33 protein-coding genes and 1 rRNA gene (1 of these 34 running past the window's edge) are annotated in these 57,671 nt (G+C 56.0%); 19 read left to right on the plus strand and 15 right to left on the minus strand.

Translation table 11 applies throughout. From position 1 onward, the window contains the following. Positions 1 to 146 precede the first annotated feature (146 nt). Positions 147 to 258 (plus strand): 5S ribosomal RNA (rrf, locus tag G536_RS0118105). Positions 259 to 708: 450 nt separating this feature from the next. On the opposite strand, the gene tamL is transcribed toward rrf, so the two are convergent. Further along, positions 709 to 3,105, minus strand: coding sequence for a translocation and assembly module lipoprotein TamL (gene tamL / locus G536_RS0118110; RefSeq protein WP_071837767.1), 2,397 nt, complete (start codon positions 3,103 to 3,105; stop codon positions 709 to 711). Positions 3,106 to 3,205: 100 nt separating this feature from the next. After that, positions 3,206 to 8,401 carry a translocation/assembly module TamB domain-containing protein gene (locus G536_RS0118115; RefSeq protein WP_157530747.1) on the minus strand — a complete coding sequence of 1,732 codons (5,196 nt, stop codon included), beginning with the start codon at positions 8,399 to 8,401 and terminating at the stop codon, positions 3,206 to 3,208. 217 nt (positions 8,402 to 8,618) lie between these two features. Here G536_RS0118115 and G536_RS0118120 point away from each other — a divergent pair, with 217 nt between their 5' ends. The 6 genes from G536_RS0118120 to G536_RS0118145 all read left to right on the plus strand — a co-directional run bounded on the left by G536_RS0118120 (position 8,619) and on the right by G536_RS0118145 (position 29,983). Continuing rightward, positions 8,619 to 11,342: a 4-alpha-glucanotransferase gene (locus G536_RS0118120; protein ID WP_022825021.1), complete on the plus strand. Its 2,724-nt coding sequence runs from the start codon at positions 8,619 to 8,621 to the stop codon at positions 11,340 to 11,342. Positions 11,343 to 11,670: 328 nt separating this feature from the next. Continuing rightward, positions 11,671 to 15,678 carry a beta strand repeat-containing protein gene (locus G536_RS30905; protein WP_022825022.1) on the plus strand — a complete coding sequence of 1,336 codons (4,008 nt, stop codon included), beginning with the start codon at positions 11,671 to 11,673 and terminating at the stop codon, positions 15,676 to 15,678. A gap of 243 nt (positions 15,679 to 15,921) precedes the next feature. After that, positions 15,922 to 16,242 (plus strand): DUF3861 domain-containing protein, encoded by a 321-nt coding sequence (locus G536_RS0118130; RefSeq protein ID WP_022825023.1) that lies wholly within the window; start codon positions 15,922 to 15,924, stop codon positions 16,240 to 16,242. A 695-nt stretch (positions 16,243 to 16,937) separates the two neighbouring features. Beyond that, positions 16,938 to 26,381: a PA14 domain-containing protein gene (locus tag G536_RS0118135; RefSeq protein WP_084708696.1), complete on the plus strand. Its 9,444-nt coding sequence runs from the start codon at positions 16,938 to 16,940 to the stop codon at positions 26,379 to 26,381. Between the two features lie 162 nt (positions 26,382 to 26,543). Beyond that, entirely contained in the window at positions 26,544 to 27,536 is a 993-nt protein-coding gene (locus tag G536_RS0118140; protein WP_022825025.1) for an NAD(P)/FAD-dependent oxidoreductase, read from the plus strand. Positions 27,537 to 27,859: 323 nt separating this feature from the next. Then, a complete protein-coding gene (locus tag G536_RS0118145) occupies positions 27,860 to 29,983 on the plus strand; it encodes a M13 family metallopeptidase (RefSeq protein ID WP_022825026.1) in 2,124 nt (707 codons plus the stop codon). A gap of 247 nt (positions 29,984 to 30,230) precedes the next feature. On the opposite strand, the gene G536_RS0118150 is transcribed toward G536_RS0118145, so the two are convergent. Next, positions 30,231 to 31,436, minus strand: a complete 1,206-nt coding sequence (locus tag G536_RS0118150) for an acetate/propionate family kinase (protein ID WP_022825027.1) — start codon at positions 31,434 to 31,436, stop codon at positions 30,231 to 30,233. A gap of 271 nt (positions 31,437 to 31,707) precedes the next feature. Here G536_RS0118150 and G536_RS0118155 point away from each other — a divergent pair, with 271 nt between their 5' ends. Then, positions 31,708 to 32,085, plus strand: a complete 378-nt coding sequence (locus G536_RS0118155) for a DoxX family membrane protein (RefSeq protein ID WP_022825028.1) — start codon at positions 31,708 to 31,710, stop codon at positions 32,083 to 32,085. 35 nt (positions 32,086 to 32,120) lie between these two features. On the opposite strand, the gene pta is transcribed toward G536_RS0118155, so the two are convergent. Further along, positions 32,121 to 34,211: a phosphate acetyltransferase gene (pta, locus tag G536_RS0118160; RefSeq protein WP_022825029.1), complete on the minus strand. Its 2,091-nt coding sequence runs from the start codon at positions 34,209 to 34,211 to the stop codon at positions 32,121 to 32,123. A 186-nt stretch (positions 34,212 to 34,397) separates the two neighbouring features. On the opposite strand from pta, the gene G536_RS0118165 reads away from it, so the two are divergent. The 7 genes from G536_RS0118165 (at position 34,398) to G536_RS0118195 (ending at position 40,749) form a co-directional block, all read left to right on the plus strand. Beyond that, entirely contained in the window at positions 34,398 to 34,766 is a 369-nt protein-coding gene (locus G536_RS0118165) for a BlaI/MecI/CopY family transcriptional regulator (protein ID WP_022825030.1), read from the plus strand. After that, the gene (locus G536_RS0118170) at positions 34,766 to 36,343 is read left to right on the plus strand and encodes a M56 family metallopeptidase (RefSeq protein WP_022825031.1); all 1,578 of its coding nucleotides are present in this window, start codon (positions 34,766 to 34,768) and stop codon (positions 36,341 to 36,343) included. The genes G536_RS0118165 and G536_RS0118170 overlap by 1 nt, the downstream gene beginning before the upstream one ends. A 242-nt stretch (positions 36,344 to 36,585) precedes the next feature. Further along, a complete protein-coding gene (locus tag G536_RS0118175) occupies positions 36,586 to 37,023 on the plus strand; it encodes a hypothetical protein (protein WP_022825032.1) in 438 nt (145 codons plus the stop codon). Positions 37,024 to 37,203: 180 nt separating this feature from the next. Then, positions 37,204 to 37,503, plus strand: a complete 300-nt coding sequence (locus G536_RS0118180; RefSeq protein WP_022825033.1) for a hypothetical protein — start codon at positions 37,204 to 37,206, stop codon at positions 37,501 to 37,503. Between the two features lie 471 nt (positions 37,504 to 37,974). Next, entirely contained in the window at positions 37,975 to 38,613 is a 639-nt protein-coding gene (locus tag G536_RS0118185; protein WP_051167034.1) for a DUF547 domain-containing protein, read from the plus strand. 214 nt (positions 38,614 to 38,827) lie between these two features. Then, a complete protein-coding gene (aspA, locus tag G536_RS0118190; protein ID WP_022825035.1) occupies positions 38,828 to 40,234 on the plus strand; it encodes an aspartate ammonia-lyase in 1,407 nt (468 codons plus the stop codon). Between the two features lie 119 nt (positions 40,235 to 40,353). After that, positions 40,354 to 40,749 carry a response regulator gene (locus G536_RS0118195; protein ID WP_022825036.1) on the plus strand — a complete coding sequence of 132 codons (396 nt, stop codon included), beginning with the start codon at positions 40,354 to 40,356 and terminating at the stop codon, positions 40,747 to 40,749. Between the two features lie 99 nt (positions 40,750 to 40,848). Here G536_RS0118195 and G536_RS30910 read toward each other — a convergent pair whose 3' ends face one another. Continuing rightward, positions 40,849 to 42,192, minus strand: coding sequence for a TPM domain-containing protein (locus G536_RS30910; protein ID WP_051167035.1), 1,344 nt, complete (start codon positions 42,190 to 42,192; stop codon positions 40,849 to 40,851). A 203-nt stretch (positions 42,193 to 42,395) separates the two neighbouring features. Here G536_RS30910 and G536_RS0118205 point away from each other — a divergent pair, with 203 nt between their 5' ends. Continuing rightward, positions 42,396 to 42,818: a hypothetical protein gene (locus G536_RS0118205; protein WP_157530749.1), complete on the plus strand. Its 423-nt coding sequence runs from the start codon at positions 42,396 to 42,398 to the stop codon at positions 42,816 to 42,818. A gap of 114 nt (positions 42,819 to 42,932) precedes the next feature. Here the strand turns inward: G536_RS0118205 and G536_RS28695 are convergent, their stop codons facing one another. After that, positions 42,933 to 43,544 (minus strand): Hsp20/alpha crystallin family protein, encoded by a 612-nt coding sequence (locus tag G536_RS28695; protein WP_157530751.1) that lies wholly within the window; start codon positions 43,542 to 43,544, stop codon positions 42,933 to 42,935. A 343-nt stretch (positions 43,545 to 43,887) separates the two neighbouring features. Between G536_RS28695 and G536_RS0118215 the strand changes: the two genes are divergently transcribed. Next, positions 43,888 to 44,214: a hypothetical protein gene (locus G536_RS0118215; RefSeq protein WP_022825040.1), complete on the plus strand. Its 327-nt coding sequence runs from the start codon at positions 43,888 to 43,890 to the stop codon at positions 44,212 to 44,214. A 197-nt stretch (positions 44,215 to 44,411) separates the two neighbouring features. After that, a complete protein-coding gene (locus G536_RS0118220) occupies positions 44,412 to 44,813 on the plus strand; it encodes a nuclear transport factor 2 family protein (RefSeq protein WP_022825041.1) in 402 nt (133 codons plus the stop codon). 27 nt (positions 44,814 to 44,840) lie between these two features. Here the strand turns inward: G536_RS0118220 and G536_RS28700 are convergent, their stop codons facing one another. From G536_RS28700 to G536_RS0118270, 9 genes are all read right to left on the minus strand, one after another. After that, positions 44,841 to 45,728, minus strand: a complete 888-nt coding sequence (locus G536_RS28700) for a DUF5694 domain-containing protein (RefSeq protein ID WP_157530753.1) — start codon at positions 45,726 to 45,728, stop codon at positions 44,841 to 44,843. Between the two features lie 186 nt (positions 45,729 to 45,914). Next, positions 45,915 to 46,487 (minus strand): glycosyl-4,4'-diaponeurosporenoate acyltransferase CrtO family protein, encoded by a 573-nt coding sequence (locus tag G536_RS0118230; protein WP_022825043.1) that lies wholly within the window; start codon positions 46,485 to 46,487, stop codon positions 45,915 to 45,917. A gap of 24 nt (positions 46,488 to 46,511) precedes the next feature. After that, positions 46,512 to 46,955 carry a hypothetical protein gene (locus G536_RS0118235; RefSeq protein ID WP_022825044.1) on the minus strand — a complete coding sequence of 148 codons (444 nt, stop codon included), beginning with the start codon at positions 46,953 to 46,955 and terminating at the stop codon, positions 46,512 to 46,514. 547 nt (positions 46,956 to 47,502) lie between these two features. Next, positions 47,503 to 49,884 carry a ribonucleoside-diphosphate reductase subunit alpha gene (locus G536_RS0118245; protein ID WP_022825046.1) on the minus strand — a complete coding sequence of 794 codons (2,382 nt, stop codon included), beginning with the start codon at positions 49,882 to 49,884 and terminating at the stop codon, positions 47,503 to 47,505. Positions 49,885 to 50,506: 622 nt separating this feature from the next. Beyond that, the gene (locus tag G536_RS0118250; RefSeq protein ID WP_022825047.1) at positions 50,507 to 51,973 is read right to left on the minus strand and encodes a Gfo/Idh/MocA family protein; all 1,467 of its coding nucleotides are present in this window, start codon (positions 51,971 to 51,973) and stop codon (positions 50,507 to 50,509) included. A gap of 486 nt (positions 51,974 to 52,459) precedes the next feature. Continuing rightward, on the minus strand, positions 52,460 to 53,389 hold the full coding sequence (locus G536_RS0118255; RefSeq protein ID WP_022825048.1) for a DUF6624 domain-containing protein: 930 nt from the start codon (positions 53,387 to 53,389) through the stop codon (positions 52,460 to 52,462). Positions 53,390 to 53,544: 155 nt separating this feature from the next. After that, a complete protein-coding gene (locus G536_RS0118260; protein ID WP_022825049.1) occupies positions 53,545 to 54,420 on the minus strand; it encodes an ATP-grasp domain-containing protein in 876 nt (291 codons plus the stop codon). Between the two features lie 121 nt (positions 54,421 to 54,541). Further along, positions 54,542 to 55,855, minus strand: a complete 1,314-nt coding sequence (locus tag G536_RS0118265; protein WP_026880347.1) for an amidohydrolase — start codon at positions 55,853 to 55,855, stop codon at positions 54,542 to 54,544. 69 nt (positions 55,856 to 55,924) lie between these two features. Further along, entirely contained in the window at positions 55,925 to 57,229 is a 1,305-nt protein-coding gene (locus G536_RS0118270; RefSeq protein WP_022825051.1) for an amidohydrolase, read from the minus strand. Between the two features lie 181 nt (positions 57,230 to 57,410). Between G536_RS0118270 and G536_RS28705 the strand changes: the two genes are divergently transcribed. Beyond that, positions 57,411 to 57,671, plus strand: the 5' portion of a protein-coding gene (locus G536_RS28705) for a phosphatase PAP2-related protein (protein WP_022825052.1). It continues 396 nt past the right edge of the window; 261 of the gene's 657 nt are visible here — the first part of the coding sequence; it begins with the start codon at positions 57,411 to 57,413; its stop codon lies beyond the right edge, outside the window.

Here is a 57,671-nt window from a genome sequence, read left to right on the forward strand (position 1 = left end):
GAAGTGTAGAGCGCGAAATCGCACAGCTGACCCGTACTAATGACCCGAACGCTTCTACCAACAACGCACGCTGTACCGCTGGTTTTCTTTCTTGGCCTTGTGTCAACAACATGACGCAGTTTCGGAACACGAACTGCGACACCAGTAATGGTGGCTTTAGCCCGGGTGTTCACCTCTTCCCATTCCGAACAGAGTCGTTAAGCCCCGGAGCGCCTATGGTACTGCCTTCATCGGTGGGAGAGTCGGTCGCCGCCAACCTTACTGTACCCCACACCGCCCCTCCGGCCCCGCGCCGTTGAGGGGCGGTGTTGTTTTATAGCTTACCCGGAACTATAGGCGCTGTATACATCTAGTGAAAAGGGAATATGAATGAATGTATATCTTATTAACTGTGACTTATTCTCACAATCAAGGATATTCCTTCGCCTAAGAAGATCCATTTAGCTGCTGCTTTACTGCATTATGTCTATATAAGAATATTTTTTACTTATTAGAACATGAAACTTTTCCTCTTTATTATGTTCTATTAGCATTAAATAGAAAAGCCGAAGATCCAGCTATTTAGCTGGATCTTCGGCTTTTCTATTTTAAGTATATTCTGTTATTGGAAATGCAAATATGAAGGATTCTTATTTGCGAACCTCTACTAAGTGTTTTGTATGAAGTGTTTCCTATGACAAGCAGTACTACCCTTCTCTTGTATAACTTTTAGAAAGGGTACCCAATGGCAATATTCAACTTGATGGCTTTGTAGCCTGTGTTATTCGCAGGAATTATATCGTTGGTTGGTGTAGTAACAACTGTGTTATCATAGGGATAAACTAGCGGGTATGCAGCGTCTAAGCGAATGACAAAGAACTGTACATCTATACGCAAGCCGGCACCGGCACCTACTGCCATTTGCTTTAGAAAGGTGTTGAATTGAAACTGGCCATTCTGACCATCAGGATTACCGTTGGAGTCATAGGTAGCACGGCTAGGGTCAGCATTTACTAGCCAGATGTTACCAGCATCCATGAATAAGGCACCTTTTACATACGGAAAGAGGTCCTGACGATACTCTACGTTGGCTTCTAAGCGAATATCGCCAACCTGGTCATAGAAGCCGCTGTTAGAGGCTCGCTGCGCTTGAGTGGTGCGGTAAGTTCCTGGGCCTATACCACGGGCGTTGAAGGCACGCACACTATTAGGTCCACCAATGCCGTACTGTTTGAGATAAGGTAGAACATTGGAGTTTTGATATGGCAAGCCTACTCCAACAAGCAAGCGAGTCGCAATTTTATTGCCGCTGGTTGGGTTGGCTGAAATCCGGTAGTAGTTGCGTAGTTCTAAATCAACTTTGGTGTACTGCGAGTACTCTTGCCCAAACAATGCATAAGCGCCGTTTTCGGTTTTTGATGAACCTGTCAGGCTCTGGATTAGATGGGCTAGGTTCCCAGATAGGTCAAGTCCCCCACTGAAATAGAACTGGTTGCGGCGTTGCTCTAGTGATTGTTGATTATATGTGTACTGGTAGCTGCTGCCTAAGATGAACTGTTGCCGGAAGCTGTTTGCCAGAAAGGGCCTCTCCGCCAATAGATCCGTGAAGACCTGCTCTTGTTTGCTTAGCCTAACATACTGCAAGTCGATAGGCTGTAAGCGTTGCTCATTGGTGACCCTTGTTTTCCAGCTATACCCGTAACCTAGATTAAATACGTCTTGTTGAAAGTACTTGGTCCGCAACACGTACTTGTAACCGGCTTCAAAGAAAGTACGGGGCTGAAAGTCGGAGTTGCGTAGGCGGATATCAAACGGCGGCGTAATTAGGCGTGGAACGAGCAACTGAGCATCGATGCCATATTGTGTTGAGGTGACGCCAGACAATGCTCCTTGGCCAGTTTCTACGGAAGCCCTGGCATTTATCAATAGTTGCTCGGCACCGCGCAGTGCCGACCGGTTTCGATACTGTAACACCAGGGATGGTCCGGTGAAGATGTTTGAAGTGTTCATCTGTACCTCAGCGCGCAACGATTTTTTTGGCACTTGGGTCATGCGCACAATGGCGTTCAAGTGACCGTAGCCAGCAGAGTCGGGTACGTTGCGGGCCGGCCGAAACCGAATGTCGACGTACTTGAACGTCCCTAGGCTCATGAGGCGGCTCAGGGTCTGGTCGGAGCGGCGGCGCCGATAGAGGCTATCCGGGTATAGAAAAGTGGCATTGGTAATAGCTTTTGCCTTGAATACTTCTTCATCGGGGAAATAGCGGTAGCCTTTGTATAGAATTGGAGGGCGACCAGCCGATGCTGTATCGGAAAGCGAATAATCGGTGTTGAGCGAGACCCGGTTCAGAACATAGGGGCGCACGGCCCGGTCCAGTACAGTGTTCTTTACTTTCAGATAGATGTTTACTTGATTGTCGAGCGTGCTATCAACCTGGAAGAGAATATTGTCGGGAGAGAAGTAATAGTATCCTTGATTTTTAAGAACGCCATCAATGCGGACCCGTTCGTTGACGAGGGTTTGCAGATTGTAGGGGTCGCCTACTTTCAGCAAAGTGCCACCTTTAGTGGCCTGAATGGCCCGGTCAACGAGCGTATCACGACTTGGAAACTGTACTTCCTTTATAGTGTAGGGCTTGCCGACCGTAGCAGTGTAATCGACGGAAGCGGTTTGCTCTTTAGTTTCAACCTTAGCATGCACAACTGGCTTGAAATAGCCGTTGTTGTTGAGCCGGTTTACCATCAATCCTTTCACTCGCTGAGTGTCAACCTCACTAAGCAGAACAGGCTTCTCGCCGTATTTATCGGCTATCCATTTGCCAAGCCCTTTGGTTTTGCCCTCTCCCAAATGCCAAAAGTACAGCTTGGGTCGCTGTCCAAGAATGGAACTATTGGGCTTGGGAGCAATAACACCTTCTAGTTCGGTGGTGATAAGGCCTTCATTGGGAATCGGACTGGCTGACTTCACCTTTACAGTGCTGCCAGTGTAGAGCTTTGAACCCTCAGGAATATACTTGGTGCCGGAGCAGGATACCGCCGTTAGTAGAACAACCAGAGCCGTCCAACGCCTGAACTCACTTTTCCAGCTTCTTGGTTTGGAAGCGGAAAAATAAGCCAGACTATTCATGACTGGACGAGGAGCACTAGGGAGCATATGCAAGAGGTTTCGTTAAGCTTCTAAGAAAAGGCTACTGGCTGCGGCGCAATGGAAAGCGCCGCCGACCAAACTAGCGGCCGGAAGTAGTGGCGCGTTGAGCAGTCCGGAGGGAGTCTCGGCGGGGGGCAGTGGTGATGACGTTGGAAGAGTCGGGGTTGGCTTTCCGTTCGCGCCGGTCGCGCCGACGTGTTTCCTTTACTTCCTCCTTCACTTGTTTGTCAATCCCTTTGAACAAGTCTGCCAAGTTCTGATAGTCGCGCTGGAAAATCAGAGAAACACCATTGCGGATATACTGGCCATCAATGTCGGCGTAGGCGTTGTTGCGAAAGGCACGCAGGCGGATGCGGCCATTCGCCAGTACGTTATACTCGATGCTCACATCACCAGCGAAACTGCTAATGCCCTGCTGTCCTTGGGAGGCTTGGTTAGCTCCGCCACCTAGCGGAACATCTGTACCCAAACGCACGCTTACCCGGTCGTTGAAAAGCTGCCGACGAACAGCCACGTTCAGGTCGGTGCGGGTTTTCTCTGACCCGCTCGAGAAATCGGCGGTGGAATTCACACCTAATTCAACCCCCAGGTTGGAGAGGTAGCTACCCGTGAGGTTATTCAACTGCTGGGTAAGCACCTGGCTGGCACTGCCTCGCAACTGTTCGGCTACTATGTTGCCGCTACTGCTCTGGAAGGGGTCACTTGCTAGGAAGCGGTTTAGCACGAGCAGCGAGAAAACCTGCTTGTTAAGTTCGGAGGATTCGCTTGGCTGCCGCAACTGAGCTAAGCGAGCCTCAATTTCGTCGCGGCCATATGCGTTGCTGTTCTCCGGGAGCTTGATATCGAAACCAATCGTTGGCTTGAGAAGCTCCCCTGTAACGTTCAGATACACCTGGAAAGGAGTGGCGTTGCGAAGACGAGGGTCGTTGTCAGTGGGGCCTTGGGCTGCCAGCAGTTCGGCTGGCGGCGCCTTCACGTTGTAAATGGCTGCTATACTGAGTTGCGCATTGTAGGGGTCTCCGCTCCAAACAAGGTAGCTGCCCGGCCCGATGGCAAATTCACGGGAAGCCAAATCATAGAGCGACATATAGTAGCTACCCTCTGCTACCTCAAGCCGACCGGCCAGTGTGATAGAGCCGGCCGCATCGATGCTCGTGTTGAGCGTGCCGTTGGCGCGCACTTTTAGGTTATCACCGGAAAGCGGGTCGATGATTACTGTGAATTGGCTCTTGTCGGTTACCGTGATGCGGGCCGTGACGTTGTACCCCTCAGCGGTTTTGACGGTATCAGTGGCTAGCTGGCGGGCCAGCATGGTATCAATAGGTGCGCTTTTGTCAACCCATTCTACAATGCCATCCGTCTCTACTAGGCCTGCCTCATCGTTGGGAGTAACCACGGTAAGGGCCGACCCATCGACTACTACGGCGCGGGTGTTGAGCACAGGCAGCGCAAGGTTGCCGGTAATGCGCGTATCCGAATCGACAATGAGCCTGCCATAGAACAAGGGGTTGTCACGCTGGGTACTTTGGATAGCGACGAAGTTTTCGGTGGTAGCGTTCAGGTTGAAGCGATAATCATCCACGTAATTCTTCGTGAACACCCGGCCATCCACCACCGCCTTGTTATTCAAGGAATCGAGAATAGTGAAGTTGTCGAAGCGCAGGCCCTGGTTGTCGAAGTTGATGGACTGGCTTTGCATCCGGAACGGCGCGCCCAGTTGGGTAGCCGTGAAGCCAGCATCAGCAGTGGTAGTGAGGGCGCCGTTGATGCGGGGGGCACTGACGGTGCCGTTCACGGTGAGGTTACCGGTGATGCCGCCCGTGGTTTCGCGCAGCTGACCAGCTGAGAAAGGCTCGGCAATTTTCAAGTCGAACCGGTTCACGTTGACGGCAAACTCAATGGGGCTCGGTGGCGTGGCCAAGTAGTAGCCTACGGCTTGCACGTCCATGCCCTGCTGGTTGGTGAGGCGCACATCTACGTTGTATCGGTCGGGGACGGGGTTGGTGGCTTTCAGGTTGATGTCGCCGAGTACCGACTTGTTGTACACGAAGCCGGTCAGGGCGGCGTCGGCGGTGAAGGCCTGCTTAGGCTGGCCTAGGCTGAACGCTACAGCGCGACCGTTGAGCGTACCGGCTACCAACGAATCCTGCATGCCAGCGGCGCGAGCCAGGCCGTTGATTTCCAGGTTGCCCATACTCACCTGCAAGGGGTATTGCGCGCCAGTCAGCGTCTGTAAAGTCAGGAACCGGTTGTTGCGGCGGAAGTCCACGTTCTGGGCGAAGATGGCGCCAGTGGCGGTGGTGTAACGCAGCTCGTTGCCGGGGGCCACGGTCCATTCCACACGATCCAGCATCAACTTGGGGTCGAAGCTGAAAGCGTAGGCGTCGCCGCCGCGGAGTACGCGCAGCACGCCGGCCATGTTCAGCCGCTCGGCGCTATCCGACTCGGCAATGCGCAGGCGGGTACCAATCTGGTTGTTCTGGATACTGCCCGCCAAGGTGGGGTTCGGGATGCGGAGCGTAGTATCCTGGCTGATTTCCCGCAAACCCAAAGCGTAATCCAGTTTCTGCGGGTCGGAGTTGATGCGGAACTTCAGCGAGTCCATGGCAAAGCCCATGTACACGATGCGCTTGATGCGGGTGTTGAGGTGCAGGTCGGCAGCGCGGCTATCAAAGGCCCCGGTGAGCTTGAACGGCGTGAGCTGCTTGAGGTCGGGCACCAGCTTCTGAATCAGCTGGGTGTTCTTCACGTTGGCATCGAACGTGAATTGCCGGTACACCGACGAAGGCCGGTAGCGCACATCCGGCAAATCGAAATACCGGTCGATGTGCTCTTGCAACACGGTGGCCAAGTCGCCGAGCGGCGTGTTGCCTTGCAGGTTGAAGTCGGCCACGTTGGAGTTGAAGGCCACCTCGGTGCGGCCGGGCCGCTGCACAATGCGCCCACTCACCGAGTCCAGAGGAATCACCTGATTGTCGCGCACGATGACGATGTTGCGGCCCGAGAACGTACCGTTGATAGTATTGGCGTCGGCGCCGCTGAGATTGGCGGTTAGGTCGCCCTGCACGCGCAAGTCGCCGCCGGTGTAGAAGCCGAGGGCCGTGAGGTTGGCGCCGCGTAAGTTGAGGCGCTGCACTTCGTAGCTGGGGTTGTTGGCGTTGCGCAGGTTCACGGTGGCCAGCAAATCCAGGTTCAGGTTGGGGTCTTGGCGGCTGCGGGCGTCGATAACGTAGCGGTTCCTATCAATACCCACGTTGGCCGTAATGCCGCGGTAGGTGTAACCGTTATAGGTGGCGCTTTTAACGTTGGCTACCAACTGGCCGCGCAGCAAATTAGGGTCGAGGCCGCCGCGGCCGTTGAGGCGACCGGTAGCCGTAATACGCCCGATGGTGGGGTCGCGCAGCACCTTGCCCACGTCAAACCCTTGCACGTTGAAGCTGGCGTTAATGGGTTCTTGCCCTTTCGGACCCGAACCCAAATCCACCTTGGCTGCCACGTTGCCGAAGCTGGTGGTGGCCCGCAAATCGGTGTCGAACAGCATAGCCGTGGGGCGGCCCTTGAACGTACCCGCCACCGTCATACGTGGTGGAATCCGGTACTCGTTGGGAATCGTGCCCTTTGGTACCAGACTCCGAATGTCGGCTTCGGTGGTGGTGAATTGCTGGATGTTGAGGTCGGTGTAGAGGCGCTGGTCGGTTTCGGGTAAGCCCCGAATCCGGCCGCTGGCTTTCACAATGGTGTTGCGGAAGCCCACAAACTCCAGGTTCTGAATGCGCATGTCGCCCACCCGGCCGCTCACGCGCCCACTCAACAGCACCGATTGGTTGGGGCCAGTGGTGAAGGGTGGGGTGGAAGCCAAATCGGGGGCTAGGTACAGAATGTCGCGGAAGCCGATGCGCACGTTGCGGAAGTCGCCTTCGAGGCCCAGGTTCGGCAGCTGCTTCATGTCCGACAGCGCATCAAGGCTGGCGTAGCGCATGCCCAGCGTCTGGCGGATGCGGGTATGCGGCGTAATCAAATCCAGGTTGGTGAGCCGGGTTTGCACCGAGTCGAATACCACGTCGGCTTTGGCCGAGGTAATCTGGAAGCCGCTCTGGTCTTTGCCGGCCAGCTGCGTGATGCGGCCGGTGGTGCTGTTTTCGGAGTAGCGCAGGTTTTCCAGGTTCAGAACGAGGTCCGTGAACTTGAGGTGGTTGTAGTCGAGGGCCGGAATGCGGGTGCGTTGCTTGGGCTCGTCGAAGTTGTCGAAGGCCACGTCCACGCCGCTGATGTCGGAGCGTTTCAGTGTCACCACCCAGCTGGCTTCCTCGCCGGTGGCTTTTTCCACGGCATCGTTCAGGTCGCGCACCGCTTCGGCGGGGTTCACGAGGCGCTTCTCGGTGGGTACGTTTTCGTTTTGGGCGTAGGCAATGCTAGTGTTGCGGAGCTGCAACGTGTTCAAATCAATCCGCGAATTAATCAGGTCGATGTTGTCGGCGGTGATGTTGGCCTCGCCCACGCGGGTACTGATGAACTGCGCCGAGGGGCTATTCCTATAGGTGAGGCTCACGTTATCGAGCACCGCTTTATTGAGCCCAAAAGTGAGGTCGAGCGGCTCGGAAACGGCGGTGTCGGGCGGGGCGGTTTTGCTTTGCACCATGCTGATGCTGGTGTTGCGCAAGGCGGCCTGGTCTACCTTATAGATAGACTGGTCCACGTCCACGGCGTCCATCGTCACGGCCAGCTCGCCTACTTTAGTGCGGAGGTCGAGGCCTTCCACCTGGTCGTTGTAGGTGAGATGGATATTAGTGAGGCGCAGGTCGCCGATGTCGTACTTGAAACCGGCCCCAGTGGTATCGGCGGGCGTGGTGGTCGTGGTGTCGCCGGCCGTGAAGGCATTGACGATGAAATCGTAGTTGTTGATGCTGTCGGGCTCGGTGCGGCTGATAGCCAGCCGGCCGTCATTCAGCTCCAGCGTCTTTAGGTTGACTTCCGACTTGGTTAGCGCCCAGATGTCGATATCAACGCCTAAGTGCCCTACCGACAACAGCGTATCGCCTTTCTGGTCTTCGATATATACGCCATCGAGGTTGAGGGCATGCTTGAAATCGGTGCGGAACTTACCAATCCGGACTTCGGTACCGATTTTATCCTGCAAGTAATCGGCCGCTTTCTGGGCCACGTAATCTTGCGTAGAAGGGAATTGCAACGCCACTACCAGCCCGACTACGAGCAATAGAACGAAGCCAACCAGCCCCAAAATAACATACAGAGTACGGCGTAGGTATGTAGGCACAGTGTTGATTATCAGGCAGAGTTATGGTTTTATATCCAACCCAAACGGGAAAAGCGGGCCACGGGTTGGACTAGGGGCCGATTGGATAGGACCGGTAAGTGGTAGTAGCTCAAGCAAGCTGAACTGTAGTGGCAGCTCTACCGGCCGATGTCCGGGTACGGCTAATTAGCCGTACTCCCTATCTTTCGTCATCAATTCATCTTCCCTATCCTGTCCCATGATACTGCGCTTTTCCTTGCCCTTCCGCACCACCTGGGGCCAGCGGCTGTTGGTTAGTGGTTCCGAACCCAGTTTGGGTGCTTGGAGCCTCGACCATGCCCTGCCACTCGATTACAACCAAGATACCGGCGTTTGGAGCCAGGAAATCAGCGTGCCCGACGACCAGCCGGGTACCATCGACTATAAGTACCTCCTGCTTGACGACCCGGCCAACTCGACGCAGTGGGAGTGGGGCCCCAACCGCAAGGTAGCCTACGACGCTCGCCAATTTCAACGCTTGGTGCTGGAAGATTATTGGCGCGCCCCCGCCGAGCCTGAAAATGAACTGTTTACGGCTGCCTTCACCGAAGCCCTGTTTCGCCGCCCCGCCCGGCCCGGCAAGCCCGCCCCCACTGCCCGCATAGCCGATTCGGTGGTGCGGTTTCAACTGCTGGCGGCCCGCGTAGAGCCCGGCCAGCAACTGTGCGTGCTAGGGTCGGATGCCGCTTTAGGCGCCTGGGATGGCCGTAAAGCCTTAGTGCTTGCCGATGCCGGTGCGTCCACCTGGACGGCCGAGGTAGCCTTGGAGCAGCCCGACCGCGCCCTCGTATATAAGTATGGCGTATGGGATCCGCAGGAGCGTAAAATCGTGCTGTTGGAAACTGGTGCCGACCGGGTGCTACCTCCAGCGCAGGACCCCAAAACCCTGCGCGTGCGCTCCGACGACAAGTTCCGCTACCCTAACAACTGGCGCGGCGCGGGCGTAGCGCTGCCGGTATTTGCGTTGCGGAGCCACCGCGGATTGGGCGTAGGCGAATTCCCCGACCTGAAGCTGCTAGTAGATTGGGCGGTAAGCACTGGCCTGAAGCTGGTGCAAATCCTACCCATCAACGACACCGTAGCCACCCACACTTGGGTTGATTCGTACCCGTATGCCGCCATTTCGGTGTTTGCGCTGCACCCGCAGTACCTCAACCTAGAGGCCGTTGCCCCGCTTCAGGATAAGGCAGCTCAGCAGGAGTTGGAAACGCTGCGGGAGCAACTGAACGACCTGGACTTCGTGGACTACGAGCCGATGATGAACGCCAAGTGGAAATTCATCAAGCAGTTGTACCAGCAAGAGAAGAAGGCATTCCTCGCCGACCCGGAGTTCCAAGCGTACCACGAAGAGCAAAAGGCGTGGCTGGCTCCTTACGCCGCCTTCTCGGCCCTCCGTGACCGGTTCGGTACGGCCGACTTCCAGCAGTGGCCTGAAGAGTACCGCATCCCCGAGCTAGTAGAGCAGCTCACTCAGGAAACGGCCGCCGACTTCGACGAGTTTGGTGTGCACTTCTTCACCCAATTTCACCTCGACAAGCAGCTGCGCGAGGCGGTAACCTACGCCCGTCAGCACGGCGTGGTGCTCAAAGGCGACTTGCCTATTGGTATCTACCGGCACTCCGTGGATGCCTGGACCCAGCCCGAACTGTACCACATGCATCAGCAGGCCGGCGCCCCGCCCGACGATTTCTCGACCACCGGCCAAAACTGGCGCTTCCCGACCTACAACTGGGAGCGGATGGCCGAGGACGGCTACGCTTGGTGGAAACAGCGCATGGGCCAACTGGCCCGCTACTTCGACGCCCTGCGCATCGACCATATTCTGGGGTTCTTCCGCATCTGGGAGATTCCGGGGCACTCGGTGGAGGGCTTACTTGGGCACTTCTCGCCGGCGCTGCCGCTGCATCAGCACGAAATCAAGCAGCGCCTGGGTTGGTTCGACCACGGCCGCCTGTGCGAGCCATACATCCGATGGCACATGGTGGAGCGCATTTTCCACGGCCAAGCCCAGGCAGTGTTCGATGAGTTCATGGAGGCCGATAACCACGGCGCTATCCGCATGAAGGAGCATGTGCGCACCCAGCGGCAAGTGGAAGCCGTGCTGGAGGCGCAGTGCGCCGCCGAGCCGAGCCTAGCCGACCATTGCAAATGGCTGAAAACCGGGTTGTATCAGCTTATCAACGAGGTGCTATTCGTGCCCGACGACCTGTGGCCCGACCACTACCACCCGCGTATCACCCTCAACAAAAGCACGTCGTTTGCCGAACTGGACGAAACCTCGCGCCACCGCCTCTACGACGACATCTACATTGACTTCTTCTACAAGCGCCACGAAAGCTTCTGGCGAGAGCAGGGCCTCGTGAAGTTGCCACCCGTGCGCTACGCCACCAACATGCTGATTTGCGGCGAAGACTTAGGCATGGTGCCTGATTCGGTGCCGGGTGTGATGAAGGCGCTGGGCATCCTGGGCCTCAACATCCAGCGCATGCCGTCCAACCCGCGCACCGAGTTCGGTCACCCCAACGACGCGCCGTACCTATCGGTGGTGAGCCCCGGCTCGCACGACATGAGCACCTTGCGCGGTTGGTGGGAGGAGGACCGCGAGATAACGCAGCGGTTCTTTGAAACCATACTAGGCCACCACGGCGAGCAGGCTCCTTACTATTGTGAGCCGTGGGTGATACGCGAAATTCTGGTGCAGCACCTGCACTCCCCGGCCATGTGGGCCATTTTCCCGCTCCAAGATTTGCTGGCCCTTAGCCCGGAGTTGCGGCGCAACAACCCGCAAGACGAGCAAATAAACGTGCCTGCTAATCCACAGCATTTCTGGAAATACCGCTTGCATGTGCCTTTGGAATCATTGAATGATAATGCAGTATTTATCAATGAAGTTAAAAACACTATAAGTGGGAGCGGCCGGTAAGATCTGAGCTTAAAGTGCTTAAAAGTACGTTTCCGCAAGCAAAAGGCTCCACTGTATAAGTGGAGCCTTTTTTGTTTCTCAAAATGGGATAAATCCAGAAGAACACTGAGTTACGTAGCGCGAAAAATGCCTTTTTTGTCTGTTGAGGCCACTATTATGAATTCCAATATTGAATCTAGTATCGACCCATAAATAGAACTATTCGACGCGTATAGAACTATGTTGATCGAAAAGCTCGTCCGTTACCCTCAGATGCACGCTAGGTTTGTGGCACTATTAGGCCAATGTGGCTTTTCCTAGCGCACACTTTTCGATCAATATTTTAATCATGGGTTTTCAATTACGTGCCTTACTCTGGCTGGCGGTTCTGCTGCCTATTGCTGGCCGCTCATTCGGCCAAGTCCCTGGTGCCGCCTTCTCCTGCGACGGTACCTTCTATCAGACCCGGCAGGTAGCCATCGGCACGAACTTCCACTCCCAGCTGTTCCGGGTTAACCGCAACGTAGCGCCTGCCGCCGACCCAACCACTACCGTCTATACCACTACGTTGGTGCAGGATTTGGCCACAGGCTTGGGGTTATCTTCCACTACCGACTTCGTCATTAACTCGTTGGCTTACAATTCACTGGATGGTTACCTGTACGCCCTCACGTATCCGGTAAACAACAGCGCCACATACCCCGAAATCCACCTTTACCGCATCGGCCAGACGGGCGTGCAGGATATTGGCCGCATTACCATCAACGGTACCGTGCCCACCCAGTACCCGCAGCTAGCAGCCGGGGTTATCGACAAGGACGGGCAGTACTACGCCACGGCCCGGAACCTAGCCAATGCCGGCAACAAGACCAACCTGTTCCGGCTGAACCTGAATCAGTCGTCGGATGCGGCCAAGCTCAACGCCGTAACGGTGCCGATGGACTTCTACACCACGGCTAGCCCCAACACGGTAGTTGCCCCCGCCAGCACCCAGGATTTCAGCTTCATCGACATTGGATTCAACCCCGCCGACAACCAACTATACGGCATCTACAGCGCAGGTTCGGTATATAAGTTCGACTTCACCACCACGCCCGGTCGGGCCCGCGTTACCCGCATCGGAGCGGCTCCAACTACTGCCCCCAACTTTGGCTCGGTGAGCTTCGACTTGGTTGGGAACATGTTCGCATATTCCAACGAAGGCGACTTCTACTCGGTGAACATTGCTACGGGTGCCGCTACCGATATTGGCGACGTGCCCAACGCTGGTGTAACCGACGGTGCCAGCTGCGTAAATCCCAGCCAGCGTATTGATGTGGTGAAAGAAGTAACGGGCGTAAACTTAGTAAGCGGCACCACCTACGATGTGTCGTTTGCCATTCGGGTGCAGAACACAGGTACGGTTACCGCTACCAACGTGCAGGTGAGCGACTTCCTGCGGGGTGCCACCAACAATACCACTTTCCCTACCTCTACTTCCCTAACCGTTACGGGGCTGACAGTAACCAATACTGGCGGCTCGTTGGCAGCCAATGCCAGCTACACTGGCCAAGGTGGCAACGCCGATATGCTCAGCGGCACTCAGTCCCTGACTGCCGGTCAAAGCGCCCTAATTACGTTTACAGCCCGTGTCGTTTTCCCAACCGGAGGAGTACCTACCACCGCCCAGAACAACACAGCTTATGCTTCCAGCACAGCGGGTACGGCGGCCAACCCCGGCTACGCCCTGCAAACCACCGATGGTAGCCTGATTCTGCCGCCCGGCGACCTAGTGGCTATTGACATTTCCACGAACAGTGCTGCCTTGCCGCTCACGCCAAACGGCGACGTTGCTTCGCCAAGCCCTGTGTATTTCCAGACCGCTATCCTGGGCAACGTATTTGAAGACATGAACTACGGTGGCGGCGCGGGCCGCTCGCAGGCCGCCAGCAACGGCGAAGGTGTATTCCAGGCCCGTGTGGAACTGTATTCGTCGTCGGGAGCGGGTGCTTACTTGGGCTTTACTACTACCGATGCAGCTGGTAACTACAGCTTTGTGAACGGAGCGAATGGTATTGCGCTATCGGCAAACACCAACTACCGCGTGCGGGTCGTCAACGCGTCAGTAATGAGCAACCGCCCCGGCAGCGTAGCTGGCTTGCTACCCGTACAGACGTTTCTGAACGGTAACGTGAACCGGGTAGGAGGAGAGAACCCCAGCCAAATTGATGCCGCCCAGAACTCTGGTAGCCAAACGCTTACTACAGTGGAATCTCAGAGTGGTAATACCACGGTGCAAACCCAGACGACCGTTACTACCCCAGGTTCCGGTCCGCTGGTAGGCGTTGATTTCGGCTTCAACTTCGATACCGTAGTGAATGCCAATGGTAGCGGCCAAGGTTCGTTGAGCCAGTTTATTACCAACTCCAACAACCTCACCAACGGCAACCTGAACCAGGCGTACACCGGCGCCATAGCCGGCCAGGAAGCAGCCATCTTCATGCTGAATGACGGCCGCCTGACGAATGCCCCTGCTGGCTTGCGTATTGGTGCCGCCACCGGCTACAACACGCTGACCAAGGTGTTTACCATCATCCCAGCCACGGCTTTGTCTATCACTGACAGCAACACCACCATCGACGGTGCGCGCCAAACCGCTATTACCGGCGACAATGTAACGGCCGCCGCCGAAACCTCGACTGGCGCCGACGTGGTCATCAACTTCAACTCGCTGGCCGGCTTGCTCGTAACCGGCGGCACTACCCGCCTCGAAAACCTGGGCCTCAACAACGCCCGCGGCACCAGCACGGCCACCACCAGCGCCGTAACAGCCGATGGTGCCGGCGTTACGTTCAGCGGGGCAGCCGCTTCGGGCTCAGTTGTGAACTTGGTGACTACGGCTGGCAATGCCACGGCCGGCGTACGGCTGCAAAGCGGCGCCACGGGCGTAACCGTATCCAACAACGTGCTGAACGGCAGCGTGGCCACCGGCACCGTGAATGGCGAAGGACTGGTACTGGCCGGTGCTTCCCGCAACACGATTTTGGGCAACACCATCTCCAACAACAGCGGCTTTGGCGTGCTACTGGAAAGCGGCCAGGCCAACAACGAAAACACCATTTCCAGCAACATTATCCGGAATAACGGCGGTGGCGCCAACGCCGAAGATGCCGGCTTGGTAATTGGCGGCGGCAACAACAACTTGATCAGCCAGAACACCTTCAGCGGCAACGCCAGCAACGCCATAGTAGCAGCAGCTGGCACCAGCGGCAACCGCATTACCCGCAACAGCATGTCGGGTAACACCGGCAACGGCATCGACCTGATGGCGAGTGGCACCACGGGCCTAGCCGGCGACGGCCTGACCCGCAACGATAATACCGATGCCGATACTGGTGCTAATGGCTTGCTTAACTTCCCGGTTATCAGCCAGGCCGTAACCAACGGTGGCAACCTAGTTATTACAGGCTACGCGCCAGCCGGCTCGTTGGTAGAGCTGTTTGTGGCCGACGTGCAGGCCGATGGATTTGGGGAAGGCAAGACTTACCTGACCAGCTGGACTGAAGGCTCGGCGCAGGACAGCGACACCCGGACCGGTGGCTACAGCGGCCTGGTTTCAGGCGTAAACCAAGGCAGCGAAACAGCAACTTCCCTCTTCACATTCTCGGTTTCTATTGCCAGTCTTTCGGCCTCGCAGCAAGCCGCTCTTACCGCCAGCGGCGCCCGCCTAACGGCCACCGCTACCACACTCAACACTGTAAACAGCTTGGTAGTTGGCAATACCTCAGAGTTTTCGGGCAATACCGCTTTGCTTCAGAACCGGCCGCTGCCAGTGGAGTTGGCGCGCTTCAGCGCCGTAGCTGACAATACCAACGGGTTGTTGAGCTGGACCACGGCTTCCGAGAAAAATAACGCCCAATTTGTGGTGGAACGCAGCCTAAGCGGTATCAGCTTTGAAGCAATTGGTACGGTGGCCGGCCAAGGTACTACCACCCAAAGCCACACTTACCAGTTCATCGACAAGCAAGTAGCCACCGTTGCAAGTCTAGTGTATTACCGTCTACGACAAGTAGATACCAACGGGGCGAGCAGCCTGAGTGCTGTACAAGTAGTTCGCTTCAGCAGCGCCACCACCCTCCCGGCTATTGCTGTTTACCCCAACCCAACCGCTGCCAACACCTCACTGGATCTGCGCAGCCTACCTACTGGCACCGTGCAGGTGCGTTTAACCGACCTAACCGGTCGGGTGCTATCGACGGCTACTGTAACTACCGGCCAAATATATCCGCTGGTTACCGCCCAGTTACCGCAAGGCAACTATATAGTTACAGTGCTCAACGGTAGCCAGAAAACCACCCAGCGGTTGGTGAAGCAATAACTCTTGCTCTGATCAAAGTGATTTCGCTAATTCACTGAGCAGCAATATATAGGAAAGCAGCGAAGCCGCAATTGGTTTGGGATGTAAGGAGCTTTGGTTCCAGTAAATCCTAAACCAATTGCGGCTTTGCTGCTTTTTAGAGATGACAACAGTTGCCACAGATCTTTCCTGCCAAGCACTGTATCTACCGTATCAGGCTTGCCAAAGGGAGTAACTCATTTTCATTCTCAACTCATCATCTCTATGGCCAAACGTGCCCACCACTACCGTCTTCGCTTAGAGCACTTAGCGCCTGCCTCTCCCGAACAACCGATCCACGCACCTCTTACGCTGGATTTCGACAACCACGATGACATTCTTCAGATTGTTGAACGCATGGAAGCGCGTCAGCTTTTTGCCACGCCGGGGCAAGCTTCAGAGTTTGCTATCGGCCTGAAGCTATTCAGTGAAGTACTGCTTAAGAACCGGGAGCATCCGTTGTTCACAGAGTTCCGGCCAGCATTCAGCGCGTTTATGAAGAAGCTCAAAAGTGGGGCTAATTCAGCTGAACAAATTGAAGATTAGCCTCTTGAGTGTTGAGCAGGGGCAAAGGTTTACTATTGATTTTAATAGCCTGATTATATGATACTTAGATTCATGCTTTAAAATCATAGCCCCACGTACATGCATTAGATAGATGATAATATTATCCGCATAAATAATATTAAATCAATATTGCTTTTTAACAGCGTATTGCTTTTGTCACTAAATAAGTAGCACTTGCTCTAAGGCCCTTTGATATCATGTCAAAGGGCCTTTAACTTTTTATAGGATTAATAAAATTATATAAAGCCTACTGTGTATTAGTTTGTCTATTATTAGATATAATTGACTTTTACCAATTTGCGCCAAGGATTTTATATAATTGGGAATAACGGCATAGTTACTTATGTCATTGTGGGATAGTGTAGTAAGTTGTTGATAGGCAAACATATATGAGTTAACAAAAAATATTATCCTATAAGTAAATCCAACAGGAATATAATTTAGTAATACCTAATATAGCTTTGCGCTATTGTATTGGAAGACGCTATATAGTTGTAAGCAAAGGGCTGCCTCGTTCAAAAATGAGTATTCACCGAGCCTGAGAGTTTATTCAGCGAAATAGATAGGTAGCTACCTAATAGCCACAGTATTTTTGAAAAGCAAGCTCGGCCTATAGCGTCTTTTTGCCTGTTTTAATTCATGATTATTTTGATTTCCACCATTTCTTTCTCCCTATGAGGACAACCTTACGATTTTCAGCCATGCTGCTAGCGTGGTTGACGCTAAGCCGAACCGATGCGTGGGCGCAGACTCCTACGCTGGAGTTTGCTACGGGTGCCAACAACCCAACGGGCAACGGACCTGTGGCTACTACCGCTCAGGTAATCACGTTCCAAAACAACGCAGGCAACCCAACGACTAACACGTTCACCACTTATACTCCGACCACGACGGCAACCTTTGCTTTTAGCAATCAGCAGTTTGCCGCAATTCCAACAGGACGGATAAGTACGGGGACGGGTGCCTCCTTCGGCGCCAATATCAATACCAACGGAGTTGCTGCTATTGCTGATGAGCGGTTTCCGCTAATGAGTAATATCGGTGGATCTACAAATGCCAACTACACGTCGGCAGGTGGTGTGTCCGGTGGAATAGATATTGCGTCTAACCGTAGCGTGGACGTCTTTCTCAGCGCTCAGGCACTAACCTATAACGCTACCACCGCTGCACGATATCGGTATGTGGACTTAGACATTACGTTCAATCGGCCCGTCGTGAATCCAGTGGTGCAAATCACTGGTTTTGGCGGCACATACGGTGCTTTGGGTTTCAGTGCCGAGTTGGATTTGTTAACCACTGGCGTTACGCTTTCCAAGCTAAGCGGCTCCAATGAACTTACGGTTAACGCAACTCAGATTCTGAACAACTCAGGCGCTATTACCGCTGCCACGGGTAATGGTGGTGCCAGTGGCTCGGTGCTAGTAACTACTCCTGTGAGTGGTATTACTACCCTCTCGTTCAGAGTATATCTACGCGGGGATGGTGGCGGTAACGCTTGGCACCCACAGCCAGGAACTACCAACGACACGCAGCACATAGGGGAGAAATGGCAAATTGGGGTATCAGCGCTTACTCCTGCCAACCTGATTGGCTATGTGTTTGAGGACGTAAACTACGGTGGGGGGGCCGGCCGTACGCTGGCCACCTCGGGTGGTGAACCCCGGCCTAACGCACGGGTTGAAATCTATAACGCGGCTGGTACTTATGTGACGGCTACTACCACTGATGCTTTCGGGCAGTATGCGTTCAGTGGCCTAGCAGCTGGTGACTACACGGTGCGCGTAGTAAACAGCACTGTAACCTCGTCGCGCACGGGCTACGTAGCGGGTCTGCTACCAGTTCAAACCTATAATGGTACCACTACGCGTGTAGGTGGAGAAGCACCAGCAAAAGTAGATGCTGGCAATGGCACAACAGGTACCACCTTGGCCAGTTTGAATACCTCTGCTACCATTGCGCAAAGCCAAGCGACCATTACGCTGGCAGCCAGCGCTACCGTAAGTACCGATTTCGGCTACAACTTTGATGTGATAACCAATACCAACAACGCGGGCCAAGGCTCGTTGCGGCAGTTTATCACTAATTCCAATGCTTTGGGGGGCGAAGCCACCTTGGCTCAGGCTGGCTCGCGGGTAGATATTACTGGTGCTACTATTCCGCTGGACGGCGGCGTAGAAAGCAGCATTTTCATGATTCCGAATGGTGCCGCTCGCCCTGGCCTGTTGGCTAGCACGAATGGCGGACCGGCTTCGTTGCTCACCAACGGGGTAGCAGCTATTGCACCAACCACCGCGCTGCCTAACATCACGGGGCCACTAACCAATATCGATGGCACCACTCAGACCTTCAATATTGGCAACACCAACAACATAACGCTGGGTGCGGGCGGTACCGTGGGTACTGGCGCATTAGCGCTTACGCAGCTCAATGGCCCGGAAGTGCAGCTCAGAGGCGCAACTACTTTCGACGGCTTAAGAGCGGCGGCCAACAACATTACGATGCGCGGTCTGAGCATGTATGGTTTCGCAACCAACATCTTGGCTAACATTGATGTCGTTGGTACTCGTATTGAGCAGAACGTAATTGGTACGTCAGCTACTAGTTTCACTGACCCTGGTACCGGGGTGCGCACCCTAAACGAAGGCATCAACCTAAACGCCTCCGACAACGGAACCATTAGCAATAACCTGATAGGTTTCAATGGTGGGATGGGCATCTGGGTGCAATCCAACAATGGCAATGGTGCTAATAACAACACCATTACCGGCAATGAAGTACGGGGTAATGCTATAACGACAATTGCTGGCAACGGCGAGAGACTGGTATTTGACGGAGTGGAATTGCAGGGCAACAGTACGAACAATACCGTGTCGGGCAACCTGATAACGGCCAGCTATGGTCACGGTATCGATTCGTTTGGTAATGGTATTGGTGGCAACACCATATCGGACAACACCATCAGCAACAACGGCGCGGGCGTTACTGCCAACACCGGCGAAGAAGGCTCAGGCCTACGAGTATTTGGCGCCACTAACCCTACAATTATTTCGGGCAACGTGCTGACCGGCAACAACGGCTCAGGCGTGCTGGTGATAGGCGCCGCTAACCAGGTGACGATTTCGCAGAACTCGATGAGCGGCAACACCCGCCTGGGTATCGACTTGCTGAGTACGGCTGAAGGCAATACTACTACGTTCTGGAACGGCCAGACGGGTACTACTTCCAACGTCACCATCAACGACAACGGCGACGGCGACACTGGCGGCAACGGGCTGTTCAACTTCCCGGTGCTCACCACGGCTACGCTTAACGGTACTTCGTTGGTAGTGAATGGCTTTGCTCGCAGCGGTTCCCTAGTAGAACTGTTTCTGGCAACGCCGCTCACCACCGACCCCACTTCCACGGCCACTGTTACCAACAACAAAGGCTTTGGCCAGGGCTCGAGCTACTTAGTTAGCCGCACTGAAGGCAACGCCACCGACGATACCAATACTGGCGCTGCCACCACCTATGGCCCCGGTAACATCAACGGATTGGCACAGGGTACCGACAACAGCAACCCCTTCACCTTTACTATTCCATTGAGCAGCCTCACGGCCGACCAGCGCACGGCGTTGCTCAGTGGCACAGCCGTTCTGACCAGCACGGCCCGCTTGAACAACAGCACATCGGAATTCTCGGGTAATCTGGTATTACCAGTTGCTGACGTTGCCACGACTCTGACGGGTCCTACCGCCCTCAGCCCAGGCCAAGCTTCAGGTAGCTATACGGTAACTTTTGCCAACAACGGCCCGAGCCAAGCTACCAACGTAACGCGGCGCGTAACCTTGCCGGCCGGCGCAACCGTTACGGCGGCTCAGCTTCCCGCAGGTGCTACTTTCTCTACAGTAGGTACGGTTACCACCGTTGATTTCGGTACGTTGGCTACGCTCAACAGCGGCGTTAGCAACTCGTTCAGCTTCAGCTACACGGCGCCTCCTACTTCTGGCACATACTCTCTGACCAGCGCTGTTACCAACACCGAAAGCCAAGGAGCTAACACCGGTGCTGATGCAGTTACCTTGTCTATCGTAGTGACTGGCTCGCCAGCTGGCTGCCAGCCGTCGTATTTCGACAACACGAATGCTAGCAGCGGCCTGACCGCCGAGTATTACGCCGGCTACTACGCTGATAACATCAGTTATTTCCAGCGTACTGCTCCAATCCGCCGCATCGACCCGCTGATTGATTTCAGCGCCGGCAACGGCAGTGCTACCTGGGGTAACTTAACAGGTGTAGCTGGTGGCTCCGCTACGAACTACGACGCCTACTCAGCTCTTTACCGTGGCAGCGTATACATTGCTTCGGCCGGTTCCTACACCTTCTACTTAGGCTCTGATGATGCTTCCTACCTCTGGCTGGATGGGGCCGCTTTGGCGCCCACTACAGCTAACGCCTCTATCAACAACGGCGGTGGCCACTCTTACGCTACGCAGCAGGCTACCATAACGTTAACTGCTGGTCTACACAACATCACAATAGCCTACGGCGAAGGTGCCGGTGACAACCGTTTGAAGTTGGAGTATGAAAACACCGCACTTGGCATCACCCGCCAGGTGGTTCCGGCCAATCTGTTCTGCGCTGGTCCGGCCACTACCAATACGCCGCCTGTAGCCAACGACGCTACCAACAGCTTCCTTCCGAACGTGTTAGCCGCCACTATTCTAGACCCGAATATCTCTGGTTCAGATACGGATGGTACCCTGGCTTACTATAACATCGAGACGTTACCAAGCGCCGCTAGTGGCGTGCTAGCTTTCAACGGGACGGCAGTAGTAGTTGGGCAGGCTATTCCAGCCGCTTCGCTCAACCAGCTGACCTTTGATCCGGCTGCTGGTTTCACTGGCAATGCTAGCTTCACGTATTCGGTAACCGACAACAACGGCCGCACCGACCTGACGCCGAACACCTATACCATTCCGGTAGGCGCCGTTAGCTGTCAGCCGTCATATTTCGACAACACGAATGCTAGCAGCGGCCTGACGGCCGAGTATTATGCTGGCTTCTTCGCCGACAACATCAGCTACTTCCAGCGCACCGCTCCAATCCGTCGCATTGATCCAACCGTGGATTTCAGCACCGGTAATGGTAGTGCAACCTGGGGCAACCTGACGGGCGTAGCCGGTGGCTCCGCTACGGATTACGACCAGTTCTCGGCCCGCTACCGTGGCAGTATCTACATTGCATCTGCTGGTTCCTATACCTTCTACTTGGGCTCCGATGATGCTTCCTACCTCTGGTTGGATGGCGCCGCCTTGGCTCCAACGACTGCTAATGCGACCATCAACAACGGCGGTGCTCATGGTTACGCTACGCTTCAGGCAACTGTAACGCTGTCAGCTGGTTTGCATGACATTACGGTAGCATACGGGGAGGTTGCAGGTGGCAACGCGCTTCGGCTGGAATACGCCAGTGTAGCCAATAATATTGCTCGCCAGGTGATTCCTTCAGGCTTGTTCTGCGCCGGTCCGGCCACTACCAACATCCCGCCTGTGGCACAAGACGCCACCAACACTGCGCTGCTGAGTGCAGCGGCTGCTACAGTGCTCAATCCGAACCTGTCGGGTACGGACACGGATGGTACGTTGGCTTACTACAACATTGTAACCCTGCCAAGCGCTGCTAGTGGTGTGCTGGCGTTCAACGGAACGGCAGTGGTAGCCGGGCAGGCTATTCCAGCCGGTTCTTTGAACCTGTTAACCTTCGACCCAACGGCCAGCTTCAACGGCAATGCTAGCTTCACGTATTCGGTAACCGACAACAACGGCCGCGCCGACCTGACGCCGAACACCTATACCATTCCGGTGAATGGCACAGCTGATGTGACTACTACATTGGCTGGTCCGACTAACCTGAACCCTGGTCAGGCTACTAGCACTTATACGGCAGCCTATACCAACAACGGTCCTAACCCAGCGGTATCGGTGACGCAGCAAGTGAGCTTGCCAGCTGGTGCTACCAACGTTTTCGTGAATGGTGTGGCGTACGTGCCTTCCGGTAACATTATCGACTTCGGCACAGCTGCTTCTTTGGCCGCTGGTGCTACTAACCTCTTCTCGTTCAGCTTTACGGCCCCTACCACTACCGGTAGCGCCCCTATCATCAGCAACGTAACGACCAACACGCCGCAGGGTGCCGATACGGCTCCAAACTCGGCTACGCTGAATGCTACCGTAGGCAGCACCGCCAACGTAGCGGCTATCATCTCGGCTGGTGCAGGTTCTGTAACGGCTGGTCAATCGGCTAGCTTCAACGTGAGCTTCAGCAATGCTGGTCCTGCTACGGCGGCTGGTGTAGTGGCTTCGGTACAGTTGCCTGCTGGTTTAGGTACCGTAACTGCCTCCAATGGTGGGGTGTACGACAACGCCACGGGTATCGTGACTTACGCTGGTATTACCTCTTACAACAGCGGTGGCAGCACGGCTTCGGTGATTTCCTTCACGGCGCCGGCTTCTGGTCCGGTAACGGCTACGGCCAGCATCAGAACCACCACGTCGGAGGCCGGTCAGACGGCTAATAACACGCAGAGCGCTAGCATCAGCGTAACACCAACCTACGATGTGACGACCTCGATTACGGGGCCAACCAGCACGGCAGTTGGGGTGCAAACCACGTTCAGCGTGATGACCATCAACAATGGTCCATCGATGGCACCAAGCGTAGTGCAGACCGTAACGGGCCTGCCAACTAACCTGACCAACGTGTACGTGTCGAATGGCGGTACTTACAACGCGACTAATGGCACCGTAACCTTCCCAGTGCTTGAGGCTATGGCCAACGGCGCGCGGGTGGACAACACCATCAGCTTCACGCCAACTACCACCAACGCCACGGGCTTCACGGCTACGGCTACCGCCACGGCTAACGGCACCAACCCTGGCGACTCGAACACCGGTAACAACTCGGTAGCTGCCTCGGCAATGGTAGTGAATGCTGCTCCGGCCGCTTCCACCAACGCCAACATCTACACGACCATTACCACTCCGAGTGCTAACGTACTGCTGGGTGACGCGGTAAACTTTACCGTAACCTCGGGCAACCGGGGCGCGGCTACAGCTACAACTGTAGCGCAGCAAACTACGCTGCCTGCTGGCCTGAGCAACGTAGTAGTGCGCGACGCCAACAACAACGTGGTGTCTAACACGGCTACCACGGGCTACAACAGCGCCACTGGCGTAGTGGTAGTACCTGTAGCATCCATCCTGAGTGGGGCTACTACTTCGTACAGCGTTTCGTTCCCGGCGCCAGCCTCGGGTGTGGTAGCCGGCGTGGCCACCATTTCCTCGGCTAACGCTGATTCGATGCCAGCTGACAACATCTCCACTGCCGACGTGACGGTGATGCCAACTACCGATTTGGTAGTTCGCCTGACAGGTCCTGCTTCGGTGGTGTCGGGTAGCTCGGCTACGTACACCGTAACTACCACCAACAACGGTCCGGTAACGGCTACCAACGTGGCTACCACGGTGTCCATCCCGGCCGGCCTCACGGGCGTGACGGTATCGGGTAACGGTACTTACAACGCTACTACCGGTGTGGTTACGTTCCCGGCTACGGCCAGCTTGCTCAACGGCTCGGCTACGTCGAACACCATTACCTACACCGAGCCAAACATCAGCACGGTTCGGAATGTGGCTTCTGCTACTTCTACTGTGGTGGATAGCCAGCCAGCCAACAACACGGCCAGTGTAACAACGCAGGTGAAGGGTATGACCGATGTAACGGTAGCGCTGAACGGGCCTGCCACCATCGTACAAGGCAACCAGGTTGACTACGTGGTATCGGCCATCAACAATGGCCAAGCCGCGGCTGCCAACACGGTTATCAAGGTGCAGCTGCCTACGGGCCTGAGCAACGTTGTAACCTCAAACGGTACCTACAACGCTACTACCGGTGTGGTTACGTTCGCCACCATCGCCAGCCAGGCGTCTGGTCGCGAAGGGGCGGTTAGCTACGGAATCCGTTTCGTTGCTCCGTCTACGCTGACAAGCCTGTACGCTGCCGCCTCGGTAAGCACCGATTCGGAAGAAAGCAGCTACACCAACAACGTAGCTACCATTACTACCAATGTGGCTGCCCCAACCACTGGCCAAGCTGATCTGCAAATTGTTGTGGCGCCTAGCACGAACTCGCCAGTAGCGGGTCAGTCGATGACGCTGAACGTGACGACGACCAACTCAGCGGCCAGCACAATAGCGGCTACCAATGTGGTAACACGCGTGTCCATTGAGCCCGGCCTGACGGTGACGTCCATCACCAACGGTGGTACCTACGACCCGGCTACGGGCGTAGTAACCTTCCCAGCTTTGTCGTCCTTGGCCATTGGGGCTTCGGTGCCGAACTCGGTGGTGTTTGTGGTGCCTGGCGCTACGCCGTTCACCACGCGTGGTCTGGTATCCGGCGACCAGTCGGATCCTTCGGTTGCCAACAACGTGGAGTTCCAGAGCCTGACCGTGAGCCAGCGCGCCGACGTGACTACGACCATCAGCGGCCCGGCAGCTACGCAGCCCGGTGACCTGGTAACGTACTCAGTATCGACGATCAACAACGGCCCATCAGTAGCTACTGGCGTGGTGCAGAAAGTGACCATCCCGGCTGGTGCCACCAACGTGGTGATTTCCGGTGGTGGTACACTGGTGGGCAACGAGGTGACTTTCCCAACCATCAGCAACCAGGTAGCCGGCATCAACGGTGAGGTAGTGAATACCATTTCGTTCAACGCGCCAGCTACCATCCCAACGTCTTACAACGTAATAGCCAACGTAACGACGAATAGCACCCAGCCAACCACGCCGGGTACTACCAACGACGCTGCCACGGTAACCACTGCCAAAGGCAACCGGGCTCCAGTAGCCAACGCCGTAGTAAACGCGCTGCGGACGCCAGAAGGCAACACCGCTGGAGCTATGGCTATTTCGGCACTGAGTGGTACGGATGCCGATGGTAACACTACCATCACAACGTATACCATCACGAGCATTCCAGATGCTACTACGCAAGGAGTATTGCGCCTGAACAATGTACTGGTAACGCCTAACACGCCGGTACCGGCTGCCGACGTGGCCAACCTCACCTTCGACCCAGTGGCTTCCTTCGTAGGCAATGCCTTCTTCACCTACACGGCTACTGACAATGCTGGTTCAGTGTCGGCCCCGGCTACCTACACCATCCCGGTTGGCCAGGACATCAGCGCGGTATACACGCTGACTACGCCAAAAGGTGGTGCCACGCCGTACCAGAACGGTGACGTAATTGCCAACGTGTTCGACGTAAACGGTGGTAGCTACAGCAGCGCTGCCACGCCAGCTGTAACCAACACCGGTATCCAGACGGCTACCCTGACGAGTGGCACGCTGCCCGCCGGTACCACCCTGGATCCTGTAACGGGTATCATCACGGTAACCAACCGCGTTGCGCTGGTGGCCGGTAGCTACCCCGTAACGGTTACCACGGTTGATGCTTATGGTGGCACCAACACCAGCACCTTCACTATCGTAATCGGTACTCGTCCGCTGCCAGTGGAGCTGGCATCCTTCGAAGTACGTGCTGTGAAAGTGGATGCGCTGTTGGATTGGACTACTGCTTCGGAGAAAAACAATGACCACTTCGAAGTAGAGCGCAGCCTGAACGGTAGCACGTTTGAGAAGATTGGCACGGTGCGTGGCCAGGGTACCACCCAAGCCGCCACGCCGTACAGCTTCAAAGATGCTGGCATCGGAGCCCGCACTCAGAGCCTAGTGTACTACCGCTTGCGTCAGGTTGACCTCGACGGCACGGTAGCGTACTCGCCCGTACGCACGGTGCGTTTCGAAGGCCAGGCTGCCGTAACGGCCAAGCTGAGCGTGTTCCCGAACCCAGCTACTACCGCCGACCGGGTGGTGACGCTGGATCTGAGCACACTACCAAAAGGCAACTACCAGGCTCTACTGGTTGACGCTGCTGGCCGCATCCTCGGTACCTACTCGGTGGAGGGTGGCATCAACAAAACGGTTGACGTACAGAACCTGCCAACCGGTACCTACATCATTCAGGTGCGCGGCAACGGTCTGAAACTGAGTGAGCGTCTGGTGAAAGAATAGCGCTAGTTTCAACCCAATAAGAAAAGCCCTGTCGGTATCCGGCAGGGCTTTTTTTGTGGCCTAGCTGCCCAAGGGCTAGGTAAGACCTGCCAGCCAGCCGAAGGTTGTCAACCTATCGGGGCGGGCGGGGGTATATGTAGGCTGATTTATTGCTGCCATACCATGCCTACTGCCGTTTCACTTCCTTCTGCCGTTACGCCTCGCCCACGCCGCCACCGTCCGCCCACTGCGCCGCTGCTCGATTATGACGTGGTAATAGTAGGGGCGGGGAGTGCAGGCCTGAGTGCCGCGCTAGTACTAGGCCGCAGTTTGCGCCGGGTGCTGGTCTGCGACGGGGGTGCCCCGCGTAATGCGCCTTCACCAGGCGTGCAGGGCTTTTTCACCCGCGACGGTATCAAGCCCGCTGACTTACTGCAACTGGGGCACGAGCAACTGCAACCCTACACCTCCGTGGCAGTGAAGCCGAGGCGCGTGGCAGGAGTGGAGCCGCTGGCTGTCGGGTTTCGTGTAACGCTGGAAGGCGAATCAGGGCGGACCAGCGCCTGCACTACTCGCAAGATTCTGCTGGCTACGGGCGTGGAAGACGAACTGCCGGTAGTGGAAGGCATGCGCGAGTTTTGGGGTACCGGCGTACTGCACTGTCCGTACTGCCACGGCTGGGAAGTGCGTGACCAGCCTTTGGCTGTGTATGGCCAAGGCAAAACCGTAACCGGCCTGGCACTGCTAGTTAGCCGCTGGAGCAAGGACGTAGTAGTGTGCACCGATGGCCCTGGCCAACTCACCAACAATGCCCGCCGCCGTCTGCGCCAGCAAGGTATTCAGGTGCGGGAAGAGGAAGTTAGCAAGCTGGAAGGCACTAAGCGCGCCGGTTTCCAGTGTATTGTATTTAAGAACGGAGACAAGCTAGTTCGCACAGCCGTATTCATTCACGCACATCAGCACCAGCGTAGCGCCTTGGCCGAGCAGTTGGGTTGCCGCTTCACCAAGAAAGGCGGCATCTGGGTGGACAAAAACGCCCAAACTACCATTATAGGCCTCTACGCCGCCGGCGACGCCACGCCCGGTACCCAGCAGGCGCTGTTAGCCGCTGCCAAAGGCGGTCAAGCCGCCATCTGCATCAATGAGCAACTCACCCGCGAAGAGTGCCCGAAATAGTAATAAACCACGGCTTTAACCCATGCAGAAGTAATAGCTTTTCCGTGCCACAAGTCTGTTGTCCCGGTTTTGTGTGTGCCAGCCAGCTAGTCTAGCTAATAGTACATGCAGAAAATATCCATCTCTATATTGAGTAGGATATAGCCAGTTACTGATAAGCGTGGAATGGTGCGGAATGAAATGTAGCATTACGTGAGGGGATATATCCTGCAGGTTTATTGCCTGACGATATAGTAATTCAGAGGCTTGAATATTTCCTATTTTTCAAGTAATGAGTGCTATTATTGTATAATGCTTCGCTTTTCATTCCCACCGTCTCGTTCATGATTTCAAACTGTAACCTTCTTCTCACGCTAGGCACTGCCGCTGGCTTTGCCCTAGCGGGTTGTGCTTCCTCTACGCCTGCCACCACGGCGGCTACTACCCCTGGCACTACGGCCGCTACTACCACGGCTACTGCTTCGGCGGCACCTGCGGCACCTGGTGTTGGCTTGGACTTAGCTGGCCGCGACCTGTCGGTTTCGCCCTGTGACGACTTTTTCCACTATGCCGGGGGCACTTGGCTGAAGAACACGCCGATTCCCGCTGCCCAAACCTCGTGGGGCTCGTTCAACATTCTGCGCGATCAGAACAATGCTGCTCTGCGTAGCATTCTGGAGCAAGCCGCGGCCAATACCTCGGCTGCTAAAGGCACCAATGCGCAGAAAGTAGGCGACTTCTACGCTTCGGCCATGGACTCGATGGCTATCGAAAAAGCCGGTTTGAAGTACTTGCAGCCCGAGCTAGCCCGCATTCATGCGGTGAAGGATTTGAAAGGATTGCAAAACGCCTTAGCGCGCCACCAGATGCTGCAAACCCGCTCGGTGTTTGGCCTGGGCGTGAATCAGGACCGCAAGAAGAGCACGGAGTATGCGCTGTATCTCTCGCAGGGCGGCCTGGGCATGCCCGACCGGGACAACTACCTCAAGGACGATGCCCGCTCGAAAACCATCCGTACGGCCTATACCACCTACCTGACCAACCTGTTCAAGCTGCTCGGCGACAACGAGGCCACAGCTAAAAAGGGAGCCGAAACGGTGGTGCGTCTGGAAACCCGGCTCGCCAAAGCCAGCAAAGAGCGGGTAGCCCTGCGCGACCCGTACGCCAACTACAACAAGATGACGGTGGCCGAGGCCAACGCTCAATACCCCAACCTCGGCCTGACGGCCATGCTGCCGCAACTCGGTTTGGCTTCGGCCAAAGAAGTGATTGTAGGCCAGCCTGATTTCCTGAAGGAAGCCAGCACCGCCCTTAAGCAGGAGCCATTGGCCGACTGGAAAACCTACCTGCGGGCTCACTTAATCAGCTCCATGACGTCGGCGCTGCCCAAGGCGTACGTGGATGAGGAATTCCGGTATCAGCAGGTGCTTACGGGAGCCAAGGTGCAGCAGCCCCGCTGGAAGCGCATGAACCTGGCCACCGACGCGGCGCTGGGGGAGGCATTCGGGCAGTTGTACGTGGAGAAGGCCTTCACCCCCGAAACCAAAGCCAAGGCGCTGGAAATGGTGGGCAACATCAAGGAAGCCATGGGCGAGCATATTCAGCAGCTTTCCTGGATGAGCGACGTAACCAAGAAAGAGGCCCTGAAAAAGCTGAATTCCTTCACCGTCAAAATTGGTTACCCCGACAAGTGGAAAGACTATTCGGCGCTGACCATCACGCGTGAGTCGTACCTAAAAAACGTATTAGCGGCGCGGGAGTGGGGCGCGAAAGACCGGTTGAGCCGCTACGGCCAGCCCATCGACCGGAGTGTATGGGGCATGACGCCGCCCACGGTGAATGCCTATTATAACTCGTCGCTCAACGAAATTGTGTTCCCCGCGGGCATCATGCAGCCCCCGTTCTTCGACCCCAAAGCCGACGACGCGGTAAACTACGGCGGCATGGGCGCCGTTATCGGCCACGAAATCACCCACGGCTTCGATGACCAAGGCCGGCAGTCCGATGCCGAGGGCAACCTGCGCGACTGGTGGACCAAGGAAGACGCTGCCGAATTCACGAAACGGGCCGACATGGTGGGCAAGCAGTATTCGGCGTTCCAGCCGCTCGATTCGGTGTTCGTGAACGGTAAGCTGACGATGGGCGAAAACCTGGCCGACTTCGGTGGCTTGGCGCTGGCTTACTCGGCGCTGCAAAAGCAACTTGCCAAGCAGTACGGCAACAACCCACGCCCCAACTACGACGGCCTCAAGCCGGAGCAGCGATTCTTCCTGGGTTGGGCCCAAATCTGGCGTACCAGCGCCCGCCCCGAAGCGCTGCGCCAGCAAGTACAAACTGATCCGCACTCCCCTTCGCAGTACCGCACCAACGGCCCGCTCATGAACATGCCGGAGTTCTACGAAGCCTTCGGCTGCAAGGAAGACGCCAAAATGGTACGCGCCCAAAACGACCGCGCCAAGATTTGGTAGTAGCTGATTGTTGAATTGTTGATTGCTAAATAGCTAAAAAAGGCGACCCGCACAATGCGGGTCGCCTTTTTCAATAATGAAGCCGTTTGAGAATTGTCAAAAACTAATTGCCTGTCATGCAGAGCGCAGCGAAGCATCTCGCGTGCTAATGTTAGATTACTACTCCTGTGTCAGCAGGCGAGATGCTTCGGCTGCGCCTCTGCATGACGGGCAACAGATCATTTATCTGAATCAAAGCAAGCGCTAGTTACTCAGCAGCTTCCAACAACTCCACGCACTGGCGGGCAATTTCCAGTTCTTCGTTGGTGGGCACTACTAGCACTTTCACACGGCTATCCGCCGCGCTGATTTCCCGGATGCCTTTGGCGCGCTGGGCGTTCTTCTCCGCATCGAGTTTCACGCCCAGGTAGTCCATGTGCTGGCAGACCAGCTTGCGCACCAACGCGTCGTTTTCACCGACGCCGGCCGTGAAGATGATGGCGTCGAGGCCGTTGAGGGCGGCGGCGTAGGCTCCAATGTATTTCTTGATGCGGTAGGCGTAGAGGTCGTAGGCGAGGCGGGCGTTGGCGTCGCCGGCTTCGATGGCGGCGGTTATGTCGCGCATGTCGCTGAGGCCGGTGAGGGCCAGCATGCCGCTTTGCTTGTTGAGCAGGGCGCTGACTTGCTCGGGCGTGTAGCTGAGCTGGCTGATGAGGTGGAACACCACGGAAGGGTCGATGTCGCCGGAACGGGTGCCCATCACCAAACCGGCCAGGGGCCCGAAGCCCATGCTCGTGTCGAGAGACTTGCCGTTGCGCACGGCCGCTATGCTACAGCCGTTGCCGAGGTGCACGCTTACCAGCCGGGCATCAGGGGTATTCAGGTACTGTGCGGCTTGCTCGGTTACGTATTTGTGGCTGGTGCCGTGGAAGCCGTACACCCGAATGCCCTGCTCGGTGTACAGCTCCGTGGGAATGGCGTAGCGGTAGGCTTGCTCGGGCATGGTTTGGTGGAAAGCCGTATCGAACACTGCCACTTGCTTGGCCTGCGGAAACGTCTTTTCGGCTACTTCAATGCCACGGTAGTTGGCTGGGTTATGCAGCGGGGCCAGCGGAAACAGCTTGCGGATAGCTTCTTTCACGGCCGGAATAATCAGTGCCGTGGCGGCAAACTCCTCGCCGCCGTGTACCACCCGATGCCCTACCGCTTCCACCTCGCCGGGGTCTTGAATCACACCGAGTTGCGGATCGGCCAGTAGGCGGGCCACTTCGCGCAGGCCGGCTTCATGGTCGGGCAACTCCACCGACAGTACGGTGGTGGTTTCTTGCTCGCCGGCCAGCACCTTGTGTGTCACCACAGCATTATCGAGCCCGATGCGCTCCAACAAGCCGCTGCAAGCTGGTGTTTCCGTTGGCCACCGAAAAAACTGATACTTAATGGAGCTGCTGCCGGAATTAAGAACGAGTAGATTCATAAAAGTTGAGTTATGCACTTGAGCGGCACTGCAAATAAGCCTGGTAGCTAAACGACACGCGCTGGCGCACGTTGCACCGGGACTCAGAACTTAATTTACTTGCCGTGTAGCTCCTACCTAGTTGGTAGCCAAGGCGTCACAGGTTGGTAAAGTGAAAAATGGCAGTTGACTATGTAGATAAATAACAGGTATTTGGAGTACAAACAGAGAGTAAGTCCGGCTCTCCTTCCGGGTGGTAGCTGGTTGTATATTTACAGAAACCAATAAGCTCATGAAACAGAAAATACTATTTGTGGTATGCCTGCTATTCGGGCTGATGTTTATTAATGCGGGACTTAATAAGTTTCTCAATTACATGCCCATGCCCGCAGATTTGCCCGAGAAGATGGTGAAAGCAACGGCTGCTTTCACGGAAATCGGGTGGATAATGCCACTGGTAGGAGCCGCTGAGGTAATTGGAGGCTTGCTCTTTATGATTCCGAAATTCAGAGCGTTAGGAGCCATCATTGTTTTCCCCATTGTAATAGGCATCCTGCTGACCAACATCGTGGCGGCGCCCTCGGGCCTGCCTATTGCGTTGGTGCTCTTGGCCATCAATTTGTGGGTGCTTTTCGAAAACCGGGAGAAGTACCTAACCATGATAGCCTAAGCCGCAGACAACCGCTCTTGCCTGCTGCCGCTGCCTTAGCCCTGGGCCTGGATAGCCGTGATAATCACCGTGTTGTACACGTCTTCTACGGTGCAGCCGCGGCTCAGGTCATTCACGGGCTTGTTGAGGCCCTGTAGCACCGGGCCAATGGCCAGGGCACCGGTTTCGCGTTGCACGGCTTTGTAGGTGTTATTGCCAGTGTTCAGGTCAGGGAAGATGAGCACGCTGGCCTGGCCTGCTACTTCCGAGCCGGGCAGTTTCTGCCGGCCCACCATCGGGTCTACGGCGGCATCATACTGAATCGGGCCTTCCACCTTTAGGTCGGGGCGGCGCTGCTTCACCAGTTGCGTAGCCTGCCGAACCTTCTCTACGTCAGCCCCTTCGCCTGAGGTGCCCGACGAGTACGAGAGCATAGCCACCCGCGGCTCGATGCCAAACCGCAAACTACTTTCCGCCGACGATACTGCAATTTCTGCTAGCTGCTCGGCCGTGGGGTTGGGGTTCACGGCACAGTCGCCAAACACCGCCACCCGGTCAGGCAAGCACATAAAGAACACCGACGACACCACCGACACGCCCGGCTTGGTTTTGATGAACTGCAAAGCCGGCCGGATAGTGTGCTGGGTGGTGTGCACCGCCCCCGACACCATGCCGTCGGCGTGGCCCTTGTACACCATCATGCTCCCGAAATACGACACGTCGCGCATGAAGTCCCGGGCCATGTCGTAGTTCACGTTCTTGGTTTTGCGCAGCTCGTACAAGGTCTGCACGTAGTCATCGTAGTTCTCGGCGTGGGCCGGGTCGATGAGCTGCACGCGACTTAAATCCAGATTCAAGCCCAGGCGCTTCACCGATGCCGTAATGGCCGCCGGGTCGCCCAGAATGGTGAGGTCCACCACATCCTCGTTGATGAGGCGGGCGGCGGCGCGCAGAATCCGGTCGTCGTTGCCTTCGGGTAGCACAATGTGCTTGCGCTGGCTTTTGGCCCATTGCAGCAGCCGGTACTGAAACATGTGCGGCGTCAGGCCCTCGGGTTCAAACGTCACAATCCGTTCCTGCAACGCCGCCACGTCCACGTAGCGGTTGAACGTATCAATGGCCAGCCTGATTTTCTTAGGATTATCGGCCGTAATGCGCGACTGAATGGCCCCGATGGTGGTGGTAGTGAGGAAGGTACCGGTTTCCACGGCCAGAATGGGCACCACGGTTTGCAGGCCCTCAATCAGCTTGAGCACCGGCTCCTCGGGTTCCAGGCCGCCCGTGAGCACCAGCCCCGCCACCCGCGGGTAATTGGCCGAGGCGTTGGCTTGCAGCGCAATCAGCAGGATGTCGGCCCGGTCACCGGGCGTTACAATCAGCACGTTGTCGGCAAGGCGCGTGAGCAGGTTGGGCACCTGCATGGCCCCTGTAATAAAGTGGTCAACCTGATTGGTGAGCTGCTCACCCCCGAACAGTAGCTTGCCTCCTAGTTGCTCATGGATCTCCTTCATGGTAGCATTCTGGAGGTTTTTATCGGCCGGAATCAAGGTCAGGATGATTTCCTCGGGCAACTGAGCCCGTAGCAGGCTGCTCACATCGTCGAGCTGATCGGGGCTGACCTTGTTGGCTACCAGCGCCAGCATCTGCACTTCGCGGGCTTCCACGTTGCGCCACACCGTGAGGGCCGTATTGACCAGCTGCGCCGTGGTTTTGCCCGCCCCCGACACCACCATAATAACTGGCGCGCCCAGGTTTTTGGCAATGGAAATGTTGGCATCAAACTCAAACGCCGTGCCCTCGCCCACAAAGTCGCTGCCCTCCACTACCGTGAAATCGTAATTATCTTCCTGGGTTTTGAACTTGTGAATGACCGTGTCGATGATGTCGCCCTGCCGGTCGGCCTCCATCAAACTCATGGCCTGCGGGCGGGTGTAGGCGTACGTTTCCTCGTAGCCAACGGGTAGGTTGAAATAGCTAAGCACCGTTTCAATATGTACGTCTTTCTTCTCAGCATTAACCGCATTGATAATGGGCTTGAAGTAGCCAATGCGCTGAGCTTTACCTAGTAGCATATCCACCAAGCCCAGCGCAATCAATGATTTGCCGCTGTGTGGTTCGGCGGAGGCAATAAAGACGGTCTTGGTCATAGAGAGAAGCAGTTAGAAACGTTCCTACGGGGAATAGCCGCAACAAGCTGCATAGTAATGGCTGGGCGACCTATTGTCAAAGCGTTTTAACACCCTCGCAGGGTGTCTCTAAATAAAACATAGGTCGGGCATATACTTAATTACGAAGTGTTCGTAGTATTACGAAAGTATCGTAAAGACTTGTATATGGAACGACTAACCCAACCCGAAGAAGAAGCTATGCGGGTGCTGTGGCAGCTCAACGGTGGCTTTATCAAGGATGTGCTGGAACTCTTGCCCGAGCCCCGGCCGCCTTACACCACGCTGGCTTCCACCGTCCGCAACCTGGAGCGCAAAGGCTACCTCCGCAGCGAGAAGCTCGGCAATACCTACCGCTTCACGCCCGCCATTGCCGCCGACGACTATGGCAAGCAGTCGATGCAGGCCGTAGTGGGCAACTACTTCCGCAACTCCTACAAGGACTTGGTTTCGTTTTTCGCGCAAGAGCAGAACATCAGCGCCGAGGAGTTGAAGGATATCATCAGCATGATTGAAAACCAGAAGCCTAAGCCCTGATGCCACACCTGCTGGAATACCTGCTGCAAGTGAACGGGGCGCTGCTGCTGTTTGTGGCGGTGTACTATGCGCTGCTCCGTCGCCTCACCTTCCACACCCTAAACCGGTGGTATCTGCTGGGGGCCGTGGCTTTTTCGGTGCTCTACCCGCTGATAGACATGGCAGCGCTGTGGCCCCGGCCGGCGGTGCTAGACACGGAGCTGTTGATCTGGCAGTCGGTATGGCCGGGGGCGCCGGCCGCAGCTCCGGCTCCTGCCCCGGTAGACTACTACAGTTGGGTGCTGCGGCTATACTGGGTAGGCGTAGCGGTGCTGGCAGGGCGGCTACTAATGCAAGGCGTATCGTTGGGGCGGCTGCACCGGTTGGCAAGGCCGGTAGCTCAGGGAGTGCTGTTTCGGGAAGTGCCCGAAGCCGTAACGCCGTTTTCGTTTTGGCAAACCATCTACCTGAACCCGACCCAGCACCAGCCCACTGAGCTGGCCGCTATTCTATTGCATGAGCAGGTGCACATTCGGCAGTGGCACACGCTGGATGTACTGCTGGGGCAGGTGCTGCGCGTATTCTGCTGGCCGAATCCGGCGGCGTGGCTGCTGCTCCGGGCCGTGCAGGAAAACCTGGAGTTCATTGCCGACCACGCCGTGCTAACAGAAAGTGCGCTTGGCAAGCAAGACTATCAATACAGTCTGGTGCGGCTTAGCACTCTGGCGCAGGGCCCGGCGCTGGTTCTTCCTTTCTCTTTTATCACCCTTAAATCCCGCATTACAATGATGAATTCTCCGCAGTCTTCGCGCCTCCAACTATCCCGGTATTTGCTTGCGTTACCGCTGGCGTTTGGATTGGCATTAAGCTTCTCGGCTTCCAAAGCTGGCTCAGTCTCGCTCATTGCAGCTGCCTCAGAAGTGCACATTACGGATATCGAAAAGCCTGCGCCAATTAGTGCCCTGCCACCAGCAGCATTAGCATATATCGTGCAGCAGTATCCCGGATACCGCCTCATTGGGGTTGCAGAGGTGCGCGCTACAGATGATAGCAACCCACGATATAGAGCTGAAATTGCGATTGGCCGTCGCCCGATGCAACTGCTTTTCACTGCTAAGGGGCAGGTGCTGCCCACTGCGGTTGCCGAACAGCTGTACTTTCTCGATGGTAAGCCAATCAGCAAAGCCGAGATAGATAAGCTCGACCCTAAAACCGTCAGCCACATGATGGTGCTGAAAAAGGAGGAAGCTCTCCGCTCATTTGGCCCTGGTGCCACAGCTGGCGCTGTACTGATTGTTACCAAAGGAAAAGAGAATTCAGAGGAAGTGCTGGCCTTTATGAGGGAGCACAACATGACTTTGACGCCCGCCAGCCCGGAAGTGAATAAAATAAACTCCGCCGTAGTAGACGGCAAAGGCTTATCGGAAGAAGACTTAGGAGGCCGCCTGCTCATCGTGAATGGTCAGGAGGCTCCGGTAGCGGCATCGAAGATTGCAGCGGGCCGCTTGAAAACTGTAGGCGTGCTGGATGCCAAAAAAGCCACGGCAAAGTATGGTGCCAAAGGCAAAAACGGAGCAGTGGTTATTACCACCAACTGAGTGCCCTGCTACTGCTTGGCTTCAGCGTAGTACCCAGTTATCCCTATTGATAGCAAATGCTTCCTGCTTGTTGTGCAGGAGGCATTTGCTGCTTAGTACTCCTAGCCCAGGTGAAATTTGTTCTTGCGAACGAAGGAAAGCAAGAGACTCTAACTAAAGTAGACCAGCAAGTGAAACGAACGTAAAATCCGGTTGCTGCGTAAGCACCACTGTTCCACCCAGCGCCTAGCGGCTTGCCTCGCATGACTTCTCCAGTGTACCCCGACTACTTGGATCTGAGCTACCGCCCCGATTTGGGTGTTATAACGGCCCGCTGGAAACGCCCAGTTATATCGTCGGAGCTGCGCGCGGGCTACGAAAGCATTTTGCGCTACGCCGCGTCCTGCACCGATTGCCGCTACTGGCTAATCGACTCGCGGCGACGGTTAGAAGTGGACGCGCGCGACGTGCACTGGTTGACTACCACTTTTTATCCAACCTTGCGCGAGCATCTGCACGGGCACGTTTTTCTGGCTTTTCTAGCTGCTCCCTACCAGCTCGGCTACATTCAGGATGATACATTACCCTCTTTGCCGCATACGCATGGCAATTACTGCTCTCTTAATCAATTCACCGATGAAGGCGACGCAGTACAATGGTTAGTAGCACAGGGTGCTAAGCCTATATCGCAGGTAGTATAATAAGCACCGTCGTTTTTATAATATCAATTTGTTATACCTATAGTTTGTGTAGTCATAATACTCGTATTAGACTATTTTAGACAAGTTGGTTCGTATATTGCTACTGTGTGGTTAGTAGCTTGTATTATACAAGTAAGCCACTGCGAAAGAGAAATCAATTCTTACATCAATTACTTGCTTATGTACAAAAAAATTGTACTGTTGTTACTGGCGTTCCTCCTTTTTTTGAGTCCGGAAGCAGCACCAGCAGAAAACATTTCTGATGCTGCTATTGAAACAATAAGTAGTAGCTACCCCAAGGTACCACGCCCCAATTATAAAAGGTACCGCGGCAACAGCCGTAGCAAGCACAAGCGCTTAGGCTTTTTCCGTCGGCGAGCTGCTCGGCGACGCGCTATGCGCAAACGCAAAAACGCTGTGCCGGTGCGCAAGGGCGTGATATCCGTGGATGAACCAAAAGGTACTATGCCACAACGCTAACCTAAGTCTCGCTGCATAAGACAACAGCCGCATTAGCCATTGGGCTGATGCGGCTGTTGTTATTATAAGGTGTCTGGATCTATAGAGAAAGTGAAATATTGGCCACTAACATATAAGGTGCTTGGCAGTCATGTCAATGAATGGTTTTTCTGAGTATGGGTTTATTTATAATAGTATGATTCTCGAAATGAGATTTTATTCTCTTTATTAGAATTAAATCCAATTTATGAGGTTTTGTAATAGTCTGATTATTAGTGTAATAAATATATTTATATAACATAAGTAATAGTATTGGATTTATTCTTTAGCTTACGTCATCATTCAACTGCTATTACTTTTTTCATGAAAAAGGTCTACGTCTGCCAGCTAGTGATTTTGCGCCTGTCGCTAGTACTAAGCCTTATTTCAGCTTGCGCTGTTGCACAAGCTGCATCTACTTCCGCACAAATATCTGCCTCAACCACTGCGTTCTTGAAACGCTACGTGAACAAGGCCGGTGAAGTAAACTACCGCGCTATTCAGCATGAGCCGCAGCAGCTAGACGATTTACTCTACGACATTGCCGCCTATGATACGAAAGCCCCAGCCTCACAAGCTGACTTGTATTCCTTCTATTTGAATGCGTATAACGTATTGGTAATTGGGCAAATAGTAGAGAACTACCCGTCAGCTTCCGTGCAGCATATGCCTGGCTTCTTCGATAAAAAGCTAATGTTAGTTGCTGGCGAGAAAATGACCCTCGACCAACTCGAACACAACAAACTACGCAAGCTCTACGACGACCCACGTCTGCACTTTGTGCTAGTATGTGGTACCAGCAGCTGCCCGCGTTTGAGCCGCGAAGCCTACACTGGTAGAGACCTATTCGTGCAGCTCAACGCCCAAACTCAGCGAGTGTTGCAAGACCCAACTTTCGTGCAAGTAGACGCCGTAGCTAAAACTGTGAAACTGCCAGAAATATTTAAATGGTATGAGGCCGAGTTCGGCGGAAGTGGCAAAACCGGCCTGGCTTATATCAACCAATTTCGGGCTGATAAGAGCGTGCCTGCTTCTTTCTCTACTGATTACTATGCTTACGATTGGCGCTTAAACGACCAGAAAAGCAAGTAAACAACACTTGTTGTTATTTGCAGAATACCAAATAGTTATCTATCCGGCAGGCGGGTTTCATGTACTAACATGAGGCCCGCCTGCTCTGCTTTTGCTAGTTGCCGTACACCACACCAGAGAATACCCCGAAACCACATACCTCGGCAGATTACTCGCATAAACCTATCTTGACCGTACGGTTGCTATAAAAAGGCTTCATTACCACTGCTACTCCATGCTCACTTCCCGGCTTGAACACGATTTCTTAGGCGAACGGACCATTCCGGCCGACGCCTACTATGGTATCCAGACGCTACGCGCCCTCGAAAATTTCAACATCACGGGTATCCCTCTGAAGTCGGAGCCGCTGTTTGTGCAGGCGCTGGGTTACGTGAAGAAGGCTGCCGCGCTGGCCAACCGGGACATGGGCGTGCTCGACCCCACCATTGCCGATTACATTGCCCGCGCTAGTGACCGGGTAATTGCTGGCGAAATGGACAATCAGTTCCAAACCGACATGATTCAGGGCGGCGCGGGTACCTCCGTGAATATGAATGCCAACGAGGTAATTGCCAACGTGGCCCTGGAGCTAATGGATAAGCCTAAGGGCGCTTATGAGTTCTGCCACCCCAACAACCACGTCAACTGCTCCCAATCCACCAACGATGCCTACCCTACAGCCTTCCGCATTGCGCTCAACAACAAGCTGGTAGGTTATAGCCAGGCCCTGGGTGAGCTGGCTGACGCTTTTGCGCAGAAGGGCGAGGAGTTTCAGAACGTACTAAAAATGGGCCGTACGCAGCTCCAAGACGCTGTGCCCATGAGCATGGGCGACGAGTTCAAAGCATTTGCCACCAACCTACGCGAAGAGTTGCTCCGCATTCAGGACAGCCGCACCCTCATCAGTGAAATCAACATGGGCGCCACGGCTATCGGTACGCGGGTAAACGCCCCAACCGGCTACGCCGAAAATGTGACCGAACATCTGCGTACCATTACCGGGCTAGACTTGGTGCTGGCCGGCGACCTGATAGAAGCCACCTACGATACCGGTGCTTACGTGCAGCTCTCGGGGGTGCTAAAGCGGACTGCCGTTAAGCTGTCTAAAATCTGCAACGATTTGCGGCTGCTGTCGTCGGGGCCACGGGCGGGGCTGTTTGAAATCAACTTGCCGCCACTTCAGCCGGGCTCTAGCATTATGCCCGGCAAAGTAAACCCGGTGGTGCCCGAGGTGGTCAATCAAACGGCGTTCTACGTTATTGGGGCCGACCTAACCGTAACGATGGCGGCCGAGGCCGGGCAGTTGCAGCTAAACGTAATGGAGCCAGTCATTTCGTTTGCCTTGTTCACGAGCATCTCGTACCTGACCCGCGCCTGCCACACCCTGCGCGAAAAGTGCGTGGTGGGCATTACGGCCAATGCAGCACATGCCGAGAAACTGGTGCGCAACAGCATTGGCATTGTCACGCAGCTGAACCCCGTGCTCGGCTACGAAACCGCCGCCGAAATAGCCAAAGAAGCGCTGCGTACTGGCAAAAACGTATACGATATAGCCGTAACCGAGCGCCAACTGCTGACCCAGCAGAAATGGGACGAAATCTTTACATTCGAAAATCTGATTCGTCCGCATTATATTCAATAGCGCAGCGCTTACCAGTTAGGCACGTGCTGCTCCACAGTGAATAAATAACTAGCAGGTACTGCAAAGCCAGGCGAGTGCCTACAATCAATGTTTTTTACCTGTTGCTAGCCTAAATTCCTATGCAGATTGTATTGGTAGACGATGAGCACGTCAGCATCTTTATCACAAGAAAGATGTTAGAGCGCGAAGGCTTAGCTGATGAGATACACACGTTCGAGCTGCCTGAAGAAGCCCTACGCTACGTGCAAAGCAAATTGCCGGGCCACGCTCCCAACGTAATTCTGCTGGACTTGAATATGCCGGGGCTCGATGGGTGGGCTTTTCTGGAAGCATTGCAGCCTTATGAGGCGCAGTTGCTCGGGCAGTGTTTTATCTACATCCTGACTTCTTCACTTGACCCCACCGATACAGTACGGGCCAATGAATTTCCGCTGGTTTCGGGCCTGATTCATAAGCCGCTGGATAGAATCCAGATCCGCACCATCTTCGACCAAGTGGTAACCAGGCAGAGCTAAAACATAGTGAGTCGTACCACCAATTGACCTACAGCCAAACAAAAGCCGCTGCTTCTTCTGAAGCAGCGGCTTTTGTTTGGCTGTAGGCGAGGCCTAGTTTTACCACGAGCCGCTATTGTCGTCGTCGCTGTCGAAGCCACCCCCACCGGTGTCGTCGGATGATAAGTCGTCGTAGGAAGACGAGTCGCCGGAAGAGAAATAGTCGGGCTCGGAGTCGCCGGTAGCTGCGTCGGAAAAATAGTCGGGAGCTGTATCCTCAGTATTGTTTAGAGCCGGGAATTCTGAAGAACCACCAGCTGCTCCGGCTCCGCCCGCAAGGCCGGCCGCACCACCCGCTAAACCGGCTGCGCCAGGGTCGAGGGAAGAAGGCTGGCTGCCGAACCCAGCTGCATTGTGGTTGCTGCCGTAGTTGTTTTCATCGTGGCCGCCTGATGCCATGCGGTTGCCTAAGTAAGCGCCGGCGGCGGCAGCAGCGCCCGTTGCCAGAATACCGCCCATGCCGCTCCCAATGCCTCCACCGCTGGTGTTGTTGCCCATGTTGCCGCCCATGCGGTTGTTGCCATAAAAATCAGGAGCTGACTGTTGCGGACCGCCACGATTGATGGGGCCGTTAGGGCTGGCGGGGCGGTTACCCAGAAAGTCGGGGGTGGTGTTGCCGGGCGTGGTGCCCGTGTTGGTAGAACGCCGCCGAAATACTCGTACCAATAGCCAGATAACGCCCCCAATTAGCAGAGCCCCAATTGCCAACGTGCCCAAGCCCAGGCCCGACGACTCGGGTGCTGGCACTGACGATTGGGGTTTAAACGGCTCTGTTTCGGGGTCGTAGGATTGGGCCGGAGGGGTGTTGCCTAGCTCAGGATTTGCGGCTGTGGCCGGCGCAGCATCTGCCGACGCAGTAGCATCCGAGGTTGCGGTTGCTTGGTTTTTGCGAGGGTCGGAACTAGGGTTGGCAGCCAGCATTAGGGTGTTGAGGCCCTTGCGCAAGCCCCCAAAATAGTTGCCTTTCTTGAAGCTAGGCGTCATCTGCTGGTTGATAACGCGAGCCGTTAGTTCGGGTGTAATGACGCTCTGCAAACCCGAGCCCGCCTGAATCGTAACCTTACGCTCTTGGCCGGAGAGCAGCAGCACAATACCGTTGTTTTTGTCGCGCTGCCCAATGCCCCAGGCTTCACCCAGTGCCCGGCCGTAGTCGGCTACAGATCGGCCTCCCAAGCTAGGTACTGTTACCACTACTATCTGGGTGCCGGTTTCGTCGGCGTAGCTGCGCAGGCCGCTTTCCAAGGTTTTGGCGTTGGCTTCAGTGAGCAACTGGGCCTCATCGGTGACAAAGCGGAACGGCGACGGCCGCGTGGGCAGCCCGTCGGTTGACTGCGCAAAACCAGCGCCCGGCCAGCTCAGGGAGCTAACAAGGAGCAGAAAGAAGGACAGAAAGAAACGATGCATGGCACACAAAAAGAGGTGAGAGAATACCTGAAGAGCAGGCCTGAATGCCTTCTACGGCATGTGGCGCTTTAGTAGCTATCCAGAATAGAGCAGGGTACCTGTAGCGTAGCTTCAGCGCCGTTCAACGCTTACGCCCTAAGCGGGCTGATTGAGTTGCTATGGCCTGAAGCTCCCGCATAGTATCTTTGCCGGCTATGAAACCCGTGGCGCAGTCCAAAATTTATTTCAGCAACCGAGCCGGCAAGCTATTAGAAAATCCGGCTGGGTATTTAGAAGCCCTCTGGAGCGCCACGGCCCGGCAGGAAGGTGATGCGCAGGCGCTGTTTATGCACATGCTGCACGCACTACGGCGCTACAATTGGAGCCGCATTCTTATCAACCAAGTGGGCATGCTGCCGTTCTCGCCATCCGAGCAACAATGGGTAGCGCAAGAGTGGCTGCCGCTGGCCGTGCAAGCCGGTTACCGCCACGGCGCCATCGTCGTTTCGCCCAACGTGATGGTGCGCCTAGCCACTGCTTATGTTACTACGCACGTGCAAGGCCTACCGCTACTATACCGCTCCTTCGAAACTAAAGAGGAAGCAACAGAGTGGCTGTTGCGGCAACCCATGTCGCCGCAGAAGTAGGCTAGACTGCTGGTCAGCTCCAACTGTAATTGCATACCCAAGAAGAGGCCCTTTTGCCAGCAGCAAAAGGGCCTCTTCTGTTATTTTCAACATCTTGGCGGGCACAAACCAGTTCTAGGCGCCTATCCCGGAGCTTTGCACTCGGCCATTCATTTCTGCCACGGGAGCAGACTGTTTCTTGGGTTTGTCTGCGGTTGGGCTGTTCTGCACGGGTACATCGGTGGCCTGCTGGCCGAGGCGCTCCGACATCTGGCCTTGGCTGTTGCCGGAGTTGGTGTTGTGGCTGCCGCGTACTTCAATCTGGTGGCGGCGGGTTTTCTGCTCGTCTTTTGGTACGGTTACGCGTAGCATACCATCTTCAAAGGCAGCCTCAATACGACCAGCGTCTACGGTATCGGGGAGCTGAAATGAGCGGCTGAACGAACCGTAGGTACTTTCCACCACGTGGTAGCGGCGCTGGTCTTGCTGCTCCCGCTGGAAGTGCCGCTCACCGCTAACACTCAGTCGGCCTTGGTGAAAGTCCACCTTGATGTCGTCGCGCTTCAGCCCTGGCAGGGCTACTTCTATTTCATAGCTTTTCTCGGTTTCGTAGGCGTCGGCGTGGGGCGAAAACAAGTTGACGCGTCCGCGCGAAGCCAGCGAATCGTTGAAGAACCGGTCAAGCATCGAGCTGAAGCTAGAAGACGACAGCTCGGAAAACGAATCCTGATACTTTTGAATAGCCATGGTTTGTGAAAGGTTGGGGTTAAACAAACGAACACAAGCAGGCCTAATACGGAGCGAAAAAAACGGGTGTTGCACCCAGGTTTAAAATTTTTTACAAGCAATCTGTTGCTTCAATAGTGTCCTGGTGAACTGCGTTGGCGGTTTTTCCGATTGGCCTAGCCACTTCAACCGCCAGCCCGACCCAGCGCTGCTAAGTGCCCGAAGCAGACTTCAAAGCCCCTACCGGAAGCTAAACTTGTACTGCTGTGCTGCGTAAGAATATTTAGTGGTTTCCTGCGCCTTCCGCGTAGCCCTGGCGGTACCTCGCCGGCCCTGATTTCCTCACCGTATTGCCTTCCGTGCCATGTCCCGTTTTGTATATCTGCCACTCGTACTGCTGGGCCTGACGGCTACGGCTGCTCACTCCCAAAACCGGGCCCCGGTATCATCTACGCAGCGCAGCCTCGGCGAGCGGGTCAGCCCGATGCCCGGCGTGGTGCTGCCAACCGGAGCCAGCCAGCGCAACCTAGAGCCCATGCCTGCTCCTTCGCAAGTGCGCCCTAACGGGACACTACCGCTGCCAGCCTTTCCGCGCGGTAACGTGAGTGTGGGTGCCCTCGACTCGGGACAGGTAGTGAAGCCTGCGCCGACCCCTCGGGCGCCAGCCCGGCCCTCGCGCCAGCGCCCATAGCCTGAATGTGCTGCTGAAGCTCAACCAATCGTTCTGTCTGCAACCGGATGGCTTTACGCTGTGGGCTTTATCGTGAGGACAGTGCCGTGGGTTTTGCTTCTAAAAACCACTTCAATAGCATAATGAGCGGGTGCTTGTACCTTTAGTATTCAGCTATTTCTAGTAGCTTGCTCATCAACCCACTCCGAATCCCACTTATGAAAGCGCCACTTGATGTCGTCAATTCATATATTGCTCTCGTTCAGGACTTCAGCACCGATACAGCAGCGTACGCCGAGGTGCTACATCCTGAAATAGAGCAGACTGAATACCCCAATCTGGTTTATAAAACTGTTCAGCGCCGGTCGTTCGATGAAATAATCGACAACATCCGGGTTGGTCGGGAATTGCTTCACAACCAGTCGTTCGATGTACACTCGGCCCATACTAACTCCGAGGGCTGCGTGTTGGTGGAAGGCATCTGGCAGGCTACTGTCGTCAACGATATGGCTTCTATGACCCGCGGCCAGCAAGTCAAAGCTCACCTTTGCCTGGTGTTTGAATTCAAGGACGGCAAGATTTACCGGCAGCGGCGCTACTCCTGCTACGAGCAGGCCTAGGCCGCTGGCGCTTTCGTGGCGGTAGCGCTAGGGTTTCAGGTACTTTGAAGCTTCCACCACTTGATACGCCGGGTCGGTGCGGAACATGCCTTGCAACGAGCCAATGTGCCGGGCCCCGATGATGGTAAGCAGCCGTGTTTTGCGGGTAGCCAGCTGGGTGGTTACTATGTTGGAATAGATTTTCAAGTCACGGTTATAGATAACCGAAGTAAACTCGGCGCCTACGTAGTGTGGGCTGACGAAGCCGGCGTCTACCATCGGGTCGGCCTTGAGGGTGCCGTCGGTAACGCGGGCCGGGGTCCGGTACACCAGCGTGTGCAGTTGCTGTAATAGTGCCGGGCTGTTGACAAAGGCTAACAGGCCGCCCATGCTCAGGTTGCCGCTTTCCCAGGCCTGCATCTTGGGGGCCCCAAAAGCCCGATGCTCGGCGGTGGCTTCTTCGTAGAGCTTGATGTTGGTGCCTTCGTGTAGAATACTTTGCGAAGTACCGCCCGGCGCATTCACGCAATAAATACGCTCCACGCCCAGCCGTTTGCCCAGTACAAAGCCCAGTTGATAGATTTCGGAGCGGCCGCCGGGCAGCGTGTTCAGGTCGAGGCGGCCTTGCCGGTAGAGGGCGTATAGGCTGTCGAGGCGAGCTTGCCGCTCGGGTAACTCCTCCACTAGAATGGCATCGGGCCGGAACCGTTGGATTTGGTTTCGGACAGCTTCTAGCTCGGTCTGGCGCTTGGGCGTGAGTACGTCGGTGTTGGGGTTGGCGGGCTTGTAGACCTGGGCCAGATGCGGCCCACCCACCATCATCACGGCAACCGGGGCCGTACGGGCCGCCGTGCCTGCTACCGGCTGGTTTTTGGAGGTAGTGCAAGCCGCCAGGCTCATCAACGAAACAAGACAAGGCAACAGGAATCGACGCATAGCGAGTAGGATAGGAGCGGTGCTGATGGCGCACCACGGTGAGTACCCATCAATGACGCCGCCCGCCGCCCCAGCCGTTGCCTCAACCCGCTTGAAAAGTAGTAGCTCAACACTATTGGGCCTAAGATCTGGCCGCTTCTGGTAGGCACAGGCACAGCGCTAACCGAGTAGCGAGTGCGCTTGCCGTTAAGTGCGCGGTGTTTGTGGTGTGTCTCGCGCCGAAACGAGTGCCAACCGCAGCCGCAGGTATTGTTGCAGCCAGATGGGGTACAGGTTGTAGCCGATATTGAGCACGAGCAGCGCCGCCGCCCAGCCCCACTGGCCCTGCACGGCGGCATACCCGCTGGCAAACAAGAAGAACAGCAGCGCCGCCACATGAAACCGCTCCATGTGGTAGCTGTTGCCCACCGCGGCAGCCACCGACCGGCGGCTTTGCACCCGGCGGTAATGCGGGTAACGCCGCCGTACCAGTGTATTCACCAGTGCCCCATCCTGCGCCAGCCGGTTGGCACCCGGCACCCCTAGCCGCCGATACACCGCCGGCTTTTCACTCAACTGCCAATACCGAAACCAGGCGCGGGGCACCCCATACGCCAGCAAGCTCAGCCCCAATAGCCCAAGCAGCCACGGCCGCGCCATGTGCTGGTAGCAAAACACCGCCAACGGCCCCAGAGCCAGCCCCGACCACACCACCGACGGCACAGCATTATAAAACGCCAACAAGCCAGCCGACGGAGCATCGTTTCGGGTAGAAGCCATAGCAGTAAGGTACGCGCCGAAGCTCTAACAACTCCTCGAGGCCAAGATCCAAAGCTGAACTTCTGTTTTGAGCCTTACTTCGTACGTCCCACCCACACCACATGATGTCAACCACAGGTAGTATATGCCATCTTCTCGTTTTGATAAGTCAAATACGAGGGCTTTCGTGTCGTTTCCTGAACCTTGTTGTTCAACCGCCTTGTAAGGAAACTTGCGCAACTGGAGGCGCTGGTAATTCTCGGCGTCCCATAATCCTACTGATGCTCGATTCATAGCGGGTAATGCCAAGGTCACTTGTTCACCCTTCTTGCGGTTGATTAAAACAGGTTGGCATTCTTTTGCGCCGGTTTCACATGCTTCGAGGTATTCGAAGCTTAACTCTATTGCCTTACCAGTTGGAAAACTAACGTCTGCTGAGCGAAAGAGTAGAGAGAGGCAAAGCGCGGCTTGTAGTGGGAAATATATCATGCTTATACAGTTACTAAATAAGTAGTTATGCATCAGTGAATGCCTTCATCAACGGTAATAATTTATAAAAAGAGCTCCGACTTTAGAAGTCGGAGCTCTTTTTATTCAACATACATTTTTTATGACGCCAATTGCCAATTTGCATCTGGCGGTAGTTGACCAGTTTTGCGTAGATGAGCTATGAACTCCTGCCGTGTCAGTGGTCCACTGGTTCGGCCAAGCTCATACTCCTGCACTGTTTTACCGGCCATCGAAAGGTTCGTTGCCGGAGTTAAGTTGTCGGAGGATAACGTCTCGGATGGTTTCATAGCTCGGTAAAATTACGTCTTCGATGACAAATCGGTCATCCTGTAACGTGAAAGTAACCGAAATAAATTTCCGATGTTTCGTGTATCCAACAACTTCATAAGCACCAGCTTCTTTGGGGTAAAGTCCGCTGCGGGAAGGAAATGTTAGAAGCTCCTCCATTTCCTCCTGCAGAATACTGAGACTGTGACACCAGTTCCAGTTGACTTTACCAAAGTCGATACTATGGCTGTCAAACACCTTACGAACCGCAGGCCTCGCAGGCGTCGGGGTTATCCAGGGAGCAGGCCATGTCGGAGGCGTTCTGGGCCGATACGTTCAGGGGCTCCAGGGTCTCGGCGGCTTGCTTCTGCACCGTGAACTTGATGGCGTCGGCGGCGGCTTTGGTGCGCAGGTAGTACATACCGGTTTTCAGGCCCTTCTTCCAGCTGTGGAAGTGCATGCTGGTGAGCTTGCCGAAGTTCACGTTGGTTACGTGCAGGTTCAGGCTCTGGCTCTGGCAGATGTACGCCCCCCGGTCGGCCGACATGTCGATGATACGGCGCTGCGAAATCTCCCACACCGTCTTGTACAGGTCTTTGATGTGCTGCGGAATCCGGTCGATGTTCTGCACCGAGCCGTTGGCGGCAATGATTTCCTGCTTCATCTGGTCGTTCCAGATGCCAAGCTTGATGAGGTCTTTCAGCAAGTGCTTGTTCACCACCATGAACTCACCGCTCAGCACGCGACGCACGTAAATGTTGGAGGTGTAAGGCTCAAACGACTCGTTGTTGCCGAGAATCTGGGCGGTGCTGGCCGTTGGCATAGGTGCCACCAGCAGCGAGTTGCGCACACCGTGCTCCACCACTTCGGCGCGCAGGCTTTCCCAATCCCAGCGGCCCGAGTCCGGCGTTACGTTCCAGAGGTCGAACTGGAACTTGCCTTCGCTCAGCGGTGAGCCTTTGAACGTCTCGTACGCACCATCCTTCTTGGCCAAATCCTTGGAGGCCGTCATGGCCGCGAAGTAGATGGTCTCGAAGATATCCTTGTTGAGGCCGCTGGCTTCGTCGCTCTCGAACGGCATGCGCAGCGCAATGAACGTATCGGCCAGTCCTTGCACGCCCAACCCGATGGGGCGGTGGCGGCGGTTGCTGCGCTCGGCTTCAATTACCGGGTAGTAATTGATGTCGATAACCTTGTTCAGGTTCAGCGTGGCGTGGTAGGTTACCTCGTACAGCTTCTTGTGGTCGAAGACAAGGTTGCCTTTCTCGTCGGGGCGTACGTAACGGGGCAGAGCCAGTGAGGCGAGGTTGCACACGGCAATTTCGTTCTCGTCGGTATACTCCATAATCTCGGTGCAGAGGTTGGAGCTTTTGATGGTGCCCAGGTTCTTCTGGTTGCTCTTGCTGTTGGCCGCGTCTTTGAAGAGCAGGTACGGCGTGCCGGTTTCGGTCTGGCTTTCCAGAATGGCAAACCACAACTCCTGCGCCTTGATGGTTTTGCGGCCTTTGCCTTCGCGCTCATACTTGGCATACAACCGCTCGAACTCCTCGCCGTGCGTGGTGTCGAGGCCGGGGCACTCGTGGGGGCACATCAGCGTCCAATCGGCGTTGGCTTCCACGCGCTTCATGAACAAGTCGGGCGTCCAGAGGGCGAAGAACAAGTCGCGGGCGCGCATCTCTTCCTTGCCGTGGTTTTTCTTGAGGTCCAGGAAGTCGATGATGTCGGCGTGCCAGGGCTCCAGGTAGATGGCGAAGGCACCTTTGCGCTTGCCACCGCCCTGGTCTACATAGCGGGCCGTGTCGTTGAACACCTTCAGCATGGGCACGAGGCCGTTGGAGGTGCCGTTGGTGCCTTTGATGTAAGAGCCCGTAGCCCGCACGTTGTGCACGGCCAGACCGATACCGCCGGCGCTCTGCGAAATCAGGGCGCAGTTCTTCAGCGTGTCATAAATGCCCTCAATGGAGTCGTCCTTCATCGTGAGCAGGAAGCACGAGCTAAGCTGCGGCTTCGGCGTACCGGCGTTGAAGAGGGTAGGGGTAGCGTGCGTAAACCACCGCTCGCTCATCAGCTCATAGGTAGCAATAGCCGCCTCAATATCCTCTTTGTGGATACCGATGGCCACACGCATAATCATGTGCTGCGGGCGTTCCACCACTTTGCCGTCGAGGCGGAGTAAGTAGCTGCGCTCCAGGGTCTTGAAGCCGAAGTAGTCGTAGTTGTAGTCCCGGTCGTAGATGATGGCCGAATCCAGGGTGGCGGCGTGGTTATGAATGGTTTCCCACACGTCTTTGGCCAGCAAGGAGGCGTTTTCGCCGGTCTTGGGGTCCTCGTAGGTGTAGAGCCGCTTCATGGTGCTGCTGAACGACTTGCTGGTGACCTTGTGCAGGTTGCTCACCGCAATCCGGGCCGCCAGAATGGCGTAGTCGGGGTGCTTGGTAGTGAGCGAAGCGGCAGTTTCGGCGGCCAGGTTGTCGAGCTCCACGGTCGTCACGCCGTCGTAAATCCCGTCGATAACCTTCTTGGCCACCTCAATCGGGGAGACGTACATCATATTGAGCCCGTAGCAGAGCTTCTCGATACGCGCCGTGACTTTATCAAATTTCACGGATTCGCGGCGGCCGTCGCGTTTTAATACCAGCATAGACGTAGCAGGTTGATGGGTTGGTGTATGAGTGTGCGCGCCCCAATAGGGTAGGCAACTTGGGTTCAGAAAGAGGGTCCGGACGCCAGCACATCACTCCGCATGCGTCCGTTAAGTAGCGGAATATATCCCCTTCCAGGGGCTAGGACAAACGTAGACTTTAGAAGTTTTCCACATAACCGCAAAACAGTGCAGTTCAGCGGGTTTAAGTTAAATAAGTATTGCTATATTAATTAGTAAATGAGTGAAAATTCAGGTTGGTAGATTGCCGGGGAAATGGTATTGTCAGTGGTTGACGCCGCTCGGTAGGTTACTGCACAACCAGAAGTCGTTGGATAGAGGATGCCATATTCCCGGCGCTATGCCTAAGAGGCATGAACAGTCAGAATTTATAACGGCCTATAATCACAAGGCCGTCATGCAGAGCGCGGCGAAGCATCTCGCGTGCTAACGTTGAATTACTACTGCAACCTCAGTACGCGAGATTCCTCGGCAAGCTCGGAATGACGTTCGTTGTTAGGGTACTGGCCACATTGCTTAGGGGTATGAACAGTTAGAGGAATGCAGCGCAGAAACCTGTTCCGCGCTACACTCCTCTTCGTTTGGTGAGGTCTCTGTTGGTTTACGCTCCCAGCGTCCAGCCCTGGCGGTACTCGCGCTTCACAAATTGGTTGGCCTCATCCCAGTTGGTTACTCGCATCTGGCGGGCGTCCCAATCCAGCTTTAGGTTGCGGCCTGGGTACGCGAAGCCTTTGCCGTCGGCGTTGGGCTTGCGCACATCATAGCCCCGAATGGCCAGGTTAGCTACCAGCAGTGCTTCCGTGAGCGGGCCTGCCAACTCGAAGGGCGAGCTAACTTCCTTGTTACCGTAGCCCGCCAGGCAGGCTTCCACCCATTGCGCGTAGTGGCCGTCGGCCCCGCCCGGCACACGGGCCAGGGTGGGCTTCACCTTCACTTCGTTGGTACGGGAAAGGGGTAGCAGCTGCGGATTGGCCGAGTAGGTGCTGGCCATCATCTTGCCTTTCTTACCCACGAACAGAATGCCGTTGCCCCCGTCGCCAAACAGCTCGTTGGAGCCTAGTTCGGCGGGGCGCTCGGGCTGAATGCCGCCGTCCATCCAGTGCACCGTCACGTCGTGCTTGGTTTTCGAGGTTCGGGGGAAGGTAAGCACCACGTGGCTAGAGGGCGGGCAGCTCTCGGGGAAGTAGCCGCGCTTGAACTCATCGACGTACACGCTGCCCACGCTGGCTTGCACGGCCGTGGGGTACTGCAAATCCAGCACCCGGAACGGCGCTTCCAGCAGGTGGCAGCCCATGTCGCCGAGGGCCCCGGTGCCGTATTCCCACCACCCGCGCCAGTTGAAGGGCACCAGCTTATCGATGTAGTTGGTTTGGGGTGCCGAGCCCAGCCACAGGTCCCAGTCCAGCTCGGCGGGTACCTTGCCTGGGGTGTTGGGCCACGGAATGCCCTGCGGCCACACGGGGCGGTCGGTCCAGCAGTACACCGTATCCACGTCCCCGATGAGTTTGGCGTCGTACCACTCGCGCAGCTGCCGCACCCCGTCGTTGGAGGCGCCCTGGTTGCCCATTTGCGTTACCACTTTGTGTTTCTTGGCTGCTTCGGTGAGTACCCGGGCCTCGTAAATATCGTGGGTTAAAGGTTTTTGCACGTACACGTGCTTACCCAGCTGCATGGCAGCCAAGGCCACGTTGGCGTGGTTGTGGTCAGGCGTTGATACGCAAACGGCATCGAAGTTCTTGGCTTCCTTGTCGAAGAGCTGGCGCCAGTCTTTATAGTACTTGGCCTGTGGGAAAGCTTTAACCGAGTTGGCGGCGCGCCGGTCGTCCACGTCGCAGAGGTAGTTGATGCGGGCTTTGCCACTTTTAAAGAAGCTGGCCAGGTCACTTTCGCCCTTGCCACCCACGCCCACGCCCGCAATTACCAGCTGGTCGCTGGGGGCGGTGTAGCCTCGGCCACCTAGCACAAAGCGGGGCACAATCATGATGCCGGCTGCCGCTACCGCGCTTTTCGTAATAAACTCTCGGCGCGAAACGGTAAGAGGTGAGTTTTCAAGCGTGTTTTCAGACATGGTGGGAAAGGTTGAGGGAAGAAGCACTTCAGAGCAGGGCAAGCGCGTCGGCAGGTCGGGCTAGACATGCAGGGCGCGCATTTCAAATCGGAAGCCAGAAGGTACAAATTCCCATGAATTTGCCTAGCCTCTCCGAGCGTATGTTGCTGGTGGTAGATACATTGGAGCCATTGCCAACTTAACTCGTCTACTTCCCGCGTCGCCAGTCGGCCACGCAGGCTGCGCACACGCTATGGTTGTGTGGACAGGGTCCTAACCAAGTCCGTCATGCAGAGCGCAGCAAAGCATCTTGGGTGGCGTCGTTGGATGTAGCTTGGCAACGTCAGCACACGAGATGCTACGCTACACTCTGCATGACGCCCCTTCGAAGATGTGCTGTAGATTATTTACTACCCTCACAGCCTAGCAGAGCGTAAAAAACAGGAGGCCGAAGCATAGTGCCCCGACCTCCGTTTAGTAGCCGTTAAGGATACCTACATTAACGCTTTATTTCGCAGGCAGCTTGTAGTCGAGGCCGAAGCGCTTGGCGTAGCTAGCCAAGGGCTCCATGCCCATTGCCGCACGGCGCTCATCTACGTGAGCCTCATCCTCAATGGCATGAAAAGCCATCTTGTTGGTTTTGGGGTCGTTTCTGAGCTGGCTGCCATACACCTGGGGTTTGCCCTGCCACATCAGCAGCCGGTCCTGTATAAGCGCAAAGGCCGACTTCGATAAATCACCTCGTTCCATGGCCTGCTTTGCTATCGGGAAGTATTTTTCCATCGTAGGCAGGTCGGAGTGCTGGATCACCAGAAAAACCGTTTCGTTGCCCATTGTTCCCACCTCCTTTCGGCTAGGCCAGCCGTGGGCGTCGAGCAAGGCCGTAACCTTCTTTAGATTACGGGCATCGGTAATTTCCATTTCCTTCCAAAGCGCCTTCATCTGCTCGGATTCAGGGCCGTATTGTTTGTTTATGGCATCGTATTTCTGGCGCCCGCCCTGGTCGGCAGTATAGATAGAATCTAGCTGCTGCTTGAGTGGCTTATTGTAGCTGGCCTCCATCTTGGCTACGGTGGCTTGTAGCTTGGTAAGCATGGGCTGCCAGCGCTTGTCGGCGTGCAGGGCGGTCAGGTCGGTGTCCTGCTTGACGTGGGCTACGTTTTCCCAGCCGGCCAGGGTGGCGCGGTCCAGATACTGGAAGGCCTTGTTGGCGTCGCCGGCCAGCGCCCAAGTACAGGCTGCGTTGTAGAAGTCAGAGTTGGTGGGCTGGGCTTTGCTTTGTTTGAATGCCTGGTCGTATAGCTCGCCGGAGGAGCGGTAGTTTTTGGCGTTGTAGGCATCGAAAGCCTGCCGGTTTAGTTTGCTGAACTCGGCCTGCGCGAATACAGAAGAACCGCTCAACAGCAAGGTGGCCAAAAGGAATGCAGCTTTTTTCATAGAAACGAGAAGGATAAGTAAGGCGCTACAAGTAAGTGACTTACTGCCAAAAATGGCGTAAGAAATGCTGGCAATCTGCTGTAAATGCACAACGGGCGCCACTCTCAAGAGTAGCGCCCGTTGCTATTAGTTGCAGGGCGTAGCTTGAAACCCCACTACACGCGGCCAACTCGCAGGGCCGCCTCGTAGCGCGCAAACGAGTCCGGGGCGGTGTCCAGGTACAGAAACGGCTCGATAAGCTCCAACTCCATTAGCAAGAACTCGCCGGCTACCTCCACGCCATCTACGCGGGCGTAGAGGCAGTTTTGGGCGAAGCGCTGCACAATGTCGTCGGCGGTGCGGCGCAGATGAGTGGGGGGCTGTTGGGGCTGGATGCCGCCGCCTAGGTAGTGCTGCACCCGGAAGTCGCCGGATTTCGGCGTTTTCAGCACGCAATGGCTGTATGCACCGCCCAAATACACCAACGACCATTCCCCTTGGGTCTGAATTTCGGGCAAAAACGGCTGAGCCAGAAAATCCTCGGCCCGCAGCAACTCCGTCAGCTCCGGCGTGCGGGTGTCCGCGTCGGCGGGGGTAAGGTTGAACGTGTTTTTGGCGCCGCCGCTGATGGCCGGCTTCACCACCAGCCGGTCGGTGCCCAGCGCCGCAAACAGGGCTCTGGGCTGAAACGCTGCGCCGCGCGGCAGCCAATGGGTGGGCACAATCCGCACGCCCTGGCGCTCCATATCCAGCAGGTACTGCTTGTTGGCGTTCCACCGAACGGTAGCCACGGGGTTGAGCAGCGGTACCTGCTGCTGTTCCATCCGGTCGAGCCAGGCGTAAAACTCCGGCACCCTATCGAAGTAGTCCCACGGCGACTTCAGCACTACCACATCATAGGCCAGCCAGTCAACGGCCGGGTTGCTCCAGATTCGGGGCTCTACGTGGTGGCCCTGTGCCCGGAGGTGGCGCGTAAGCAGGCTGTCTTCGTCGTCGATGTTGGGGGCCGCGTACTGGGCCAGACTTTCGCAGGTAACAAGAGCAATATTCATCACAGATTTTTCGGCGCAGCGTATGCAGATTTCTCGCTCAGTACGCAGATTATGGCAGCCCGGACATTGGCAGCGGGGCGTAGCAGCTATTCCGGTACTTGTTCAGCTCAATGAGCGAAGCTTATTTCTTGGCGCCTAGGTAGTCGGCCGCCAGCGTAGCCAAGGTTTGCACACCCAGCGTGAGGCCACTGTCGTCGATGAAGAAGTTGGGTGTGTGGTGCGGGGCGGTGTCAGCAGGATTCTTGCCCTTCGGCATACCGCCCACAAACACAAACAAGCCGGGCACCTTCTCCTGGAAGTAAGCGAAGTCCTCGGCTCCGGTTACCGCCTTCTGCACGGTTACGTGCGCCGGCCCAGCCACTCGGCGCAGAGTAGGGGCCATCTGCTCGGTCAGGCGCGGGTCGTTGTAGGTGATGGGGGCATAGTTGACAATGTCCACCTCGGCGCCGGCGCCGGCGCTTTCGGCAATGTTGGTGGCAGTGCGGCGCACGGCGGCCCATATCTTTTGCTGCATATCCTTGTCGAGGGTCCGGATGGTGCCGGTCAGCTCCACCTGCTCAGGGATGATGTTGTTGCGTACCCCGCCGTGAATCATGCCCACGGTAATAACGGCCGCGTCCTGGGTTAGCTCGCTCTGGCGGCTGATGATGGTTTGGAGGCCCGTCACAATTTGGGCGGCCGTTACCACCGGGTCTACGGCCAGCCACGGATACGCCCCATGTGCCGATTTGCCTTTCACTTTTATCGTGAATACGTCGGCGGCGGCCATGGTGCCCTCGGGGCGGTACTTGAGGGTGCCCACTTCGGTTTGGGCGTTGATGTGCAGCCCGAAAATGGCATCTACCTTCGGGTTGTCGAGCACGCCTTCCTGCACCATCAGCTTGGCCCCGCCCACTACGCCCGGCAACGAGCCTTCCTCAGCGGGCTGGAAAATGAACTTGACGGTACCCGGCAGGTCTTTTTTCACGGCACTCAATACCTCGGCGGTGCTCAGCAGCATGGCCACGTGGGTGTCGTGGCCGCAGGCATGCATCACGCCTACCTCTTGGCCGTTGTAGGTGGTGCGGGCCTTCGAGGCGAAAGGCACCGGGGCGGTTTCCGTCACGGGCAAGCCGTCCATGTCGGCGCGCAAGGCTACCACCGGGCCGGGCTTGCCGCCGCGCAAAATACCTACTACGCCGGTGCGGGCCACGCCGGTTTGTACTTCCAGCCCCAGCTTTTTCAATTGCTCGGCCACAATACCCGCGGTGCGTTTTTCCTCGTTGCCGAGTTCAGGATGCTCGTGCAAGTCGCGCCGGCAGGCTATGACTTTCGCCTCCTGCGCCGCCGACAGTTTGGCAATGCGGGCATTGAGGGCGGTGTTTTGGGCCGTGGAAGAGGAAGGTAGCAACGAGCCTGTTAGCAGGGCCACCAAGGCGTAACAAGAAAATTTCACAGTTGAAGGGTTGGGTACAGTGGTAGGAATTTCGGAGTGAAGGTGAGGTGTCAGCCCGACTACTGGCTTCTACTTCGGTGCGGCTAGGTAGTCGGCCGCCAGGGTGGCCAGGGTTTTCACTCCCAGCGTGAAGCCGCTTTCATCCAGCGTAAAGCCGGGCGTGTGGTGGTCGGCAGTGGTAGCAGGGTCAACTCCTTTGCGCATGCCCCCCACAAATACAAACAAGCCCGGCACCTTCTCCTGGTACAAAGCAAAGTCTTCGGCCCAGGTGTTCACCTTCACTTCCCGCACATTGGTTGCCCCCCCGGCTACGGCTTGCAGCGTAGGCAGCATGCGCGCCGCCAGGGGCGGGTCGTTGTAGGTAACGGGTACGTAGGCCTCGAAGCCCACCTCAACGGTAGCGCCAGCACTTTCGGCAATGCCCTTGGCCGTGCGCCGGACGGCCGCCCAGATTTGCTCCTGGGTTTTTTTGTCGAACGCGCGAATGGTACCCGTCAATTCCACCTGATCGGGAATAACGTTGTAGCGCACCCCGGCCTTCAGAGTGCCCACCGTCACGACGGCCGCATCGTCGGTGAGGTTCACTTGCCGGCTGACAATAGTTTGCAAACCCATAATAATCTGAGCCGCTGTTACCACTGGGTCCACGCTGTTCCAGGGCCGGGCCCCATGCGCGCCTTTGCCAATAACCTTAATTGTAAATCGGTCGGCGCTGGCCATTTCGCCGCCGGGGCGGTAGCTCAAGCTGCCTGCTTCCGTCTGGGCGTTGATGTGCAGCCCAAAAATGGCGTCCACCTTCGGGTTGTCGAGTACGCCTTCCTGTATCATGAGCTTGGCTCCGCCCACTACGCCGGGCAGCGAGCCTTCCTCGGCGGGTTGGAAGATGAACTTAACCGTACCCGACAACTCCTTTTTCACTTGACTGAGCACTTCGGCAGCCCCCATGAGCATGGCCACGTGCGAGTCGTGGCCGCAGGCGTGCATCACGCCTACTGGCTGGCCTAAATACGTGGTTTTCACAGTTGAGGCGAAGGCTAGGCCAGTGGCTTCTGTTACGGGCAGCGCGTCCATATCGGCGCGCAGGGCCACCACCGGGCCTGGTTTGCCGCCCTTCAGAATGCCAACCACGCCGGTGCGGCCTATGCCAGTCTGTACCTCCAGGCCCAGCTTTTTCAGGTGCGCGGCCACAATGCCAGCCGTGCGTTTTTCCTCGTTGCCCAACTCAGGGTGCTGGTGAAAGTCGCGGCGCCAGGCAATTACTTTCGTTTCTTCGGCCTGCGCCAGTTGAGCAATGCGGGCGTTGAGGGCCGGATTTTGCGCAACAGCTGGCAGTGCCAGTAAAGCCAGCGAAGCCAGCAGGTAAGAATGCTTCATAGATAAGCGAGAAAAGAGCAGCAGGAGGCAAAAGATACAGCACCGGCGGCAGGATTGCAGCACCAGGCCGTGGTTTGCGGCAGCAGCCGAAGCCACACAGCCACGCGCTAATGCGGTTCACCCCACTTAGTGATACAGCGGCAATGGTTATTTTTGTGGCTATTGCCGTTCTGCTTATCGTATGCCTCACCCCGTTTCCGCGCCTAATACGCCATCTGCTATCTGGCCTGCCGCCTGGCGGCTTCCTGCATTTCGGTACCGGCTGTTACTCACGCTGGCGCTGCTGATTGGGCTGGTAGCCAGCCTGCCGCACTTCTTTGCCTGGATACAGGCCCGCCCCGGCACCCCGCTCCCCGACCCGCTGCTGACTTTGCTGCCCGTCCACGATGTATCGTGGTTCATATTTATCATCATTTACCTGAGCGTGGGCGCGACGCTGGCC

The sequence above is a fragment of the Hymenobacter norwichensis DSM 15439 genome (assembly GCF_000420705.1).
In the GTDB taxonomy this organism is placed as follows: domain Bacteria; phylum Bacteroidota; class Bacteroidia; order Cytophagales; family Hymenobacteraceae; genus Hymenobacter; species Hymenobacter norwichensis.

Coding starts and splice junctions, on each gene's coding strand:
- tamL (WP_071837767.1), bottom strand. CDS start 3,105: ATGAATAGTCTGGCTTATTTTTCCGCTTCCAAACCAAGAAGCTGGAAA.
- G536_RS0118120 (WP_022825021.1), top strand. CDS start 8,619: ATGATACTGCGCTTTTCCTTGCCCTTCCGCACCACCTGGGGCCAGCGG.
- G536_RS30905 (WP_022825022.1), top strand. CDS start 11,671: ATGGGTTTTCAATTACGTGCCTTACTCTGGCTGGCGGTTCTGCTGCCT.
- G536_RS0118130 (WP_022825023.1), top strand. CDS start 15,922: ATGGCCAAACGTGCCCACCACTACCGTCTTCGCTTAGAGCACTTAGCG.
- G536_RS0118135 (WP_084708696.1), top strand. CDS start 16,938: ATGAGGACAACCTTACGATTTTCAGCCATGCTGCTAGCGTGGTTGACG.
- G536_RS0118140 (WP_022825025.1), top strand. CDS start 26,544: ATGCCTACTGCCGTTTCACTTCCTTCTGCCGTTACGCCTCGCCCACGC.
- G536_RS0118145 (WP_022825026.1), top strand. CDS start 27,860: ATGATTTCAAACTGTAACCTTCTTCTCACGCTAGGCACTGCCGCTGGC.
- G536_RS0118150 (WP_022825027.1), bottom strand. CDS start 31,436: ATGAATCTACTCGTTCTTAATTCCGGCAGCAGCTCCATTAAGTATCAG.
- G536_RS0118155 (WP_022825028.1), top strand. CDS start 31,708: ATGAAACAGAAAATACTATTTGTGGTATGCCTGCTATTCGGGCTGATG.
- pta (WP_022825029.1), bottom strand. CDS start 34,211: ATGACCAAGACCGTCTTTATTGCCTCCGCCGAACCACACAGCGGCAAA.
- G536_RS0118165 (WP_022825030.1), top strand. CDS start 34,398: ATGGAACGACTAACCCAACCCGAAGAAGAAGCTATGCGGGTGCTGTGG.
- G536_RS0118170 (WP_022825031.1), top strand. CDS start 34,766: ATGCCACACCTGCTGGAATACCTGCTGCAAGTGAACGGGGCGCTGCTG.
- G536_RS0118175 (WP_022825032.1), top strand. CDS start 36,586: ATGACTTCTCCAGTGTACCCCGACTACTTGGATCTGAGCTACCGCCCC.
- G536_RS0118180 (WP_022825033.1), top strand. CDS start 37,204: ATGTACAAAAAAATTGTACTGTTGTTACTGGCGTTCCTCCTTTTTTTG.
- aspA (WP_022825035.1), top strand. CDS start 38,828: ATGCTCACTTCCCGGCTTGAACACGATTTCTTAGGCGAACGGACCATT.
- G536_RS0118195 (WP_022825036.1), top strand. CDS start 40,354: ATGCAGATTGTATTGGTAGACGATGAGCACGTCAGCATCTTTATCACA.
- G536_RS30910 (WP_051167035.1), bottom strand. CDS start 42,192: ATGCATCGTTTCTTTCTGTCCTTCTTTCTGCTCCTTGTTAGCTCCCTG.
- G536_RS28695 (WP_157530751.1), bottom strand. CDS start 43,544: ATGGCTATTCAAAAGTATCAGGATTCGTTTTCCGAGCTGTCGTCTTCT.
- G536_RS0118215 (WP_022825040.1), top strand. CDS start 43,888: ATGTCCCGTTTTGTATATCTGCCACTCGTACTGCTGGGCCTGACGGCT.
- G536_RS0118220 (WP_022825041.1), top strand. CDS start 44,412: ATGAAAGCGCCACTTGATGTCGTCAATTCATATATTGCTCTCGTTCAG.
- G536_RS28700 (WP_157530753.1), bottom strand. CDS start 45,728: ATGCGTCGATTCCTGTTGCCTTGTCTTGTTTCGTTGATGAGCCTGGCG.
- G536_RS0118230 (WP_022825043.1), bottom strand. CDS start 46,487: ATGGCTTCTACCCGAAACGATGCTCCGTCGGCTGGCTTGTTGGCGTTT.
- G536_RS0118235 (WP_022825044.1), bottom strand. CDS start 46,955: ATGATATATTTCCCACTACAAGCCGCGCTTTGCCTCTCTCTACTCTTT.
- G536_RS0118245 (WP_022825046.1), bottom strand. CDS start 49,884: ATGCTGGTATTAAAACGCGACGGCCGCCGCGAATCCGTGAAATTTGAT.
- G536_RS0118250 (WP_022825047.1), bottom strand. CDS start 51,973: ATGTCTGAAAACACGCTTGAAAACTCACCTCTTACCGTTTCGCGCCGA.
- G536_RS0118255 (WP_022825048.1), bottom strand. CDS start 53,389: ATGAAAAAAGCTGCATTCCTTTTGGCCACCTTGCTGTTGAGCGGTTCT.
- G536_RS0118260 (WP_022825049.1), bottom strand. CDS start 54,420: ATGAATATTGCTCTTGTTACCTGCGAAAGTCTGGCCCAGTACGCGGCC.
- G536_RS0118270 (WP_022825051.1), bottom strand. CDS start 57,229: ATGAAGCATTCTTACCTGCTGGCTTCGCTGGCTTTACTGGCACTGCCA.